The sequence below is a fragment of the Bacillus sp. Marseille-Q3570 genome, assembly GCF_946151055.1.
In the GTDB taxonomy this organism is placed as follows: domain Bacteria; phylum Bacillota; class Bacilli; order Bacillales; family Fictibacillaceae; genus Pseudalkalibacillus.
This window is the reverse complement of the sequence record NZ_CAMGYZ010000023.1, coordinates 1-57,671: the sequence shown is the minus strand read 5'-3', so window position 1 is coordinate 57,671 and position 57,671 is coordinate 1. Positions and strand designations below refer to the sequence as shown.

Genomic DNA, 57,671 nt, shown 5'->3' with positions numbered 1-57,671 from the left:
ATACAAAAGTTGTTCCAGATCTGTGATTCTTTGCTTATAAAATTGTTCTTCCTCTTCAGTCATACTCGGTGCATTTCCGAATGGGGTCTTCCTGCTTTCATAAACATCGATCAATTCCGTCGCTAACATCTTGATGCCTTCACTCGTGAGTCGGGTTACATCCTTACTCATAGTCATCCTCCTAAATAAAAAAGGTATTCATGTGCAGACACCAAGAGGTATGTAGTGGCTTGCCCAAAAGCGTCTCACACTCTCCGTTCTTAACAACCATTTTCAATGAATGGTGTTGTGTTGAAGAGTCTGACACTTTTTGGGTCCAGCCTTATCCTACTTTAGCTTGTTTTGCTTCTACTTCTTCTACGTAATCCATCAAGACTTGTTCCATGAGATCACGTGATTCGAGTTCCATGATTTTATTTCGGACTTTTGCGTTTTTAGGCAGTCCTTTTAAATACCATGCAGCATGTTTGCGCATTTCTTTGATCGCGACGTCTTCACCTTTCAAGGCAATCAGGCGATCCAAATGCAGCATGCATACTTTCATTTTTTCACGTGGCGTTGGATCACCGTGCAGCTCTCCAGTTTCAAGGTGTTGGACCGTACGATAAAGCATCCATGGGTTACCTAGCGCGCCCCGACCGATCATGACTGCATCACAGCCAGTGGTCTCGAGCATACGTTTAGCATCCTGAGGTGTTGTCACATCACCATTACCGATAACAGGAATAGAGACTGATTCTTTCACTTCACGGATGATATCCCAGTTAGCTTTACCTTCATACATTTGTACCCTTGTGCGCCCGTGCAGCGCGACTGCTTTACCGCCAGCTTCTTCAATCGCTTGAGCGTTTTCGACAGCGAGGATATGGTCTTCATCCCAGCCCATGCGCATTTTTACTGTTACAGGCTTTTTCACTTCAGGGACTACAGCCGCAACCATGTCGTGGATCTTTTGTGGATCCAGCAGCCATTTTGCTCCAGCATCACACTTTGTGATCTTAGGGACTGGGCATCCCATATTGATGTCAATGATATCGGCATTGGTGTAATCATCGACATACTTGGCTGCTTCAACAAGTGAATCTTTCTCACCGCCGAAAATTTGCAGACTGAGCGGTTTTTCACGTTCATCTACATACAGCATCCGCATCGTTTTATCATTTTTGTGCAGGATTCCTTTGTCACTTACCATCTCAGCACAAACAAGTCCTGCTCCGAATTCTTTCGCAATCAGACGAAAAGCAGGGTTACAAACACCTGCCATCGGGGCAAGCACGACGCGGTTATTCAGTTTGATGTCACCGATCTGAAACATCTTCTTCACCTCTTTACGTTAAATGTACTTTCTCAGGAGAAAGTTCTTCTTCTGATATATTGAGAGCTTGTGTGACTTTGTGGATGTGATCTTGATCCGGTATCCGGTTCCCGCGTTCTATTTCACCGAGAATCGAAACGGATATATTCATTTTTTCGGCGAGTCCTTCTTGTGTGTAGCCTTTCAGTTTTCGAAAAGCCCGAATTCGCCTTCCCCATTGTTCCGCTTCCATACGTTTACTCCTTTTTTGTCAATTCGCTCTTCGATGATCTTCGAAAAGTTTTCCTCCGTATGTGGAAAATGCAAGTCTGGTTGCAGCTCATAAAGCGGAATCATCACAAATCCTCTTTCGAGCATTCTTGGATGTGGAATTTTTAGTTCTTCTGTTTGTATATTCTCTTGATTATACAATAAAATGTCAAGGTCTATCGTACGCGGACCCCAGTGTATCTCGCGTGTACGCTTCAATTTGTTTTCGATGGTCTGGAGTTCCTCAAGAAGTTCTAGTGCTCCAAGATCGGTCCGCACAAGAGCTACCATATTCAAAAAAGGTTCCTGGTCGGTATAGCCGACGGGTTCCGTCTCATAGATGGACGATGTCCTTTCAATCCGGGTACCAGGAAGAAACTCGATCTCTTTAAGGGCACTTCTCAAAAAAACGGAACGGTCTCCAATATTGGACCCTAATGCAATAAAAGCATCATTCATTTTCTCGACCTCTTAAGCTCAATGGCGACTGAATCGTAGTGACCTGGGATTGGCGGGTCAGGCTTGATGACTTTGACCGTGCAATGTAAAACAATCTCGAATTTTTCAAGGATCGCTAGTGCAATCTCTTCAGCAAGCTTTTCAACCAGTTTTCTTGGTTCACCCTCCACGATTTCTTTTGTCTGTTCGTATGCCTGTCCATAATGGACTGTGCTTTCAATATCATCTGATTTCGCTGCGTCTGACAGATCACACTCGAGTACAAGGTCGACATTGAATCGTTGTCCGAGCTTCTGTTCTTCAGGATAGACACCATGATAACCGTAAAATTTCATGTTATTGATATAGATCTTATCCATTTTGAACCGCTCCCTTCTTCATCAACATTGCATCCATCATCATTGCCATCCGTTTATTCTCAAGGACATCATGTACGCGTACAAGCTGGCACCCTTTTTGGATTCCAAGACAAGTCGTTGCTCCAGTCCCTTCCATTCGTTCGTTCGTTTCCGTCTCTAATACACGTCCGATGAAAGATTTCCGGGAAGTCCCGAGGAGCACAGGATAACCGACCGCTGTCAATACCTCCAGATTCGACATGACATCCAGGTTGTCTTCATACGTTTTTGCAAACCCGATCCCTGGATCAAGGATGATGTTCTCATCTTTCACTCCTGCATCTTTCACAAGGGCGATACTTTCTCTTAAATCTCTTACGATGTCGGACATCAAGTGGTTGTAATTCTTGTCCTCCCTGTTATGCATGAGGATGATCGGAACTTGATAGTCTGCAGCGACTTGAGCCATCTGAGGATCAGCTTTCCCCCCCCAGATATCATTGATGATGTTCGCACCAGCTTCAATTGCCTGTTTTGCGACTTCAGCTTTGTAGGTATCGATGGAAATTGCCACGTCAACGGCCTCTCCCACCGCTTTTATGATTGGTACTACACGTTCCAATTCCTCTTCAACAGTCACTTTATCAGCCCCAGGACGTGTGGATTCGCCTCCGATATCTATGATGTCAGCACCTGCTTGAACCATTTCTTGAGCGTGTTCCACTGCCCGTTCAACAGAATCGAAATTTCCTCCGTCCGAAAAAGAATCCGGTGTTACATTAAGAATCCCCATGATCCATGTGCGTTCGTTCAGGTCTATGGTTGAATCATGAAACTGGACCATCCAAGGTTGATGCTTAATCTCTTCTGCCATTAGGAGACTATCGATTTCTGCACCTAATTGGGTAACATCCTTCATTTCACTCTCAAGCAACAGGGTCACTGCACTTTTGATTCCATAAGAGTTTCCAAGAATAATCGCATCTGTCTTTTCGGCGTCAAGCTGCTCAGCATCTTCATGGATAATACATTCCTGCCCTTCAAGCAACAAGGTCTGTTTCAACTGCCAAGCTGCTTTTAAAGGCACATCCTCGACTCGGATGACTGTTTTACTATCGATTAATCGTTTTCGCCGTAGGCTTTCGATTTTTGCCCCTACAGACATCAGTTCGTTCATCGCATCTGTTTCATTTTTCGGATATATGAAAATCGGGTTATACTTCATCGTTAAAATCCTTTCTCGTTTGTTCAAAGCTTGTTACGGTCTTTTTTATAGAAACTGAACAATTCATTCGTGACGTTTCCACTCTTTCCTGTAAACGTTGTGTCGTCGATTCTGCTGATGGCTATTATTTCTTGAATCGAGTTGGTTATGAAGCATTCTTCAGCTTGAAGCAATTCTTCTTTCTTAAACTTGCCTACTTGAACCGAGATACCCAGCTTGTCGCAAAGAGATAGAACATATTGCCGTGTAATGCCGTTTAAAATCCCAGTATCAATAACAGGCGTGTAGAGGGTATTTTCTTTCATCCAGAATATATTCGAGGTGATTCCCTCCGCCACAAACCCTTCATCCGTTAGGAAGATCCCTTCGATTGCCGGGTCCTGCAGTTCTTGTTTAGCAAGTAGATTGTTTAGAAAGTGATGGGATTTCAAGCGTATCTGGCCTTCGGGTGTATTTCTCGGAATCCTTAGTACCTTCGCTTCTTTCTCTTGCAGCGTTACCGGGGCATCAGCCAGCTCTCCTCCATATACCATAATGGTAGGATCTTTAAATTCAAGTGTCTTTAAAGCTGGGGCACCATTTCCAGCTGATATGTTAAGCCGTATGCTTGCGTTTGTCCATCCATTCAGCTGTAAAAGCTGGTCAATGATGCTTTCAATTTCAGCATTTCCGGTCACTTTCCTGATGTTCAAATCATGCAATGCATTATTCATTCTTTCCAAATGTTCGTTCAACAAAAAGGGGTGGCCCTCATAAATCCGAAAGGTTTCAAAAACACCTATCCCATATAAGTAGCCATAATCGAATGGCGAAATCGAAGCTTCTGTATCTTTGATAAATTCACCGTTCAAATAGATGTACATGCCATTTCACGCCTGTATGTGTTGGTAAAGTTCCGTAGCAGCTGCTTACCGTCTGCAGTCATTATCGATTCCGGGTGAAATTGTACCCCTTCGATTGGAAGTGACTTGTGACGGATGCCCATGATTTCGCCTTCCGCTGTTTCAGCAGTGATTTCAAAACAATCGGGCAGGGTTTCCCGCTCTACGATCAGGGAATGATACCGCGTCGCAACGATTTCCTCAGCCATCCCCTCATATAGAGTTTTACCATCATGCCGGATCGGTGAGGTCTTTCCGTGCATCAAACGTTCTGCACGGATGACTTTTCCCCCGAATACTTGAGCAATCGACTGATGGCCGAGACATACTCCGAGGATCGGGATTTTTCCAGCAAAATACTCGATCACCTTCAAGCTGATCCCTGCTTCATCCGGACTGCATGGCCCTGGAGAAATCATCACATAACTTGGTCTCAATTCTTCGATTTCTTCTATCGTAATATCATCATTTCGCCTGACAATCAGTTCTTCCCCAAGTTCTCCTAAGTATTGAACGAGATTATAGGTGAAGGAGTCGTAATTATCGATCATGACTATCATGGTTTACACCTTCTTCATCGTGTCTTGTTCGCTAAGTTCTTTTGCATGCCATAGCGCTTTTGCTTTTTTCAGGCTTTCTTTGAACTCAGCTTTTGGATGCGAATCAATGACAATCCCAGCTCCTGCCTGGACATGTGCGGTTTGATCCTTACATATCATCGTACGGATCGCAATGTTCAATTCTGTATCTCCATCAAACCCGATCCAGCCGATAGAGCCTGTATAAACGCCTCTTCTAACAGGTTCGAGTTCCTCAATGATTTCCATCGTTCGTACTTTCGGCGCGCCCGTAATCGTTCCTCCTGGAAACGTTGCCCGGATCAAATCAACTGTATTTCGATCAGGATGCAGTTCGCCCTGGACATTCGATACGATGTGCATGACATGTGAATATTTTTCAATCACCATGAATTCATTCACTTCGACCGTTCCATACTTACATACTCTGCCTAAGTCATTACGTTCCAGATCAACCAACATGACGTGTTCTGCTCGCTCTTTGTCGTTTTCGATCAACGTTTTAGCTAGTGCTTCATCTTCTGCTGGATTCTTGCCTCTTGATCTTGTACCAGCAATCGGACGGGTACTTACATGGTTGCCTTTCTTTTTGACAAGCAGCTCTGGTGATCCATTGACGAGCTGAAACTCAGGCGTTTGGAAATACCCCATATAAGGCGAGGGATTGAAATCTCTCAAATGCTCATAAATTCGGATAGGATGAGATTGGAGCGGTTTAGATTGACGAACTGATAAATTCACCTGAAAGACATCCCCGCTGCGGATATACTCCTGTACTTGACGAACAGCAGATTTGAATTGCTCTTCATCCATCGAAAATTGTAATTCATCAGCTTCCGAGTGGTTGAAAGGAGCTGATAGGGGCTCTGTGTGCTCGAACTTACCCAACCATAGGCGTTCCATTTCTTCAAGCTTTTTGAGGCCAGCAGTCCTTTCCTCTTCTGGGGTATGCGTTACTAACGTAAGCTTGTCCATTTGTTTATCCAATACGATAAAGTCTTCAAAAATCATAAAATAGATGTCCGGCATTCCCAAATCATCAATCGTTTTTTCTGGCAGATGTTCAATCTGGCGCGCAACATCATAACTTATATAGCCAATCGCTCCGCCTTTGAAATCGGGAAGTTCCGCTTCGTCTGTTCCGTTGATGATGGTGTATGTTTCTAAATGACTTTGAAGTTGATCTAGTAAATCTCCTTCTCTTGTTTCCACACCATATCTTGATTCGATCGTCAATGTATGATTCTTACCGGTCACGACAGCTGAGGGTGACTTTCCGATGATATGGTACCTCCCACCTCTTCCGCTTTCTAAAAGGACATGATGGGGTTCATTCGCGTTTATATTTTTATATCGGTCAAACCAGTTTTCTGGATTACCGTTAATCGTTTTCGTCAACCTTACTTTCTTCACTTGCATAGAAGTCCTCTCCTACGTTCAATTTCCTCTTTCATTGTACATGAACATAAAGGGGATGACACGCAAAAACAGCCTCCAGTTATTTACAAATATGCCGCTATCTCGTTTCTCTCTTTACTTGTCGAGACTGTTTTCCCGTGTACTTCGAATTAATAAGTATTCTCAACCATATAGTAGTGGACACGAGAGACCCTATTCGTTTAAGATCAACGAAAATCAGCAGAGTTTCCCTCAAGTAGCGGAAAAGTTGTCCTCTAATTTCTAATGGTCCTCAAAGGTCCGACCATAGCAGCACTTTTCTTTCTATATTGTGAAAAAGAGGCTGACATTGGCGTCAGCCTCCTTTCTCTTTTATTGCTTTTATTCTTCTTCAAATTGATAAAGTGGTGTGCTCAAGTAGCGTTCTCCGTTACTAGGTATGATCGCGAGTACTTTTTTACCTTTTCCAAGTTCTTTTGCGACTTTCAGTGCGGCAGCAATTGCTGCACCAGAAGAAATTCCTCCAAGCAGCCCTTCTTCTCTTGCCGCTTTCCTCGCATATTCAAACGACTCTTCTGTTGAAATCGTTAATACTTCATCATATAGAGATGTATCCAGGATAGAAGGTACGAACCCAGCACCGATGCCCTGGATTTTATGTGGACCTGGCTTACCGCCTGATAAAACAGGTGAGTCTTTCGGTTCGACAGCATATAGTTTGATTGATGGATATTTATCCTTCAGCACTTGGCCAGCACCGGTAATGGTACCGCCTGTGCCGATGCCAGAAACGAATGCATCCAGCTGATCACCCATTTGTTCAACGATTTCCTTACCAGTTGCATTTTTATGAACTTCTGGATTTGCTTCATTCATGAATTGCTGTGGCATGAAATAGCCTTTTTCATTAGAGAGCTCTTCTGCTTTCGCAATGGCACCTTTCATTCCTTCAGCTCCAGGTGTCAAGACAAGCTCAGCTCCATAAGCACGAAGCAGATTTCGACGCTCCATGCTCATTGTGTCCGGCATAACAAGAATGGTGCGATACCCTTTTGCAGCTCCGACCATTGCAAGACCAATCCCTGTGTTTCCACTGGTCGGTTCGATGATCGTATCACCGTCTTTTAATGCACCATCCTTCTCAGCAGCTTCAACCATCGCTTTTGCGATACGGTCTTTCACACTGCTTCCAGGGTTCATGAATTCCAGTTTCAAATACACATCTGCGTCGTTCTCCCCTGTAAGCCGGTTCAGCTTGACGACTGGAGTTTCTCCAATTAAATCAACAATCGAATTTCCTACTCTCATCCCTTTCACTCCTTCAATTCCTAGTATTTTCATAGGAATAATGTTGGAACTATCATATCATTATCAGAATGTTAATTCAATTATTCTGACCCATACTCCCATTTAACATCAAGTTCCTTCCAGAGTTGTTCTGGATTGAAGGTGGTATCCATTTGTTGAAGTGCTAATTGTCTTCTTATCTGCCCTTTCACTTCCTCGAATTCATACTTGTTTCCTGGTTTTTTATCGTGGAGCATCACAATACCATACCCATCATCGGTTTGAATGGGATCGCTCCACTCGTCTTTATCGAGTTCAGGAATGACATTGAAATATGCAGATTCGACATAATTACTTGAGGTATCTACCCATCCCATGGCACCACCGCTTGGAGCAGAGAACTCATCGATTGAACGTTCCCTTGCAAGCGTTGAAAAAGATGAACCACTCTCAAGCTCATCAAGCACTTGATTTGCTTCTTCTTCTGTCTTTACAACGATCTGCGAGATTTGAAATAAAGGCTTGAGGTCATAAAGTTGCTCATTCTCATTATAATATTTACGCAACTCTTCCTCTTTGATGACGACATCTTTCGTAATCAATTCTTCTAAAAGGATCGCATGCTCGATTTCTTCCTTCAACTGTTTACCGTCCATCACCTGAATGTCAGGATGTTCATGAGCATCCGCACCAGCCCCGACCATTCTTTGGTACAGTTCGATCTCCCGCTTCAGTTCTTCATCAGATACAGCTATATCATATTTTTTCGCGAGTTGTGCGACGACCTTTTTATCGATCATCTGCTTTAAAACATCTTTTCCATATCGTTTCTTCAACAATTCAACCCATTCAGATTCTGAAATCGATTCATTGCCGATCTGTGCGACACTGCCTGAAAGGTTCATAAGAAGATTTCCAGATTGTTCACCGGAAGCATTGCTGCTAGCCTTTGCAAAATAAATAATCGATCCGATGTTCGTTAATAGAAGCAAAACGATCACACCGATTAGAATTTTCCGATTCATCCATTCTTCTCCTTACGTGCTTCTTCAGCAAGTGATTCCAGATCCTCTTTTGTATAGTGATAAGATTCATTACAGAAGTGACAATTGGCATCTGCTTTTCCATCTTCTTTGATCATATCTAGAATTTCCGCTTCGCCCAGACTGATGATCGCATCTGCAAATCGTTCGCGTGAACAACTGCATGAGAACGAAACTGGTGACGTTGAGAGGATTTTGACATTTTCTTCACCTAAGACGTTATATAATAATTGTTCAGGGCTATCTCCTGACTCAATCATTTTCGAAACGGGATCGATATGCTCCAGCCGCTTTTCGATGAACGTGATCATTTCCTCTTGTGCCCCGGGCATAACCTGGATGACAAATCCTCCCGACGCAAGGATTGAGTTATCCGGATTCACAAGTACACCAACTGCAACCGCAGAAGGAATTTGCTCAGAGGATACGAAATAATACGTAAAATCTTCTCCAAGCTCACCGGAAACAATAGGAACCTGGCCAGTGAAGTTTTCCTTCATGCCAAGGTCTTTGACAACGGACAAGTGTCCGTTTGTCCCAACGGCTCTTGCTACGTCCAGTTTTCCATGCTTATTCAAATCGAAATGGACGTTCGGATTAGATACATACCCTCTCGTTTCGCCTTTCGAATTCGCATCTACGATGATGACACCGATCGGTCCTCCACCTTCGATTTTCACTGTCAATTTATTGCTGTCACCTTTCAACATAGAAGCCATCATCGTAGAAGCGGTCATGGCACGGCCTAGTGCGGCAGAAGCGGTAGGTAAGGTTTTTTGGCGGCGTTGTGCTTCTCCTACCATATCAGTTGTATTTACTGCATAAGCACGGATATTCCCATCAAAGGCTAGTGCTTTTACTAAGTAATCGGACATTGAGGATCTCCTTCCTTAATGAAGTTCTGTATTTTTATGATAGATCAACTGCAAGCCTTTCAATGTCAGGAACGGATCAACAACATCAATGATGGGAGACTCTTCTCCGATCAGGTGCGCTAAACCGCCTGTCGCAATCACCAATGGTTCCTCCTCGGCCTGTTCTTTCATCCGTTTGACGATGCCTTCCACTTGACCGACATATCCATAAAAAATACCGGCTTGCATCGCACTTACAGTATTCTTACCGACAACGTGGGAAGGTTTTGTGATTTCAATCCGAGGTAATTTAGCGGCATGCGTATAGAGGGCTTCAGTGGAAATGCTGATCCCTGGTGAAATCGCTCCGCCTAAATAGTTTTTGTTTTTATCAATATAGCAATACGTTGTTGCCGTACCAAAATCGACGATGATCAACGGTGAATCATATTCATGCAATGCTGCAACCGCATTGACGATACGGTCAGCACCGACCTCTCGCGGGTTTTCAGTTTTTATGTTCAAACCGGTCTTGATTCCAGGACCGATGATGAGTGGCTTTAGGTTAAAGTATTTCTCACACATTTTCTCGAGCGGAAACATAAGTGGAGGTACCACCGATGATAGGATGATCCCATCAATGTCGTTAAAGCCAAGACCAATATGTGTCAGCAAATTGGAAATGAACATTCCATATTCATCTTCGGACTTTTTCCGGCTTGTACCAACTCGCCAATGGTATTTAAGATCGTCTCCTTCATAAACACCGAGGACGATATTTGTATTTCCTACATCCATTACTAAAATCATGTCATTCCCCACTATCTATACGAATTCTATCTTTAGTTATAACATAAACATCCGTTGAAAACATCAAAGATCAAGCCCGGGAGCCTTACTTCCGCACCCTATCCTCGCTGAAACCAAGATGCACTTCCCCGTTAACGGACACAGGAGACCTTATTTGACCAAAATAATGGAATTTTACAAACTTAACGGACACCAGGGACCTTATTTCGCAAATATCATAGAAAATCAGCTGCTTTGTTCACAGATAACGGCTGTGGTGTCCGTTAAAATTCAGAAACATCGATTTTGCCTACAAATAACGCCTCTGATGTCCGTTAGCTAAAGATATGGCTTTGGGGTCTCGCAGAAATCAACATCTTAGACCATTAAAGTTCCAGAAGATCTTTACCTTGCCCACCATTGTAAGAGATTACTTGCCTTTATCATAATAAAGTGCGAGGTAGTCCTTAATTCAAAAAAGATGCCCATCGTCAGGGCATCTTTTTGAGATGAATATTATTCTCTATCCTCAGAATCTGAATCCTTATTTTCATCAGATTCCTCTGAAGTGTTTTCTTCTTTTTTCGTGATATTGACCTTCACATCATCATCGGAAGACTCAGGTTTCTTCTTCGGGTATTCATATCCTTCAGGCATTTCACCTGTTTCAAACAGGGATTTGATCTGTTCGCTATCGAGCGTTTCGACTTCTTTCAATGTTTCAGCAATCAGATTCAATTTATCCTGATGTTGGACAAGAATTTCCTTACAGTGATCATATGCTTCTTTTATGATCTTTTGGACTTCAAGATCGATTTCATGAGCGATTGCATCACTATAATTTTGTTCATTTTGAATGTCACGGCCTAAGAATACATTACCGCCTTGACCTTGCCCGAATTGCATCGGACCGAGTTTTTCACTCATTCCGAACTCAGTGACCATACGACGAGCGATGCCTGTAGCACGCTGGAAGTCGTTGCTTGCGCCGGTACTTGATTCATTGAACGAAATTTCTTCCGCCACACGTCCGCCGAGCAATCCAGTGATCTTGTCGACCAATTCTGGCCTAGTCATGAAGTAACGGTCTTCTTTAGGTAGGGTTACCGCATAACCACCAGCCTGACCACGAGGGACAATGGTGACTTTATGGACAATCTCCGCATTGTCTAGAACAAGACCGATAATCGTATGTCCTGCTTCATGATAAGCAACGATGTTCTTCTCTTTTTGGGAAATGACACGGCTTTTTTTGGCCGGACCGGCAATGACGCGATCTGTCGCTTCATCGATGTCTTCCATTTCAATTTGTTTCTTATTCTGTCGAGCAGCAACAAGAGCTGCCTCATTCAACAAGTTCTCAAGATCTGCACCAGAGAATCCTGGGGTACGCATTGCAATCGTTTTGATATCGACTGTATCTGCTAAAGGTTTGTTACGGGCATGTACTTTAAGTACCGCTTCGCGTCCTTTGACATCAGGACGACCGACTGGAATTTGACGGTCAAAACGTCCAGGACGCAATAATGCTGGGTCTAGAATATCCGGTCTGTTCGTAGCCGCCACGATGATGATTCCTTCGTTCGCACTGAAACCATCCATTTCAACAAGCAACTGGTTCAAGGTTTGTTCACGTTCATCGTGACCTCCACCAAGACCCGCGCCACGCTGACGACCTACTGCATCGATTTCATCGATGAAGATGATACATGGTGAGTTCTTCTTCGCGTTCTCAAATAAATCACGGACACGGGAAGCACCGACACCGACGAACATCTCGACGAAATCAGAACCACTGATAGAGAAGAAAGGAACGCCTGCTTCACCGGCTACAGCCTGAGCAAGTAATGTCTTACCAGTTCCTGGAGGTCCTACCAGCAGGACACCCTTTGGAATACGTGCACCAAGTGATGCGAATTTACGAGGATCCTTCAAGAATTCGACAACCTCGACCAATTCTTGCTTCTCTTCATCTGCACCCGCTACGTCTTTGAATGTTACTTTCTTCTTTTCTTCACTGTAAAGTTTAGCCTTACTTTTACCAAAGTTCATGACACGGCTGCCGCCACCCTGAGCTTGGTTAAGAAGGAAGAAGAATAAGATGAAAATGATGACAAATGGAATAATGGAGGTAAAGAAGGTTACCCAACCGCTTGTTCCTTCAGCTTCCTTTATTTCAACATCTGCACCCTCCACCTGTGCCAGGACATCTTTAGTCATGTCCGGTGGGATGTTTGTAGTGAAAGTCGTCTCATCGTCATAAGACTTCAGCTTACCTTGTAGAACGTAAACCTGATTCTTAGGCTGCATCGTAAGAGACTCGATTTCACCATTTTGTAGAGCTTCGGTGAAATCACCGTATTTTAATTGTTTAACGTCGTTGTTGTTGCCATTGAAGAAACTGACGATCCCAACAACAACAAGGAATATTAATAAGTAAAATATTGTATTTCTAAAGATGCGATTCATCCCTTACCTCCTCTCGCATACAAGCAAATCATAATTTATAGTATCATATCTGTTCATTATTTCACAACTCATTGGCCTTGGTAGATTTCAGGTTTTAATACACCGATGAATGGCAGGTTCCGATATCGTTCAGCAAAGTCTAAACCATAACCTACAACAAAAGCATCCGGGACAATGAACCCTGCAGTATCGGGTGTCAAATCGACCTTACGCCCTGTGGGCTTATCCAATAAAGTGACGATCTTAATCGATTTCGCTTTCCGGTGTTTGAACAACTCAACAAGATAATTCAGCGTCAGTCCGCTGTCGATGATATCTTCTACAATCAAGATGTCCCGACCTTCAATCGAAGTATTCAAATCCTTGATGATTTTGACTTCGCCAGATGATACTGTTGAGTTTCCGTAGCTTGAAACATCCATGAAATCAAGTTCCACATGGATATCCATACGTTTTACAAGATCCGCCATGAAAGGTAATGCACCTTTTAGTACACCGATCACAAGCGGGAAGCGATCTCTGTATTCATCTGATAATTGTGATGCGAGTTGATGCACCTTTTCTTGAATTTCTTCTTCAGAAATCAAGATTTCTTGCATATCATTTCTCATAAATATGTATTCCTCCTAGACCTCATGACTGATATTTTGAAAAGATAAAGACATCCATTGTTCGCTGCCGCCATATGATGGACCTACTTCAGCATGCTTTACACCTGGTATCCAGATGATTTTACCTGATGAATCAGTGACAATAGGCCAAATATCCCTGAGTTGCTTTGGTAGTTTCGCGTCAATGAACACATCTTTCACTTTCTTAGACCCCTTAATTCCAGCTGGCTGGATACGATCACCATCTTCTCTAGTTCGAACGAATAATGGTAATTGAAGTTGAGAGGGATGAAAGATGAAATGGTTTTTCCCCTTTTCGCCGGTACTTTCCTCATCAACGGTACGGTAAATCAGTTTCCCGACAGGCAATTCATACGATTGGCCGATTTCCAAGCGATATGTAAAGGAATGTGGTGTATCCGACTGTTGAAACGTGAAAATACATTTGTCGTATTCGCGTCTTACAATAAGACCAGTTGGCAAATGCATTGTTCCAGAGGGGTTGTCCGACTTCATCAATTGAATGCAATCCTTGATATGAATAGATGTAATATTGGTCACATCCAATTGGTAAAGATAGTTTAATATTAGATGAATCCCTCTTCTTTGTAAAGGAATTGCCATCTTGAGAAAGTGTGGCACAGACAATGTCAATTCTTTGTCACACTTTTGCAGAATAACGTTCACAAGTTCCTTTTCTGTCTGTTTCTGAAGATAATTCTCATCCTCAACTATCCATTCACTCAGTTGTTGAAATTTTTCATGTGTGTTCGGATTTTCATCTTTCAAGAACGGCAGGACGTTTTCCCTGAATCGGTTCCGTTTATATTTGTCACTCTTATTACTGGGGTCGATCCGATAAGGAATTTTTTCGTCTTTACAATAATGTACAAGTTCAGCCTTCGTTATTCCTAGAAATGGACGGATAATACGCCCATTCGAAAAAGACCGTGTCACTGGAATGCCGGAAAGCCCTGCATGCGCTGCTCCTCTCACCATGTTCATCAAGATCGTTTCAATTTGATCGTCTCCATGGTGAGCAAGAGCCAAACAATCTGCATCATATTGCTGCATTACGGAATCGAAAAAATCATAACGCAGTGTACGTGCAGCGAGCTGTGGAGATTCTCCTGTTTCTTCTATATATAACGGAAGATTCTTTTGTTCTCGTTCAAGAGGGACATTGTTAGCCAGGCAGAATTGTTCCACACACTCAGCATCCTTAATGGATTCCCTTCCTCTGAACATGTGATCCATGTGAGCAGCGATGATCTTCAAATTCAGTTCGCTTCGTTTTTTTAGCAAATAATCGAGTAATGCCATCGAATCCGGTCCCCCGGAAACGCCGACAACAATGGCAGAACCTTTATTCAACAGCTTATGTTTTTGAACGAATCGATCTACAGCTTCTAACATGAAACTATCCCCTTCAGTTGGCGGTTATGTGGGTGCCTCAGTTTTAAGAAATCATCGCTATCATAGAAGAAGGTGTGACTGATGTCAATATTTACACCCAGACGTATCACATTGTTTGTCCCATCAAGTAAACAACATAAAAGACAAACAAAAATAGGAATATGAGTGCTGCTTCCATTATGTGGCGACGTTTTCTGATCTTTTTCTGCCGATTGCGTCCAGAACGGCCAGACAATGATCGCTGCTGGGCTTGTGTGGATGAGGTCTTTCCTTTGTGAGCAGTTGCAGTCGGTTTAGATGCTGACTTCTTCGAATAAAGCTGTAGTAGATCCTGCCTCATATCAATTGCATTTGGATAATGCCCATGAAAAGCTTTATATAGAATCGGCTGATATTTTCTTAATATACGATTATGTTCGATTTGTTTTTTTAATTGCGTCCATCCGCCCTCTTTTTTATCAAAGCGCTTCGGATAGCCGTAGTTCATGATGATCATCCCGACTGCAAAGAGATCATAAGTTGGTTCGGCTCTTCTAGAACCCATCCCCCAAAATCCACGATCAAAAAACTCTGTATACTCCTTGATCGCCCTCCCCATCATCGTCGTTCCTCCGACATCGAGCCATCGGATTTTTGGTGGTGGACCAGATATGAGAAGATTATCAGGCTTGAGATCGCCGAATATCCAGCCTGCCTTATGCAAATCTGCTAAATCGCCGAGAAGCTGTAACAAGAGAATGCCAAACCACTCATCTTTACGCTGTCTCATAAATACGAATAACGACTCACCTTGCACATATTCCATGACATAGAAAGGTACGGTACATGATCCTGTCACCCAATCATCCATTTCGATAAAAGAAGGCCCAAGCGTTTTCCCCTGGACCTTCGATAGATGCTTGAGCACATTTACTTCAGATGTAATCGACAGTGTATCGCTGCTGACTTTAACAGCCACCTGGGCGCCGTCACTTCTGGCGAGATAGACAGTACCTGTCGCACCTGCTCCCAATTCGCGCAGAATTGTATAGTGCTTACCGTTCCATTTCCCGGAAATAACTGATCCAATCGAAAGATTAACTTCCGGATTCTTCGATGTATTCATCATAATCACCTAGAAGCTTTCGCTTAGATCGTTTATCCGAAAAGAGTTCCAGCGCTTCTTTCAACGCAGGACCTGTCGGTGTGATCCCGCCTGTCGAAATTTTCTTGAACGTTTTCGCTAGTGTATCAAGCTGCGGTGTCCAATCTTGGAGCTTTTCAACGGAATGTTTCTTCCCTGGAAAGGCATAGATCGAAAATTGATTGTTTCCTGTCCGTGAATTTAAGGAAATCGATAAATCAATCAACGATTCTTGGACAGTTGGAAGTTTATCGTCCATACTCGCTGAAATATCCACAAGAATCAAGACCTCCAGATTGACGGTTTCTCCAATCTCATCGACAACCTCCATGACTTGTCCACGTTTTTCGGGAGGTAAATCTTCCATTTGTTGTTCATCGCCCAGGATGTGTGTCAGTTCTTTATTGATCATCCCATGGATCGTTTGTGTCATCGCCTTTTGGGTTACCATTTTGACGGTTTGAGCGAGTTGTGTCGCATACACGATTTGGCTAACTCCTCCACCGCTCATCGCAATATCTTCCACTTCTTTCAATCCATGTTCACCATATGCTTCATTTTTTGATAGAATCCCGATGACATTGATCGCAATCCCTTGTTCCCTCGCCAGCGCCGCAATGGCGACTGGATCTTCACCATGATTCGAACATCCGTCGGTGATCAATAGGATTTGTCGTAATGTACCCTTACTCATGCCAAAAATCCCCTCTCGAATTTTGATATTACCATGATAGTCAAGGTGGAGGGGATTTATACTAGATTTCATAGACTACGCTTGCTTCCGTAGCTTTTTGTTTTGATGTGGAATGGTCGACCACTTCGGGATATTACGGTTGATCTTCGTTACGACAACTGTCATATCGTCCTCTATTTGCCCGTAATCTGCCCTGATCACCTCCTCTAGAAGAAGGTCTGCTATGAGTTGCGGGTCATCTGAGTTGATTTCTCTGATTTTTCTCTTCAGCCAGGCGTCTTTATTTTCAACATTCTTCGGTCCTTCATAAATACCATCGCTCATCATGATCAGATAATCCCCGGCTTTCAATTGATCACTTACAACATCGACATCAAAATCCTCGATGATTCCCATTGGTAGATTGCTTGCTTCGATCATATGCACTTGATCACCGCGCTTTACAAAGCTAGGACTTGATCCGATTTTCAAAAACCGTACCGTCGCATCTTGCAGATCGATCATCGCTAGATCGAGAGTTGAAAAGATTTCATCTGTCGTCCTTAGGGACAGGATGGAATTCACAGATTTGATTGCTGTCGTTTCGTCGATTCCCGATTGAAGGATCTTCTGAAGTAGCTTCAGCGTCTCGTTACTTTCCAAATGAGCACGTTCGCCGTTCCCCATCCCGTCACTGATTGCTACTGCATGCTTACCGGCTCCAAGTTCGATGGTAGAATGGCTGTCCCCGGAAAGCCACGCTCCCCCTTTTGCTGCACTGGCCATTCCTGTTTCAACCACAAAATTCTGGGAGGAACGGAATACGACGTGACAATACCCGTTCGGATAGGCTGCACATTCTTCCTCTTTCACCACGATGGTTTCATCTAAAATATCAGACAATAAAGGAGCGATGACCTTTTCAGATTCTCCGCGTCCATTGCAATAAGGAATGCTCATTTCGATATCGATACTACCCTTATCTAGAGAATAGATTTCAATATTTCCGACCTCAAGTCCGATGTCATCTAAAGCTTGCTTTACGTTATCTTCTTGGATCTGATGATTTTCTCTCTCCCGCTGGATTTCTTTGGCGAAATTATCCATTACTTGTGAAACACCATGAAGTTGTTCAGCCACAAGCCGTCTACTTTCCTTCACTTGCTGTTTCAGCTTGATGTTCGCGTGATATTGCCCGAGCTCGTATTGGATTGTATCAATCACTTTTTTTGAACGGACACAGTGCCGCTCCCAGTCCTTTTGCAGCTTCCGATCATTCAATTTACCTTGCGGGTTGGTTTCTGCCATGATTTCAGCCATATAATCATACGTTTTTTCAAAATTATTCACCCAGCAATGCCGTTTTTTAAAGCAATTCTGACAAGTTTTTTCTGTGACATTGCTTAGGAACATATCTAGTTCCCGCTTATCCTCATCTTCTATCAAACTAGTTGCACTGACTGTTGAAAAACTATTGGACAGCGCCTGGAACAGATTGGAGAACTGTTCCACACGGCTTGCGGTGACATCTCTGACTTTTCTGAGATATTGTTGCTGCTCTTGCGTATATTCCTTCGTACCAGGTATATAGCGCGAAATCTTTGAAATGGCGTTATTAGGTGTCAGAAGGAACAACCCTACTGCAACACACGATTCTAATAACGTGGTCGTAAGTATGCCGCTCTCTGGACCATAAAGCCCTAACAGCAATGTACCGATGAATAACCCGATACTCACCCCGATTTTTCTACCTTCTTTTAATAGGCCTCCTAATAAACCCGAGAATGCCAGAAGGCTCATTTGATAAAGACTAGCAATATTCGCAAGGCCAAGAATAAGACCTGTAACTACCCCTACTGTCGAGCCGATTGCCGCTCCACCTACAAAGGCGAATATTAAAACAAGGTACCGGGACAGAACATGTTCAACAGATAATTCATAGAATTGCCATCCGATCGTACCGGTCATAACTGAAGCTAAAAGGATGATGAAACATACAATTTCTTCATTTTTCAATGAATGCTGGATTTTCTTCAATGAAAGCAGCGGGATACTTTGGATGAAAATCAATGTCAAAATACTGCTCAACCCAGCTTCTATTACAACCATCAGAAGACTTCCTGTCGTAATAGGTTCTGATAAAAATGAAAGAATACTCATTCTAGTAATGAAACTTGCAACAAAAACGGTGATCGGTAGAATTTTATACGTCTGTTTCGTTATATTCGTCACAATAGAATGGATTACAAAAAATACGGCCAGTCCGATCGAAACAAATAAGCCTGTTTGATCAAACGTTGTCAGTGCACCCGCCAACAATGCAATAGCGGCAACACCAGCGCGTTCTCGCTTAAGGAACAATACTGCTCCGAAAAACGGAAGCGCAAAGGGGGATAACTCTGAAAGGATAAGCGCCCGTCCTAACAGAAAGCCTGTACAAAATAACAGTAAACTCCAGTGGAGGAGAAAGCGTTTAGCTCCTTGGGAAACCCCTTTCACTTGCATGGCTATACTTTTCTTCAACCTCTCAACCACCGCGATCTTACGTAGTAGATGGCTGCTTTCGGATCCTACCTTTTGCATCAACCCCACCCCACTCGTTAATAGTTTCGTGTTTGTCTATTAAAACACAGGGAAAATACTTTTTTTGTCAAACGAACACACACAGATGGAAAAACTTCTCGACGGGTTACGATTCCGAGCGCCAATAAGATTCAATTTTCAGATAATTCAGGGGCGATGAAAGGGCTGGAAAACCCTGTCAGGCAAATAGTTCACCAGCGTTATCCGTAATCCGCCAAGAGAAGTAAAAATATGGCGAAGCATCCATAACTACGGTGAAAGAGTTGAGGATTCTACATGTGTTCGTGAATAAAAGCCTGAACATGGCTGTTTTTGCGAGAGGAGTCGAATGGGTTTAATGATGACCTCAAATGGAGTTTGTCCGTCTTGAAGTTCATGGAGCACTTGCATCAGTTAATTTCATAAGGCTCTTTTCTAAAAGATTGTTGTTTTTGAGTCATTTTTAAAAAATCACCTTGTGCAAGTTGATTGGAGAGCAAGGTGCGAGATTCCTCAAAAATGAAAATCGCATTTTCTTCGTGCGATATAACGCTGCCGAAGCTTTCCTTGTCCTTGGCGAGACCAAGCCTTTTGTAGGTCGAGCCTTAGTTGCCCTTATACTGAAGAAAGTATTTTATACTTTCTTTAAGTGCAAGTGCAACAACGTATGCGAAAAACAACCTTTCATAAATATTTCTAAATAAAAAACTGTCCAACGCATTAGCGGGACAGTTGTCATTGTATATGGAATGGTGACCCCTACGGGATTCGAACCCGTGTTACCGCCGTGAAAGGGCGGTGTCTTAACCACTTGACCAAGGGGCCTGATTTATTTGATGAAAGTTAAAAATCAATGTTTTATAAACGAGAAAATTCGCCGTTTATCATTCGTCGTATTTTTAAACCTCTATTAAAAATGGTAGCGGCGGAGGGGATCGAACCCCCGACCTCACGGGTATGAACCGTACGCTCTAGCCAGCTGAGCTACACCGCCATTTTCAATACGTTTTAAAGACACAACAAGAATAATACAAGATATCTCGAATCCCGTCAATAACTTTTTTACATTTTTATATTAGGCTCTTTTCTAAAAGATTGTTACTTTTGAGTCATTTTTAAAAAACACCTTGGGTAAGTTGATTGGAGAGCAAGGTGCGAGACTCGAAAAAATTAAAAACACCCGTTAAGAAAACAGGTGTTTGTATATACGTATGCGTGCGTTTTCCGATTTGAAGAGTAATTTTTACTTGCAATCGGTAAGCAGCAGATATTATTTTACTATCCCCGGCGTGCTCCGCGTCCTCCACGTTTAGATTCAGTCTGCCTTTTAAGTGTGGATAGGCGATCTTCACTATCCTTTAGGAAACGGTTCAACTTATCTTCGAAAGAAACGAATTCATTGTGTTGTCTTCTAGGCTTACCTCCCCTTCCGCGTGGGCGGTCCTGCCTTGGACGGGATGGTTGGTCTTTCGCTTTCTTAATTGAAAGGCCGATTTTACCATCTGATTCAACATTGATGACTTTTACTTCAACTTCGTCTCCAACAGAAAGATGTTCGTTGATATCCTTTACATAATTATCGGCAACCTCACTGATGTGGACTAAACCGGTGATACCATCTGGCAGCTCGACAAATGCTCCAAAATGGGTTATACCTGATACTTTTCCCTTTAATTTGCTGCCTACTTCAATTGTCATTGTAAAAATTGCTCCTCCTTAAAATATGAAAATCAAATTTACTTTATTATACATGCCCAAAATTCCAAGGTCAACGTGCCTCTTCCTTGCTGTCAGGGAGTTTGAAGATCGTCTCGCCTGGTTTGGACATATTATAATCTCTTCGCGCGACCTCACCAATATAATCCGGGTCTTGTAGTTTATTCACTTCTTCACTTAATTGTGACTTTTCGGCTTTGATTTCTTCCAATCGTTCTTCAACAGCTTCCTTCTCTTCCTTTTTTTCCGCGATGACGGAAGCTTGAGAAGTCAGGGTAGCAACCATGACGGTGAACATGATGACGACCAATACACCAAAGACCGTTAGACGTCTCACTAAACCTTGCTTTCTCCGACGTGCCCGTTCTTGTTTCTTCTTTTCTTGGTCTACATATCTTTCATTCACTGCTGTCACTTTGTCATTCTGTTGCACCATCAGATCCTCCTTCAACTTCTTAGTTTTCCAATCCATTCTTTCACCTTATTCGTTGGCTTTTTAAGAATTCCTGCTTTTTCCTTTAGTTCAGCAATCAATTTATCCCTTATTTTTTCCACTAGGGCTGTGATTCCAAACATTTTAAGAGGAAAAAGGAGAATTCGAGAAACGAATAAAAGGATGGAGATAAGAAGTCTACCTATCATTTTACTCAAGGAAAGAAGGAGATTCAATATGACTTTCGCAGGATGAACAAAAAAAGTCCAAAATATTTTTTTTAGCATTTTCGCAATCCAAACGACGATGGATATGATGATTTCCAATAGTTTTTTGTAAGTTTTCTGAAGTAAGCTTTGATAGCATGCAAAACCACAAAGAAGGGCCAGGAAGATGATAACCCGAACTTCCCCTTGGTTGACCTGGAGCAATACGTAGAAAACGATCAATGCCTGCAGGAACCAGAAAATAATATCATTAATAAATTTTAACCAATTCCACCGTTTGTTCCTTGTTTGGAAGCGATGATATGTATCAAGTGCTACCCCGATCCAGATCCCGCTCCCGACCATGGCTAAAATCGTATAAAGCTGTACATCCAGACTCATTTGAACAGCTTGCTAAAAAATCCTTTAGCCTTATCTCCCTGTTGCTGATCTAAATACACAAGATCGAATACCTTTCCTTCGATCGAAACAAGGCCTTGTTCAAGATTCAAGTTTTTCATTTTCAGATTATAGCCCCTGACTGCAAGAAACCCCATTGACGTTTCAAGCAAAAACTCCTCATTATCAAAGCTTTCAACCTGCTTTACACCAGTGATATCAAGCGATTTCCTGCCCCTCATTTTTATATCATGGTCCGGTGCTGTCGTTGTTTTATTATTGTAGGATGATCCATTGTAATCATAGTACTGGTCCATATAGACTCCTCCCCACACATGGTTTGTACCAATGTATGAACAGCAGGTCATTTTTAGAACAAGCCTATGAGAGCATTTTGATCGGTCAATAAAGAATAATCAGAAAAGCCAAATTAAAAACCAGGCTATTTCTAAAAGATTGTTGCTTATGAGTCATTATAAAAAAACACCTTGTGCAAGTTGATTGGAGAGCAAGGTCGAGACTCCTCGAAAATGAAAATCGTATTTTCTTCGTGCGATGCAACGCTGCCGAAGCTTTCCTTGTCCTGCGGAATCAGCCTGCCTACTACCTGAATAATCTTCTCGCAAGGCATGCGACGAGGAAGCTCGCTTCGACAGGACTTTCTTGTAGATGCAGGAGCACAAATGCTTCCTTGAAAAGGAGACTCCTGAGGTAGCAAGGGGGACGAGTGGGCTCATCGCACGCCCCGCGGAAAGTGAGCATCCTGGAGCGGAAATCAACGACTTTTAAAGAAAACCTGGCGAGACCAAGCCTTTTGTAGGTCGAGCCTTAGTTGTCCTTATGCTGAAGAAAGTATTTTATACTTTCTTCAAGTGCAAGAGCACCAAAGGTTGCAAAACAACCTAAAAAAAGATCGACCACAAATGTTCAGCAGCAGATACTACCGCATTTCAAAAACATCAGAGATCCTATGCTTTGAAATGGTGTTCGGACTGCTTCACAATTTTTGTGATCGACCTTTCTTATATATAACCCCTCGTAATAAATTACGGTTTGAAGCTCTGCACCTCGTGATCACTCTTCTTCGTTCACACGGTTTTCACTTATCAATGTATACATTGATGCAGCATCTTCTTTTTTTGTTGTCTCTTTTAAGTCTTCTATTTTGACTGTAACGATTTTTTGTCCAAAACGAATCTGAAGTTCATCTCCAGGTTGGACGGTTGAGGAAGCCTTCCCGGCATTCCCGTTAATGAGGATTCTTCCTTGATCAGATATCTCTTTGGCGACAGTACGTCGTTTGATCAAGCGAGAAACCTTCAAAAACTTATCTAATCGCATTTATTTTACGGCTTCTTTCAACTTGTTCCCAGCACGGAATGCAGGGACTGTAGATGCTGGAATTTCAATCGTTTCACCAGTTTGAGGATTGCGTCCTGTACGGCTTGAGCGTTCTCTTGTCTCAAAAGTACCAAAACCGACAAACTGTACCTTGTCGCCTTCTTTAAGTGCATCTGTAATTTCTGTCAAAAGACTATTCACTACTGATTCAACGTCTTTCTTCGTAAGACCTTCTTTTTCAGCGATATTGTTGACTAGATCATTTTTATTCATTTTATGTACCTCCTAATTTTTTTCGTTTTCGTTTGTTTGATAGACAAATTCGCATGAGGAGCGCTTTCTTTGACCATTCCAAAGAATAAAGTTCTCTAAATCTAGTTAGAATCCTTCTTTTTAGACATTTTTTTTGCTTGTTCCCAGAAAAAGTCCATCTCCTCAAGCGTTGCATCCTCAAAAGAGATATTTTTCTTACTCAGCTCTTCTTCAATATGACGAAAGCGATTATAGAACTTGCGGTTCGTCCGAGTAAGAGCTAACTCAGGGTCAATCCCATAATAACGGGACAGGTTGACGAGTGCAAATAAACAATCTCCAAGCTCGCCTTCCATTTCACTATGATTACTGGATTTTGCGGCTTGTTGAAGCTCAGACAATTCTTCATTGATCTTATGGAGGATCGGTTCGATATTGTCCCAATCAAACCCTGCCTTCGCGGCTTTCTTTTGTAATTTCTCAGCTCTGATCAATGCAGGAAATTGATCAATTCCATCCAGGATCGATTCAGCATTAATTTGGGAATCATCTGCTTTTTCAGCTTTTTTGATTTCATCCCACGTCTGTTTCACTTCCTCTGCTGTATCGAGGGTCTTCTCGCCGAATACGTGCGGGTGACGCCGTATCATTTTTTCTGTCAGTGTTTTGATCACATCATCGATTGAAAAATACCCATGATCTTCCCCGATTTGTGCATGGAGCATTACCTGGAGCAATACATCCCCCAGCTCTTCAGTCAAATGCTCATCATCTTCGTTATCAATTGCTTCTATCACTTCATAGGCCTCTTCAAGCAGATAGCGGCGAAGGCTTTCATGAGTCTGTTTTTTATCCCACGGACAACCGTCCGGCCCTCTCAACGTACGGATGACATGCTTTAATTGTGTGAATTCCCTGCTCAATAGATGGGAATCCTGGATTGGCTCAACATATACAGCCGTCAAATTATTCACCTCTACATGGCGGTCCATTTCGAAAAGCGGCACAGAAACGATCGATTCATTACGAGATCCAGCTGCAGTGACAATATGTACAGGATGGTCATCTGGATAACGTTCCATCAACGACAACTTCACATGGGAAGCAATCATTACATCGTAGACCTGGCCAATGATGACATGCTGTTGGATGTTAGGCTGTTCTGCAGATAGTACAGTTCCATCAAGCAGTTGAAAACCATCAATCGGATCGATTTTCAATGCCTGGAACATCGAATCCAAAAAGCTCTGTCCGCCACGTATTTCAATGGCAGGACCCCCTTCTTCCTCTCTTTGTAAAAGTAGCTGGATTGTCTGTTCAGCTACTAAGGGATGCCCGGGCACCACATAGATGAGATTACGATTTTCCGCTTCCTTCAACAAGTGGCGGACGATCTTTTCATACACATTTTCAAATTCAGCTTCTTCTTCATACAGCTTATCAAAGCTCTCGAATACGAATCCTTCTTTTTGAAGTTCTTCAATCACCGGATGCTCCTTGGTACGAAGAAAAACTCTATCAGCCTCTTTCAGTAATTTATACACACCATATGGGATTTGATCAAGATCACCCGCACCTAATCCGACAACTGATATCGTATTAGTCATTTTCACCACTCCTTTCTTTATAAAACCATTTCACTAGACGTTTCCCTTTAGGAAGCATAACGATTTCTTCGTATTTCCATACGTTCAAATAGACAAGTGCAACCATATACACACCAGCGCCGACCAACGCACTTGAAACAGCAGCAAAGCCTGCCGCTGCACGATACGCTTCCGGAAGGAGAATGAACCATAGCTCTTTCCATAAAAACGTGGTAAGAGCCATCAGAAGTAAGGATACGATCACTTTTCCACTGTAAAACCTTTGTACAGTGAAGACATTGGTCAATCTCTGCACAACCAACAAATTAGATAATGCCACGAACGCCGTACTGAGGACAGTGGTTAACGCTGCGCCGGATATGCCGTACACCGGCAATAGAAAACCATTCAAGGTCGCTTTTAACACCATCGCTAAAATAATGAATAAGACCGGAAAACCGATTTTACCGAGTCCTTGCAATACTGCAGAGGAGGTGATTGCGAGCGACCCAAAGAAAACCGCTGCACCTAATATTCCGAGCGCGAAGGACCCATTGCTGTCCTCGTACAAGAAAATATTCGTCGGGACAATGATCACAGCCAGCCCTACAGCAGCCGCACCGCCGATAATAAAGCTGAATTTCAATGATAACCCTGCGAACGTATTGATTTGCCTATGATCCTTAACCTGTTTCGCCTTCGCTATAAAAGGAATCAAAGGCAGTGCCATTGCAGTCGCAATCACTGTACCTAATTGAAGCAACGGTTGGCCACGGTCAAATACACCTTTATAAACCTTCGCATCCAACAAGTCCATACCGCTAGCCTGTAACCCCGGCACTACCTGTAAGGCATCAATCAATTGAAACAGCGCAAGCATGACAGCAGTAATGCATATCGCGATGCCACCTCTCAAAACTGTCCCCATAATAGTCAGGGTGCCCCGAAACGAAACCTTTTCAGTAGTATCCATATTCAATTTTTGTTTACGGAGGAATAGCACCAATACGATTACGGATACAAGACTTCCCGCTAGTCCACCGAAAACAGCTGCCGTACCAACCAAATATCGATCAGCGCCATGTGAAACTAGCCAAATCGTCAAAAACAAAATCATTGCAACTCTAACGAACTGTTCAAAAACTTGAGATATTGCAGTCGGGGTCATGTCATCTTGGCCCTGGAAGTAGCCTCTTGCCACCGATAGAACGGGTACGAATAAAAAAGAGTAAGATGACATTCGCAGTGGTCTGACTAGTAATGGATCATTCATTGCTCCAGCGATCATTGGTGCCGTACTATACAATAGAAAAAAGACCAGTATAAAAAAACTGCTCAATCCGATGAAAGTTGTCGTCAATGTATTTTTAACTTGATTTTTATCATTTTCAGATAGGATTTTTGAAAGTATAAGCGGAAAACCATACAGGCTTAAAGCGAAAGCAATCGCATAGAAAGGATACACCTGCTGATACACGTAAAGACCCAAATCTCCCGCTATATTCTGATAAGGAATTCTGTAAAAAGCGCTCAGCACCTTCACAAATAATGCTGCCCCGGAAATGACGAGGGTTCCTTTCCAGAAAGACTTCTGAACATCTATATGATTCACTTCATTTACACATCCTTAAAGAAAACCTGGCAAAGCCAGGCCATGGCGTATGCTGAGCCTTAGCTACACGTACACTGAAGAAAATATTTTTTACTTTCTTTAACTGTAAAGAAAGCGCATGATAACCCATTTCAAATGAGCGAGATATCCATGTCATTATATCACGAAAAATTGCTGAATCGAGTTTCAGTATTGAGAATGGCCACTGCTTTATAAATGGTTTTTTGTGTACCTCGTCTTGCAATTTTCACAAAATGACTGCAGCATAGCCCTCTTTATGTACCCCGTTTTTACGTTCCCCACAAAATGCTGCAGCATTACCACTTCCAATGAACGTTTTCTGTACTTTCCATAAAGGGAGTGAATCCGCAAAATCTGCATTTTGGTATAACAAAGCCAAGCTTTAGGGATGACACAGCTTTTTTTGCATTATTATTGTAGAGGTTGAAGTCAAAATGACTCACCTACTCATACTAGTGGACACCAGAGACCTTATCAGCCTAAAACCCGAAAAAATCAGGCTCGACTTCAGCAAATCGCGGAACAGCTGTCCTCTCATTTTTGTAATTAACCCATTTTGTCACAGATAACGGAACAGTTGTCCTCTAATTTTCAACTGGTGTGGTCAATACGCAAAGAAAAAGAAGCAGATCAGCTGCTTCTTCCTCTCATTGTTCCATTTGTTTGGCTAAGAAACCGGCGGCGGTTTCAGCTAATTTCTGTTCGATGTCGCCAACCTGCTTGTCCGCTTTTGAAAGTAATACGACGGCACCGATTGGATCTCCATTCGCTACTATAGGTGCGATGATATGGGAGACTGTTTCACTATTGCCATCAACCACTTCAACAGATGTGGCCTGACTCGATACGACAGTTTTCCGATCGCTCATCGACGTTTCAATCACTTTTCCGATATTTTTATTCAAGTAGTCCTTTTTCCCTCCACCAGCTACAGCGATGAATGCATCACGATCTGATATCAATGCAATATGCTGTGTATGCTCATATAAGGATTCAGCATACTCCTGAGCAAAATCCCCAAGTTCACTGATAGGAGAATACTTTTTCAGGATGACTTCCCCTTCACGATCAACAAAAATCTCAAGAGGATCCCCTTCGCGAATCCGCAGGGTTCTTCTGATTTCCTTAGGAATGACGACCCGACCCAGATCGTCAATACGACGTACGATACCTGTGGCTTTCATTCTTGTTGCCCTCACTTTCCTAACGTTGCAAGATAATGGAGATACAATAGCATTCATGGTATTAATGAGTAAAAATACCATTCATTTGCCTTTAGTATCCGTACGTTGTCCTAATCTATTCACAGAATACGGAAAATTCTTCACAAGAAATTCAAAAAAGTGCTATAAAAGGTAACGATCACAGGAAACACATGATTATCATTATGCTTGAACCGCTTCCTTCCTCGCCTTAGGAAACTGCTGTAGAATCTCTTCTATGACCGATAGAAGCTGGTCATCTGTAAGCCGTTTATTATTGATGATGACTTTTATCTGGTCCTGTACCATCCCTAGATTCACATGACGGCCGATTTTATTGACGATATCGAACAATTTACTGCCATCAAGATGCTGTGTTGTTTCTTTTGAAATAAGGATTTGGACTTCATTCTTCGTATTTTGCTCGATTTTTTCTATTTTCTCTTGTTCTGCATATAGTTTGATACGAGCAACAGCAAGCAGATTAGCGACTTGCTCAGGATACTCCCCAAAACGATCCATCATTTCATCATTCAGATCGATTACATCATCAAAACTCGTCAATCCTTTGAATCGTTTGTATATATCGATCTTCTGCTTTTCATCATTGATATAAGAAGCAGGAATATAAGCATCGACGTTCAAGTCGAGTTCGAGATCGATTTCTTTCTTCTTCGGTTTTTCACCTTTCCGCTCTTCAATTGCATCCTTCAACATTTGCGAATACAAATCGAAACCGACAGAGTCGATGAATCCATGCTGTTGAGCTCCTAGCAGATTTCCCGCACCCCGTATGGACAGGTCACGCATAGCTATTTTAAAACCTGAACCCAACTCGGTGAATTCTTTAATTGCTTGTAGACGCTTTTCAGCTACCTCCGTCAATACCTTATCCCGCTGATACATGAAATAGGAATAGGCAACGCGATTGGAACGTCCGACCCGCCCTCTAAGCTGGTACAGCTGAGAAAGTCCCATTTTATCCGCATCGTGGACGATCAAGGTGTTCACATTAGGGATATCGACACCTGTCTCGATGATCGTCGTACTGACAAGGACATCATAATTCCCATCTAAAAAGTCGATCATGACAGATTCAAGTTCATTCTCGCGCATTTGACCGTGTGCATACGCAACACGTGCATCCGGCACAAGCTGGGAAATCTGCTCTGTCATTTGTTGGATCGTTTCCACTTTATTATATAAGAAATACACTTGCCCGCCTCTTGATAACTCCCGTTCGATCGCCTCCCGAATCATACTGCCGCTGTACTCGACGACATATGTTTGGACAGGAAAACGATTCTCAGGAGGGGTTTCAATGACAGAGAGATCCCGTACCCCAAGCATCGACATGTGTAATGTTCTCGGGATCGGAGTCGCTGTCAATGTCAGTACGTCTACCGTGGTTTTCATCTGTTTGATCTTTTCCTTGTGTGTTACTCCGAACCGCTGCTCTTCATCAATGATAAGCAGCCCCAATTCTCTGAACTGGATGTCCTTTGAAAGTAGACGATGGGTCCCTATGACGATATCGACTGTTCCTTGTTTTAACCCTTTAAGTGTTTCAGTCTGCTCTTTCCGGGTTCGGAATCTGCTCAATGATTTGATGGTCACAGGAAATTCCGCAAAACGCTCCATCAGCGTTTCGTAATGCTGCTGTGCTAAGATCGTCGTCGGCACAAGGAAAGCGACCTGTTTGCCATCGTTGATTGCTTTGAAGGCAGCACGAATTGCGACCTCGGTTTTACCATAGCCGACATCCCCGCAAAGCAATCGATCCATCGGTCTTTCTTTTTCCATGTCTTCTTTTATTTCTTGAATTGCACGAAGCTGATCCTCGGTCTCTTGATACGTGAATACACTTTCGAATTCTTGCTGGAGGCCACCATCCTTCGAAAATGCATAACCCTTCGTCGCTTCACGCTCGGCATACAATTTGATCAAATCGTCAGCAATATCCTGTACGGACGACTGGACCTTGCTTTTCACCTTTTTCCATTCACTGCCGCCAAGCTTGTAAACTTTAGGGTCTTTTGCTTCTGACCCTACATACTTTTGTACTTGATCGATTTGTTCTACTGGGACGTACAACTTATCATCGCCAGCATATCTAAGATGGAGGTAATCCTTGTGTACCCCATTGATTTCAAGTGTTTCAATCCCTAGATATTTTCCGATTCCATGGTTGATGTGTACGACATAATCGCCGACTTTCAACTCGGAATAGCTTTTGATACGTTCAGCATTGGACATTTTCTGAGTTCTGCGCGGTTTACGAGAAGTTTTCTTGGTGAATACTTCTTCTTCCGTCAATACAACAAGCTTCCGCATCGGGAGTTCGAATCCACCGTTCAAATCACCGATCATGATATGGTTCTTTCCTGGTGTCAGGGGTGTGTCTCCTTCAACGAGTAAAGCATCGATATTATAATCCTCTGTGACCCGTTCGAGACGTTTTGCCCGTTCTTTATTGGCAGCAAGAAAGACGACGGCATCCTTGCTTTTGTGCCACCTTTGGAGTTCAGTCTGCAGTACATTCATCTGTCCGTGGAAATTCTGCATCGCTTTGCAGCTCATATTGATGATGTTCTGCGGGTTCGTATGCGGCACATGTCTTAAGAAGAGAGATAAGTATAGGAACATGAAACCAGGTTTATTGACAATCTCATCATATTGATGGGATAGCGTCATCCCGGTCAAAATTTCTCCCTGGTTCAATAATGTCGTCTGCCACTCTGCTTCTTCCTTCTCGAATTGTGCAGATGTTTCCTGGATCCGGCTTATTTCATCCATGATCACCAGGGCATTATCCGGTAAATAATCTAGCAAACTAGCAGGCTTATCGTAATAGTAGGAAATGTATTTGTACATCCCCTGGAAGGCTTGATTTTGTTTAAGCTGTTCAACCTCATAACCGATATGTTCCGTGAGCTTTTCTTTCACACCACTATCTTTGATCTTTTGTAAGGATCTCGCTAGTCCGAGCTCAACCTTCGATACAGCTTTTTCGAAGTGTTGAGGATACAAAATGATTTCTTCGGCAGGGCCAACTTTGATTTTCTTCAATTGTTTCTCCGACCGCTGTGTTTCAACATCAAAATAACGGATCGAATCCACTTCTGTATCAAAAAGTTCAATTCGGATCGGATTAGATTCTGTGAGCGGGAAAATATCCATGATTCCACCACGGATACTGAATTCACCTGGTGAAGTGATCATATCCGAACGTTCATATCCCATTGCGATCAATAGATTCTTCACTTCATCAAGGTCGATATCCGCTCCTCTTGTGAAGGTGATATGGCTCTTACGCCACACCTCAGATGGTGGAATTATTCTGCGTAGTCCTGCAATCGGTGTGATGACGATACCTTTAGCTCCATTACTTAAATGATTGAGGACATCGATACGCTGGGATTTCAACTCCGGGCTGGCAATCGCGATTTCTGCCGAAGTCAATTCATTGACCGGGTATAAATGAACGATATCCTCCCCGAGTAAAGCGGCAAGATCCTCATAGAGCTTCTGCGCTTGAAAAAGATTATGTGTGACGACAAGCTGCGTCCGTTCATCCGATTGATAAAGACAAGCCATCAATAACGTTCTCGCAGAACCTGACAGCCCCGATACAAGTTGTTCACGAAGGCCTTCTGAAAGTCCTGTAGTGAGTGAATTGAAATCGTCATTATCACAAAAATACGTAAGTAAACCTTGCATGCAAGTTATCTCCTTCCCGTCAGGATGGGAGTCAATTCCCAAAACTTATATATCTATAAAACCTATGTTTGTTCATTAATTAGTTTGGTTCTTTTAGTAATAGTCATTAGTTCTTAAGTTATTTTCAACAACAGAAAATGCCTTGGTGTTAAAACCAAAGCTGTTTACTGTATAAATGTATCCAATGCGTGCAAATCCGGGTTTTTCCTTAGCATCTCATAACAATCCTCACAAATTGATTTTACATATACATGCCCCTGATCATCATAGGATATATATTCCTCTCGTTCTTGATCAGATAAATAATCAAAACCTAGATTCGTCGAAGCCGCTGATGTCACATCGAGTTTACCGATGTGTACGCCGCAATGTTTGCATGAATAATAGACAGCCATCCTATGCCTCCTTGGTGACTCATTTACTACCATTATGGTCGTGGAGACATGTTTCTATTCATCCGTTGTATCGGTTCATCACTTGAGAAAATGGCGTATCGATCCAACATTCACATGCGACAGCAGATCGTTGTAAAGCTTCTTTGATAGGGTCTTGTTGATCGGGGCGGAATGATTTAAGTACATAATCAGGAACAGCCTCTCCAGGCTCGGGTCTGCCAATTCCAATCCGAATACGCTTGAAATCCTGACTGCCCAGGTGTTGGATGATCGACTTCATTCCATTATGTCCGCCTGCGCTTCCTTTTTCACGTAAACGAAGCTTTCCAGGTACAAGATCCAAATCATCATAGATGACAAGTAGGTCGTCAATATCTACTTTATAATATTTCATTAGCGGAATGACAGAGTCACCCGAGCGGTTCATATACGTCAAAGGTTTTAATAAACATATTTTATGCCCGTTCACTTCGCCTATGCCAAATAGTCCGTTGAATTTTTGTTTATTTAATGGGATCGATAGACTTTCTGAAAGATGATCGATCACTTTGAATCCGACATTATGCCTTGTATGCTCGTACTGATTTCCGGGATTCCCCAGACCAGTAATGACCTTCATTTCTTCAAACCCTTCCTTTTTCCACATCCGCAGAATCCTGTTTATCATCATCCTGAACTCCTCATATGAATATACTTATTTTATTCCATATAAAATCGTTCCATCCTTCTGACAGGGTGGATCACCTTCGTACATACACGTAGAAAAAGGCGCAACCAAAGCGGCTACGCCTCTCATGAATGTATAATCTGATTACTCTTTCGATTCCTCTTCTTCAGATGCATCTTCATTCTCATTATCTTCTGATGCTTCTTCTTTTTCACCAACAAGTTCTGGTTCTTGATCTTCATCATCAATGATTTCTTCCTCAGGTTCTTCTGTCGGCGGTGCGATAGAAACGATGACTTCTTCAGGATCGTTCATAATCTGATAAGAGGAATTTTCTTGGATGTCAGCGACAGTGAATGCATCACTGATATTCAATTCCTCGATATTCACTTCGATATCACCAGGAATATCCGCTGGTAACGCTCTAACAGTAATTTCGTGCAAGGAATGCTGGACAACTCCACCTTCCTTCACCCCTGCGGCTTCACCGACGAGGTGTACAGGGACATCAGCATCTGTTTCTTCATTCAAATTGATTTCTCTGAAATCAATGTGGATGATGAGATCCTTCAAATGGTCGATTTGTAGATCCTGAACCATCGCAGAATGCTTGTCCTTGCCGATTTTCAAATTGATGACAGCATTGATGCCACCTTCACGTATGGATTTGATGAAATTGACACGATCAAGATAGATCGGCTTACTGTCACCATTTCCGTAGAAAACGGCTGGAACATGCCCTTCTTCACGCAATCTTCTAGTAGTTGAACGAGTAAAATCATCTCTTACTGTTGCATCTAAATCAATAGCCATAACGAAATCACCTTCCTGTGTCAGTTGCTATTTTAAAACTATACCCGAAAACAGATAGGTTCAAACATCATGCTGCTTTTTTCTTGGTGAAAAATCAGTCGAAAAGCTTACTTACGGACTGTTGTTCATGGACACGGATAATCGCTTCACCGAGAAGTGGAGCTACAGAAAGCTGAGTCAGCTTATCGATGAACTTCTCTTCTGGTAAAGCAATCGAATTCGTCACCACAAGTTCTTTAATTTTCGAATTCTGGATCCTTTCAATTGCTGGTCCAGATAAGACAGGGTGTGTACAGCAAGCGAATACATCATTAGCACCGTTTTCTATCAATGCGTTTGCGGCTAATGTGATTGTTCCTGCTGTATCAATTATATCATCAATCAAAATTGCTGTCTTGCCTTCGATGTTACCGACGATATTCATGACTTCAGAAACGTTAGGGCGTGGACGACGCTTATCGATGATTGCGATTGGGGCTTTCAATCGATCTGCTAATTTACGTGCACGGGTTACGCCTCCATGATCCGGGGAAACGACAACAATGTCATCAAGATTCTTGCTTTCGAAATAATTACCTAGAATCGGAACACCTAACAATTGATCTACAGGGATGTCGAAGAAACCTTGGATTTGCGGTGCATGCAGATCCATCGTGATCACACGTGTAGCACCTGCTGTCTCCAATAAATTCGCTACAAGTTTGGCTGTGATCGGTTCTCTTGAACGAGCTTTACGATCCTGCCTTGCATATCCATAATATGGAATTACGACATTGATCGTTTTGGCAGATGCACGCTTCAATGCATCGATCATGATCAGAAGTTCCATCAAGTTTTCATTGACAGGTGATGATGTAGATTGAATCACATAGACTTCACCGCCGCGGATACTTTCTTCAATGTTGATCTGAATTTCTCCATCACTGAAACGCTGTACAGAACATTTACCCATGTGCACCCCAATGTGTTCTGTAATTTCTTCTGCTAAGTCTTCATTCGAATTCAATGTAAAAACTTTCAGTTTCGAATTCTCGTATTTAGACATTGATTCCTTACCCCCTGTGATTGTTTTGCTTATCTTGTATTTTGGAAACGTAACCTTCTTTATTCGTTTGACGAGCTCGAGCTATGGAAAGGGCTTCCCCAGGAACATTGTCCGTTATAGTCGAACCAGCAGCGACGTATGCATTCTCACCAACTGTGACGGGTGCAATCAAATTGGAGTTGCAGCCGATAAAGGCACCATCTTCAACTTTTGTAAGATGTTTGTTTTTCCCATCATAATTGACTGTGATCGAGCCACATCCAAAATTGACATCTTTTCCGATTTCAGCGTCACCGATATAGCTTAAATGAGAGGCTTTGCTGCCATTATCCATTTTGGACTTTTTGATTTCGACGAAATTACCGACTTTGATGTCATTTCCCAATTTCGATTGTGGTCGGATGTGTGCAAACGGACCGATCGCTACATTGTCACCGACATCACTATCATGGACGACAGATTGGCGAATGACTGTAGCGTTCCCGATTTGGCTATCTTTAATTTCACTGTTCGGACCAATTTCACAATCTTCCCCGATTGAGGTTTCACCAGACAGCACTGTACCAGGCATAATGATGGAATCCTTCCCAATCGTCACATCTGCACTGATGTAAGTTTGCTGTGGATCAATGATCGTCACACCATTTCTCATGTGTTGCGTGTTGATCCTTACTTTCATCAGTCTTTCTGCCTCCGATAAAGCGACGCGATCATTGACACCGATCGTTTCATCAAAGGATGGAGTTTGATAAGCTGCGACTGTTTCCGATTGGTTTTTCACGATCTCAATGACATCAGGCAAGTAATACTCGCCCTGTACATTATCGTTATTCACCTGTTTTAGAGCTTCAAACAATGTTTGATTGTCAAAACAGTATGTGCCTGTATTGATTTCTTGGACTGCCAATTCTTCCATCGAGGCGTCTTTATGTTCAACGACTTTCGCTACTGTTCCATCCTCATTCCGGATAACTCTTCCGTAACCTGCAGGGTCCTCTGCACGAGCGGTCAACAAGGTCACTTTCGCGTTTTCCTTTTCGTGATGTGTAAGGAGAGCCTCCATCGTTTCTGAAGAAATCAATGGTGTGTCTCCACATACCACAAGGGTCGTTCCATTCAATTCTCCAAGCTGCCCCTCGGATTGCATGACCGCGTGGCCTGTTCCTAGCTGCTCTTCTTGAAGGGCGTATTCTATATCTGCCCCAAGCTGGGATTTCACCTTTTCAGCTCCATGTCCGATGACCGTTACGATCTTTTCGACGTTAACATTTCTGATCTGATCGACGACATGCTGAACCATCGGCTTTCCAGCCACAGGGTGCAGTACTTTATATAAACGAGATTTCATTCGGGTACCTTGTCCAGCTGCCAGCACAACTGCATAACGTTTCGTCATAAATATCCTCCAATGCTCGTAATCCTATAATTCCATTATGAATATATCTCATAATGCTGTCATATTCAAGGAAACGGGGCTTTTGTCGTTAGATTGAAACATTCTGTGTAATTTGTACCATCCTTCAATGACAAGCAGGAGGATATTCATCATTTCATTTTTTAAAATAGTTCTGAAATTCTTGGTGGATATCTACGGTTTCAGTTAGTTTGATTTTCACTTAACTTTTTAAATAATGGCTAACGGAAACAGGAGCAAAATTTTTATATATAAATAAAAGAACCCAATCACGTTGATCAGGTTCTTAGATGCGTAGATTAGGATGCACCTGCTTCTTCTAAAGCGGACTCCAATTCCCCTACACGATGGTATTCTGTTAACACAGCAGTCTGGATCTTTTCACGAGTGTTTGATGTGATCGGATGAGCGATGTCACGAAATTCTCCATCTGGAGTTCGTTTACTAGGCATCGCAACAAACATCCCGTTATTTCCATCAATCACACGGATATCATGAACAACGAATTCATGATCGATGGTGATTGAAGCAATGGCTTTCATGCGTCCATCTGTGTTCACTCGTCGAAGTCTTACATCAGTTACTTCCATTTTGTAAAAACACACCACCTTTTTTATAAATACCAGCGTATTATGTACATTCAACATACTAGTAACATTTTCCTTCTCGGAATATAAAAAATAATTGAAAAATTAAATAATTTTAACCTTTTTTTCTTTAAGCTCCTTAGAAGAAATATTTTCGGAGCCTTCATAACGCATTATATGGACACTTCCACCTATTTTATCCGCCGACTTGTCCGTTAAACCAGCCTTCGTTGGGTAATTACTGTAGGGGTTAAAGTCAAATGGTTCACCAACCAAATGGACACCAGAGACCTTATATGCCCCATATCCCACGTTTTTAGAAAATTAGAGGACACCAGGAACCTTATTAGCCTCAAACCTGACAAAATCATGTTCGTTTTCGGCAAATAGCGGAACAGTTGTCCTCTAATTCCAGCTTTACCAAATGCGAACTGGAGTTCAAGTGTCGTCAGCCCATGGATTTGTTTTCAAGCTTCTTAAATGTAAAAAGACATGCTGCATAATAACTGCAACATGTCTTTAGAGTATTATTTCACGAGCGCGATCACTTCTATTTCGATTTTAACGTCTTTTGGAAGCTTCGACACCTCAACACAAGATCGGGCAGGTTTGTGTGTTTCAAAGTAACCGCCATATATCTCATTGACCTCAGGAAAATCGCTCATGTCTTTAAGAAATACCGTCGTTTTGATGACTGTTTCCAATGAAGCACCTGCTTCTTCTAATACAGCTTTCAGATTGGCAAATACCTGGTGGGTTTGAGTCGAAACATCCTCTCCAGCAAGGTTCCCCTCTGGAGTCAATGCAATCTGCCCCGAACTGTAGAACATATTGTTCACGATGACGCCCTGGGAATAGGGTCCTATCGCTTCTGGTGCATTAGATGTATGAATCAGTTTCAAGATTGATCATCCTCCATTCGATCTAAATAATTTCCTGCTTCAACTTGTATCTTCTTCTCTCTGGTATCCACATGTGAAAGCCTGGCGACAGAAATGTAATCATCAACAAGCCTTTCTTGTACTTCTTCGGACTCGACCAGGACTCCGATTCCGACCATATTTGCTTCAAATTCCTGGAGCAGATCCATCATTCCTTTTATCGTGCCCCCTGCTTTCATGAAGTCATCTACTATCAACACGTTCGAACCGGATTGCAGACTTCTCTTCGCTAATGCCATCGTTTGGATCCGTTTGGTCGAGCCGGAGACATAATTGATGCTCATGGTAGATCCTTCTGTCACACGGCTGTTGCTCCTGACAATTACGACCGGGACATTGAGATATGATGCGATGGCATACGCTAATGGGATGCCTTTAGTCGCTACCGTCATCACGACATCGATATTTCGTCCTGAAAAAACTGATGCGAACATCCTCCCGACTTTATCGATAATCGAAGGATTGCCGATGATATCTGTCATATAAAGGTACCCGCCAGGTAACACCCGTTCAGAAGAACTTAGTAATTCCTTTAGCTCCTCGATGACTTCTCTTGCTTCTTGTTCTGATACGCGAGGGATATACCGCACACCCCCTGCCGCCCCAGGGACGGTGACAAGCCAACCAGCACCTTGCCCTTCGAAGTTTTCTTTTATGATCAACAAGTCTTCACTTATGGAAGATTTCGCTGCCCCATATCGTTCACTGAAAAATGATAGCGATATGAGTTGGTGAGGATGCTGGAGGAGATATCTCGTTAAATCCACAAGCCTTCCGCTCCGCTTTAATTTCATGCTAGATTCCTCCAAAACCGAATATTTTAAGGTTAATATACCACTTTTGTACGTGTTTTTTCAACCTGCTATTCTGCGTCACCGAGCATCCTTACCATATAGACTTCATTGCAAAAACCTCTAAGGCCGTTATAAATCCTCTGCGCTCTGGATTCATAGATCGTCAATCCGAAAACTGTCGGGCCGCTTCCGCTCATCAATACCCCTTCGGCACCAAGACGTTGCATTTGTTCTTTAATGTGACGCACTTCCTGATGCTGTTCTAGGGTCACGGATTCCAATACATTTCCTAATGAAGCACAAATTTCATCATAGTTTTTTTCCTCGATCGCCTTTAGCATCGCTTGGGTATCAGGGTGCTCGACATCATTTATCTTCAACATACGATACACATCTGCAGTTGAGACACCAATGGATGGTTTCGCCAAAACGACCCAACATGGGGGAGGCGAAGGGATCTGACGGATGATTTCTCCTCGTCCGGAGGCAAGGGCAGTACCACCGTACACGCAAAAAGATACATCTGAACCAATTTCTGCTCCAAGCGTTGCCAGCTCGTCTGTAGAAAGTCCCAACTCCCATAACTGGTTTAAACCCTTCAGAGTAGCTGCTGCGTCACTGCTTCCTCCTGCTAAACCAGCTGATACAGGAATCTGCTTATCGATGGATATCCGCAACCCTTCACGACGATTGAATTTTTTCTTTATCAAATCAGCAGCCTGATAGGCCAGGTTACGCTCATCAAAAGGAACATACCCACCGGAAGAATCGATTGTGATTTCATTCTGATCTACAGACGTCAATTCAATACGATCAGCAAGGTCGATCGTCGTCATGACCATTTCAACCTCGTGATAACCATCTTTCCTTTTATGTAGGACATCCAACGACAAATTGATTTTAGCTGGAGCCTTAACTGATATTTTCATAAAATCACCTACTTATTTTCTAAAACCGACTATATCATAACTTCAATTATGTATTTTCCACTCGCTTCTTGCAAATCATAAATCGGAAATATTTTCACCCTATGAAGAAAACTTGGTAAAACCAAGCCTTAGTGGACAGCCAAATGTAAAAAAAGGGCGGCTCTTTTACAGAGGCCGCCCCAAAACGTAGTAGTTATTTCGTCATTTGTTCTTGCGCTTTTTCAATTGCGCGTCTTACCATGTTTCCAGCGTCTTTTGATCGGATTGCTCCCCAGCCTTCTTTTTGCACGGTATCATAGAAGCCTAATTCTTTTGCAATTTCTTCTTTTAATTGCTCTGACATCATGCCGCGTCTTCTGCCCATAATGCTAGCAGCCCCTTTCAAATACTTAATCACTACTACGTGTATGATTAGTATTAGGCCACCGGAAAGGATTTATTATTTCCTTATGTATCCTTAATTTCAATAATTTCTGCGCCTAAAGGAAATTCACCTCAAAAAGCAAAAGACACTATCAGCATCCAAATCAAACTCCATATCAAGTAAAAAAGCAGTCAGACATGAATGTCTACTGCCCACTTACCATCATTCCACTCGCTGTATCCTCATCAAATGTAAGTTCAACGGTTTCAGTCAATACATCAGCATAGCTGTATGATACTCTTTCAAATGCGTTTGTATCCTGATCGAGTTTTACGATGAAGACCGCCGGATACGTTTCTTCTAAGGTGCCGCTTCGCTCGATGGTTTTACGTCGCCCACCGTTTGCTTTAAGTGTAAGACGTTTACCTACTTGCCCTTCTAACACGCGCTTTATATCAGGAATTGTTTTACCCATTTACTACACCTCACTTAGACAAATTATAACATCATTTGATGCATTTTGTCAAAATAAATCTAAAATTATAGCAATCCTCCTTAAGCCTTGTCAACGGTAATACGTATATTTTTTCAATCTTTTTCTAGTTTGCCTTAAATTTTGCATATTATGTGGACTTGTACAAAATTATGGAGCGGGAAAAAGGAAGCTGCAGATGGTGAAGTTTTGTCGAATAATCTTTGGATGCCAGCTTGGTCCACTATACCTCCGCAGTAGTGGACTGGCTGTTGCTGTTATCATGGCTCTTGATCGGCATCCCTGTTCTTAAAAAACCTGTTGTCTCAACACCGCCGAGACCGTCATCTCCAGTAATCGTATTCCGTAAAACCTCCCATACATTGATCCGATCTACGAAGGAAGTGAAGCTTACTTTCGACACAATATAAACTGGATCTAAGGCATGGATATTCACACGTGAAGGTGAACTGGCAAAATTCGCTCCTGCTCGGATCAACGACTCGAAATGGGACTGGCATGCTCCTGCAAAAATCATCAATTGATCGAGATTGGGATTTTTCTTTCTAGCATCTTTTACTGTCCGTACAAAATATTTAGAATGTCTGTAAGCCTGAAGGTCATTCTTTTCACCTTTCGAGCTTGAATAAGCGTCATGGCCAGTGATAACCAAAATATCTGGTGCAACCTCTTCAAGGAGAGCTGGGACTTTTTCGGGCATTTCAGATTCCTTCATATGAATGCCGTATACAGGAACATTCAATTTTTTATATAGCTCTAGACATTTATTCAGATAGTATGGGTCACCATCGACATGAAGAACCTTTCCCGGGAGCTTGAAATACGAGTTGTTCTTATCATAACCACCAGTGGCGGAATACTCCATCTTATGCCGCAGCAATTGATAATCCTGTCTAAATAACCGGAAAGAGGACTTTTCTTTCTCAATAATTTTCTTTTTAATTTGTTGTTGCTCATCCCGGTTCATTACAACGATATCATCCAAAGGGGCATCAGCAATCAACCTCATATCTTCCCCCGCAAGCTCTACAATGCTTTCATCTTCAGATATTTTTACAACACGGAATAAAAGATCGCACTGATATGATCTTCTCCCAACGATATCCCCTATTTGTATCGCCATACAATTTCCCCCTCGGGCGAAAGTGGTTATTTGAGTGTCAAATTACAAAGCAACCAGCATAAGCCATTTTAGGCTGAGGAATGGTTGCATTGAAGAAAGTAAACTCTTTAGATAAAGGCTCTGTTAAAGAAGTTTGTTGATATAAAGCGAAATTTGCGACACTTCTGCGGGAAAAACAAGTCAGGCGAGACCTAATCGCTTCCACTTTTCGTTTGCCCACGGAAAGGGAGGGAATCTCGAAGAAATCAACAAACTAAACAGACAAAGATAAAAAATAAAATTACGTTACCCTTCTACCTTATGTACACACACGTGGAAAAATGATAAATAAAAAGAAACCGATGATGGAGCATTGATGTAACAGATAACAAAAAAGGGCTGACATTTGTAGTCACCCCTTGTCATTAAGGCTTTATGAACTTAAAAATTACGATGTCATGGCAATTATACCTTGTTCAATGGCAGCAAAGCATTGGATAAGTGAGCGAACTCTTCAATCGATAGCGTTTCTCCCCTGCGCTTCCCATCGATACCGGTTTCTTGTAATACCTCCTCTATCATCGACTTTTGCTCTTTAGAAAATAAATTGTTTTGCAGGTTATTCAACAATGTTTTTCGTCTTTGTGCGAAGCTTGATCGCACAACCTCAAAAAAGAAATTTTCATCCTCGACATGAACAGGCGCTTGTTCTCTTAATGTCAATGATATAACTGATGAATCAACGTTCGGCTGAGGGACGAATACCGTTTTAGGTACCCTTACTTCAGATTTTGCCACTGCATAGTATTGGACAGCAATTGATAAAGACCCATACTCCTTCGTGCCTGGCTTTGCCGCCATACGATCTGCAACTTCCTTCTGGATCATCACCACGATCCCCCTGATCGGCAATCGTTCTGTCAATAATTTCAGGATGATCGGTGTCGTTACGTAATAAGGGAGATTAGCAACTACCATCAAATCATCGATCCCGGAGAATTCTTCTTGGATGACTCCCTTAAGATCAGCTTCCAGCACGTCCTGGTGGATCACCTTGACATGGGGATAACCAGACAGAGTGTCCTTTAAAATAGGAATCAGTCTCTGGTCAATCTCAAACGCAGTCACTCTTCTTGCCTTCTTTGCAAGCTGTTCTGTCAATGAACCAATTCCAGGTCCTATCTCAATTACACCTGTTTCAGAACTGACATCGGCTGTTGCAACAATTTTATCCAGAACATTCCGATCGATCAGGAAGTTTTGTCCAAGACTCTTTTTGAATGTAAATTTGTGCTTATCTAGTATCGACTTTGTATATTGAGGTGTTGCTATATCCTTTCTCATGACTGTTCCTCCTCAAGAACCCTTTGCATGGCTTCCCTGAATTCATCCTGACTGATATGAAACATTTTCAACCTTTTGTGAAGCTGCTTTCCATTACTATAACCAAGCTTTAAAAAAGTGCCCAACTTTTCACGTCTGGATCTGGCAAGATTACCACCGATAAGACCTGCATCAATCAAATCCTGCCATGAAATCAGCTCAATTTCTTCATTAATATGATCTTCACGGGCATCTTTCAGCGCTTCTCTGATTGAAGCATCCGTTGCATGTTCAATACCAACACCGCTTTTATTTGAGGCGATGGCTTCTTTTTTCGGAAGAAATGCATGCTTGCATCCAGGAACTTGTTCACGGATGATCCTTCTGATCCGCTCACCTGGAAAATCAGGATCAGTAAACACAATTACACCTCTACGTTCCTGGGCAAGCCTTATTTTATCAATTGTAAAAGCACTTATTTCAGAGCCGTTCGTTTCGATGGTATCTGCTTCAAGAGCTCTTTTTATTGCAATCGTGTCACTTTTTCCTTCGACTACGATAATTTCTTTAATTTTCATGAAAAACCTCCGAAAAATTTGAAACCTTTTTGTAACAAAACCGTCTAAATAGTAAAAGCAATTATTTACTCAGTATACCCTATCTTAATCCGATAGATAAAGGTTATAAATCCTATAAAGCGGGTAGAGTTTATGTAAGACGTTAAAAATAGAAGGCTTAGTTGCCCTTATACTGAAGAAAGTATTTTATACTTTCTTTAAGTGCAAGAGCAACAAAGTTTACGGAAACAGCCAAATAGAAAAGGAGCCGACTCATTGCATTAGAGTCAACTCCATACATTTATCAATCAATTATTTTGATACGCACTGTCTTTCTGCCCCAGCTAGTAGCTGCCGACTTACTGCTGAAGAAGACATCGATTTTTTTACCATTGATTGCTCCGCCTGTATCTAGAGCCGTTGCGTAACCGTAACCCTCAACCCATACCTTACTGCCGAGAGGTATGACGCTTGGGTCCACCGCAATGACTTTAGCATTCGGGTTTTCCTTCAGGTTGTACCCTGTTGCCGTAATTCCAGAGCACCCTGCACAATTCGCTGTATATGCAGTACTTGAAACATAGAATTCACGACCTGAAGGCTCTGATGATTTACTACGGGAGACTGTTTGCTTCTGTACTTTTGTTCCTACCGCTACAATTTTATCCTTACTGTCAGAGACTTTTTCTGTTTTCACAAGCTCTCTGGAAACTTCTTTTCCGTTTTCCATGATTACTTCGTAATGTTTCTCGACTTTACCTTTTTTACCAGCAGATACGACTTTCTCTTTCCCTTTTGCAAGATCGCTATCCTTTCGCTTAACGACAGCGTAGTCAACTGACTCTTCCACTACATCGGTGACCTTTTCTACTCGAGTGACTTTAACCTGTGCTCCCTTTTTAACAAGGGCATCTTTTCCAGGTTCTACACGATCCATTTCATCCAGTTGGATCTTATTTTGTTTTAAAAGGTCAGCGACGGTAATCGAAGTGGTCCAAACATCTTTTTCTTTTCCGCCATCATTCAGTTTGACTTTGAAGGCCTTTTCAAGATTGACAGCCATGCCATCTGAGATGTTTGCATTCATGTCAGGTGTGAGCTTATCATGTTCCCCGACTTCTATCTTTTCTGATTCAAGCAATTCTTTTACAGTATCTGCTGTCGTCCAAACTTTTTTCTCTTCCCCATCAAGATTCAATTTAACTTGATGAGATTGGATCCATGTGATCTTCATCTGATCTTTGATTTTCGAATCCAGCCCTGGTTCCACTTCGTCATGTGCACCGACGGCTATATCATTTTCTTTCAATAACCCCTTAACGGTATCGGCATGAGTTTGCACCGTCTGATCCTTCCCGTCGATGGAGATCGTCACCGTCTTTTTTGTCATTTCATAAGCTCCGACACTGACGGCCGTCCCTAAAACAAGAAGTCCTGCAATTGATACCAGAAGCCACTTTCCCGTAATCATTCTGGTCAAAACAGTTTTCAGGTGAGTCATGTTCCGACCCCTCCTTCACGTATTCTAGTTTTCAACACCTGTTGCCCCGCTGTCAAACATCCCCTCCTTTCGCACTTGGTCCCCATTATGCAAGGGAAATCTCCAAAAAGAAAGAAAAACTGCTCGACATCTTTTGTTCAGTTCGCACTGAACTTTGTAGAATTTCGCGTAATCTCTTTTATTTTCTCAAACTTCGACATTACTCTTCAGCGACTGATGCCGAATAAGCGAAACGCGTTGTCGGAAGTTTTTTGCGCGACTTCTTCTACAGACATACCTTTTAATTCAGCGATTTGTTCTGCTATATATTTGACATAAGAGGATTCGTTACGTTTTCCTCTTAATGGATGCGGACTTAAAAACGGACAATCCGTTTCAATCAAAATGCGATCCATCGGAATTTCAACCGCTACTTCTTTCGGTTTCCTGGCATTTTTGAAAGTGACTGGTCCACCGAATGATATGTAAAAATTCATATCCATACATCTTTTCGCGATTTCAAGACTGCCACTGTAACAATGCATGATGCCTCCGACTTCTTCGGCATTTTCTTCTTCTAATATACTTACAACATCCTCTGTCGCTTCTCTGTTATGGATGACAATTGGTAGATTTACTTTTTTAGCAAGTTGAATTTGCTTTCGGAATACATCCATCTGAACATCCTTGGGTGACTTATCCCAATGATAATCGAGACCCATTTCACCAAGGGCGACTACTTTCGGATGAGAAGCCAATTCCTCAATCCACTTCAGATCTTCTTCTGTCATATCGATTGCATCCACGGGATGCCAACCGACCGCTGCATAGATGAAATCATAGCCTTCTGCTAAATCCAGGGCTCCTTTGATCGTATCTCGGTCAAAGCCGACGACAACGATATGGGAAACACCTTCGTCAAGCGCACGTTGAATGACTTCATCTCGATCCTCATCGAACTGTACAGCATTCAGATGAGCGTGGGTATCAAATAACATAGTTCCAAACACCTACTAAAATTGTAGTTTCTAATTCAGAACTCCTAGGCTCTGAAACACTTTCCTAGTTTATCACATTTATTAAAGGAATTGCTAAGTCAATTGCTTGTCATTCCGATTACAGTTTTATTACAAAAGAAAATCGTTATAAATAAGAAATCGAACATAAATAAAGAAGAATGACCGTAAAGCCCCAAGACCATTAAACTTTCCAGGATTTACCCCCATTGAAAATGAGAGGTAAAAACAGAATTGAACATAATGTCCAATGGCCTTGATTTTGGTCATTCTTCTAAATATTAGCCCCTGGCTTGCTTTATCCGCAGGAGTGTCGCAAATTTCGCTTCAAAACTTAGTCAGAAATCAACTGTATACATTTAAAATTAATGGCTTGTGTTTTCACTTACTGACTTTAAACATTTTTTACTTTATAATCGTTCCGTTTGGAAGGGTTTGGTCAATAGTCGCTAGTTTAAGTCTGCCATCTTTGCTCCCTGCAAGGATCATTCCATCAGACATTTCACCCCGGAGCTTCACTGGCTTTAAGTTCGTGACACAAATCACTTTCATCCCGACCAGTTCTTCAGGCTGGTAATATTGAGCAATGCCAGAAACGACTTGCCGTTTTTCATCACCTAAATCCAGTTGAAGCTTCAATAACTTATCTGCTTTTTTGACTTTGTCTGCTTCTACAACTTCAGCAACCTTCAATTCAACCTTCATGAAATCATCAAATGTGATTTCATCCTTACGATCTTCATTCTCTTTTTCGGCATTCTCTTCAGGTTTTTCTTCGGTCGTCCCCGTCCCTGTCATTGAATCTTTGATGTAGGTCACTTCTTCTTCATTCTCAAGTCGAGGGAAGAGAGGCTGCCCTTTTTGGACTTTCGTTCCTCCTGGGATTTGCCCGAACTCTTTCAAACTTTCCCAACCTGTCAAGAAATCCCCTTCGATTCCTAACTGTCCCCATATCTTAGCAGGTGCCTTTGTCATGAATGGCTGGATCAAAATTGAAACATACCGCAGGGATTCAGCTAAATGGGACATGACTGATGCAAGCTGATCTCTTTGATCTTCATTCTTTGATAGAATCCACGGCTGTGTTTCATCGATATACTTGTTGGTACGGCTGACTAGCTGCCAGATTGAAGACAGGGCCACTGAAAATTCCATATGGTCCATCGCGTTTTCTACTTTTTCAACCGTTGCATCGACGAGTTCTTCTATCGAATCATCAAAGGAAGTAATTGTACCCTGATGAGCTGGAATTTCCCCGTCAAAGTATTTGCTGATCATCGCGACTGTACGATTCAATAGATTCCCTAAATCATTCGCAAGGTCATGGTTTACACGATCAACGAAACTTTCAGGAGTGAAAACCCCATCAGATCCGAACGGCACTTCCCTAAGAAGGTAATAACGCAGGGCATCAAGTCCGTAGCGGTCAATCAGTGTTACAGGATCAACAACATTCCCTTTGGATTTCGACATCTTACCGTCTCTCATCAGCAGCCAACCGTGGGCAAATACTTGTTTTGGCAATGGTAGATCCAACGCCATAAGGATAATCGGCCAGTAGATCGTATGGAAACGCGTAATCTCTTTTCCTACCAAATGAACATCAGCAGGCCAATATTTTTGATAACGTTCATCATTTTCTGAACCGTAGCCAAGTGCAGTGATATAGTTCGATAACGCATCGATCCATACGTATATGACATGCTTCGGATTTCCTGGAACTTTGACTCCCCAATCGAAGGAAGTTCGTGAAACTGCCAAATCCTCTAACCCCGGCTTGATGAAGTTATTGACCATCTCATTTTTGCGTGTTTCAGGTAAAATGAAATGTGGGTTTTCTTCATAAAATTTAAGGAGACGATCGGCGTATTTACTCATCTTGAAGAAATAGGATTCTTCTTTCACTTTTTGAACAGGACGGCCGCAATCCGGACAATTCCCTTCTTCTAACTGTAGATCCGTAAAAAAAGATTCACAAGGTGTACAATACCATCCCTCATATTCATCCAGGTAAATATCCCCCTGATCCATCAGCTGCTGAAAAATCTTTTCGACAACATTCGTATGACGATCCTGGGTAGTTCTTATGAAATCATCATAGGAAATATCAAGCTTATCCCAGAGATCTTGAATCCCCTCTACGATTTCATCTACATAGTTGATTGGAGCAACACCTTGTTCTTCTGCTTTATCCTGAATCTTTTGCCCATGTTCATCGGTTCCAGTCAGATACATGACATCGTAACCGCGCAAACGCTTATAACGTGCCATCGCATCACCGGCGACAGTCGTGTACGCATGACCGATATGGAGCTTTCCACTCGGATAATAGATTGGTGTAGAGATATAAAAAGATTTGTTTTCCCCTGACATCTTGCAACCTCCTTGCACTTCCAAAAATTGTTTCAAATTTACAAAATAGGGGTATTAAAGGGTGAATACGCTATTACATGTACATTTCCCGATTTAATTCTATCATTAATCTAAGAGTTTTTCTTATCTTAGACATAAAATGACACAGAGATACGAAAACAATATATGTAAATACTACAGTATTCCTGTATTTCTTAAAAAATATACCTGAAGTACATGGTTCATTCAAGTAGTTAAATGTGAGATTTCGACATAAAATGTCGAACAATGACGAATAACTGTCGAAGTATAATACTTTTAGGTTATTAGTAATTAAAAATTTTTTAGTATAATTTTCCTGGTAAAGACAACCGGATTTGGAAATCCCAAACAATCGGCACCTCAAGATAAGCGTCAACTCGATATTTGTATCTAGTTTACAGAAATTGCAAATATTTTCATCAAAGAAAATGATTGACGAGTTTGGGAATCGCTGGTATTATTAGGGCATAATAGTTTTTGTCGAATAATGGCGATAAACATAGAATCAGGTCAAAAAACAGGAAAAACAAGAGAGGAGATTTATTATTATGAAATCTACAGGTATTGTTCGTAAGGTTGATGAATTAGGTCGCGTGGTGATTCCGATTGAACTTCGTCGTACACTTGGAATCGCAGAAAAAGATGCTCTTGAAATCTATGTTGACGATGACCGTATTGTTCTTAAAAAATACAAGCCGAACATGACTTGCCAGGTTACTGGAGAGGTATCTGATGACAACCTTTCTATTGCGGACGGAAGAATCATTCTAAGCCGTGAAGGTGCAGAGCAAATCATGAAAGAGCTAGACGATTACGTTTCAAAAGCAAAATAATCGTATGACGAAAGGGTTGGCCCTCAGTGGAGCCAACCCTTTTTTCATCTGTTGGTTTAAGTTTCCAATTGGAAATATGCGACAGCTAGCTAAGTGAGACCCGGAGGAGGTCGAACGGCCTCGGAAAGAAGGTATATTCCCTCTTATAAACACTACAACCTATATGATAACAATTGTTCATTGAACGTGATACATTTGGTATACTTCACGTTTCGGTAAGCCGCGATCCGCAGCTACTTGTTTAATAGCAGCTTTACTCGACATCTTCTCTTCATTTATATAATGTTCAATGTGCTCGACGATCGAAAGCTTCAACCACCACTGATCGGTTTCTTGAGCGATTTCCCCTGTTCCTTCTATTATTATGCAAAATTCTCCTCTGATTTGTTCCTGCTCACTCCATTTCTGTAATTCCTCTAAATTACCGCGGATGATTTCTTCATATTTCTTAGTCAATTCCCTATTTATCGAAACTTTCCGATCCGCTCCAAACACCTCTGCTAATTTTTTCAGTGTTTCTTTTATCCTGTGAGGCGATTCATATAAAATGACTGAATCCCGAACCGAGGCTAGATAATCGAGTTCTTCTTTTCTAGTCTTCTTGTCCCTTGGAAGGAATCCGTAAAAGTAAAAGTGATCAGTTGGTAGACCAGAAGAAACCAGTGAAGGAAGGGCAGCATTAGCTCCTGGTAAAGGAATGACCGGAATCTGATTTTCTACACATTGCTTCACCAACTCATAACCAGGATCAGAAATACCAGGCATTCCGGCATCACTGACCAATGCAATGGTATCACCGTTTTGAAGCTGACCAAGAAGTTTATCTCCACTTTTCATCTTGTTATGTTCATGATAGCTGACAAGAGGTGTAGGAATATCGAAATGGTTGCACAACTTTTTTGTTTGCCGAGTATCTTCACATGCGATCAAATCTGCCTCTTTCAGTTGTTGAATAGCCCGGAATGTCATATCTTCCAGATTACCAATGGGCGTAGGGACGATTACAAGGGAACCTGTCCTTCCCTCTGCATTATAGCTATGTTGATTCCACATGATTCAATTGCTCCTTCGTGTAAATCAAGCGCTTTTTCTCTTTTTTGTTCAGCTGCTTGATCTGATATTCTGCTTTAAGCGCTTCAGATTTCGTCAAGTGGTGTTCCAGATACACAAGTTCTACAGGGGTCCGACCTCTTGTGTATTTTGCCCCTTTTCCTTGTTGGTGTGCAATCAGCCGTTTATCGATATTATTCGTATATCCAGTATACAGGGTGCCATCGCAGCATTCTAAAATATATACGCAATACCGAGGGTCCCTACTCATATGCTTTTCTGACCTTCTCAGTATATTCATTCTCTTGATTATAAACGGTCAATGGAGGAAGCAGTTTCAAATCAGGCTTTCCACCCTTTGTGCCTTCAACAAGCACCATATTGGCATCCTTCCCTTGCTTTGGATAGACGAACTGCAAGCGTTTCGGTTCTACCTTGTACTGACGCATCAAGAAAAGCAGATCCATCAATCGTTCCGGTCTATGGACAAACGCTGCTTTTCCACCATTCCGAAGATTCTTAGCCGCTACCCTTACGATATCTTCGAGCGAACAAAAAATTTCATGCCGTGCAATCGCTACATGTTCATTTTCATTATGACCGACTGGATTCTTTGTATCAAAATAAGGCGGGTTACAGGTTACAATATCAAACCCTTGATCAGACTTCTGTTCATAATCCAGGATATCTTCATGTTCGATTTGAATACGTCCTTCAAGATTGTTGAGTCTTACGCTTCGTTCCGCCATACTTACAAGCTTTTCCTGGATTTCTACACCGGTGATCGATCCTTTAGTACGTCTTGATAGAACCAGTGGCACAGCACCTGTTCCTGTACATAAGTCCAATAGTCTCCCTTTTTGAATTGGGACGTAGACGAAATTTGCCAACAAGACAGCATCTAATGAAAAAGTGAACACCGAGGGACTTTGTATTATTTTCAGCTTATCTTGAACGATATAATCTACCCGCTCATCATCAAATAGCTCTATCGACATCATACTAGATCCTTTCAGAACTTTTTAATTTGTTTTATGCTCAATTATGTAGGTTTTAAATATTTGTTTGCGAAATCCAAGTGTGGGGGGTCTCGTTGAAATGTCGCGAATTCCGCTTTCAAAAACTCCAATAGAGTTCTTTATAGTAACAAAAGAGGCTGAACTACGAAAATCACAGCTCAGCCTCTATCAAATCAATCAGAGGAATCATCATTTATTTCTTATTGAGAAAAGACAGACAGAACAGACAGTCCCCTTCCGTCCGTATACTTCCGTAGTGAAGGTTGCATATATGGAATCCTTCTTGATACAAACGTGCCAGTGTATCAAATCCTTCACCAATATCAGGAACATGCTTTTGTGAATCGTTTTTCTTCGAAGAGGCTTGTCCTCCGACGGGCTGCTTATCCCTTTCCAAACGGCTTCTCAAGTTACGATTCTCAATTTCCAAATGATGATTTTCTTCTAATAGAGCAGCCAATTGGTTTTTCAGATCTCCCAATTGCTTGTATAAACTTCCGATTTGCTCTTCCATTTCACTTACTCTTGAGAAGATTTCTTTTTTATCCACGGCTTCACCCCGTTACTCTGTAGCTTGTGAAACGGAGCCTTCCTTTATAAGCTCATCGAGGGTGTATTCAATCACACGTTCACGTTCGTAAAGGTCCACTTGCACTAAACGCTCTAAAATGTTCAGACCGACTACTTTTCCGTTACCATGCGCTGTGTGAATTTCTTCTCCAATGTCGGGAAGCTCCTTTTTTGCGGTTTCATAATCATCGTTTTCATATTTTAAACAACACATCAGTCTACCGCATAATCCAGATATTTTTGCTGGATTCAATGATAGGTTTTGATCTTTGGCCATCTTGATCGATACGGGTTCAAAGTCTCCTAAAAAGGTTGAACAGCAAAGCAGTCGTCCACATGGCCCTATTCCGCCAAGCATTTTTGCTTCATCTCTGACACCGATCTGCCGCAGCTCGATCCGCGTCCGGAAAATAGATGCCAGGTCTTTCACCAATTCACGGAAATCGACCCGGCCGTCTGCTGTGAAGTAAAAGATGACTTTGTTCCGATCGAATGTATATTCAACATCGACAAGCTTCATATCAAGATCATGCTCATCGATTTTCTTCACACATACATCAAACGCTTCTTTCGCAGCGTCTTTGTTCTCTTGAACTGAAATTTGATCCTTCGTATTCGCGATTCGTACGACTTTCTTCAACGGAAGAACGACATCGTTTTCATCCACTTGCTTTTTCGCAAGGACTGTCTTCCCGTATTCAATACCTCTGGCGGTTTCGACAATGACGAATGTATTGACATCTATCTCAAGGTCACCTGGATCAAAATAATATATTTTACCCGCTTTCTTAAAACGGACACCAATTACCTCATACACTAGGTTTATCCCTCCTGCAATCTAAGCACTAATTGCTCCATCAACAACTGAAGATTCATATTTGCGTTCAAACGTCGCTTAGCCTCAAGAATATGCAGCATTTGATTGCGCACACGGCTTTGAGAGCTTTGTAGCGCTTGGACGGATAATATATTTTGATGATCGCTGTAAACGATCGAATGTTCTTCTTCTAATTGCGTAAGAAAAACATCTTTATACCAAATCAACAACAAATCCAAGCCAATTTCGACCTGTTGTTTTTCTTTGAAATGGGGATTCCAATATTCGTTAAGAGCGAGAAGTGCACGTTGGGGTCTCTCAAAAAGCTCTTCTCCTAATTTTAACACGTTCTTTCTAGCTATTACAAACCACTCATCATTCAGATATTCCTCCGCTTCTGCCTGGTCGTTCGTCAATGCTGCTGCAGTACGTGCAAGCTGGTTGGAATAATCTTTCTCAGTGAGTGCCTCGATCAATTCATTTTGTGACTGCGGGGCAAAGGTTAAAATCTGGCATCGGGAACGAATGGTGTCAAGAAGCTGTTGTGGGTTCTCTGTCAGTAATATGGCAATCGTTTCTTGACCAGGTTCTTCTAAAAATTTCAACAAGCTGTTTGCTGCTTGATTCGTCATTCGTTCCGCATGTTCAAGAATGTAAGCTTTTGATTTGGACTCAAGTCCTAAATAAGAAAATTCTTTCTGGAGATGCCGGATTTGTTCGATTTTGATCGATTGCCCATCTGGCTCGACCAAGTGTACATCAGGATGATTTCCTGAATCGATCCGTTTACAATCCGGACATTCACCACAGGGTTCACTATCCTTTCTTACTCGACAGAAATAGGCTTTCGTCAAATGGAGTGATATCTTCTTTTTCCCCGTTCCTTTATTGCCTTTGAACAGATAAGCATGTGCCAGCCGTTCTTTCTTTATGCTGTTGGTCAGTAGTTTTACGACGTAAGGTTGTCTTTGTGCGAGTGTATTCCATTCCATTACAATCGACTCTTTTCTACGTATACAAATTCACGAGCAAACCTTTGATTTCTCCAATCCGGCTTAGGATATCAATCGATTTGCCTTCACGGGAAACGAGCTCATCTGTAAGCGTCATCAACTCTTCATCGATTTGTTCTATTAAATGCATCGTTTCTAAATTACCGTGTCCATTCCAGCTTCTCGATTTTTTCAGATTCATGCCGAATTCAACTGTTTCTTTCACAAATTTTTTCACAAGCTGTTTATACTCTCTAAGATCACTTAATGTTTGTAATTTCAACAATCGTTGACCTTGTCGATCTATTTTACTTAGTAATTGTGTCAATTGTTCACTTTGGAGTTTCTGTTGTTGGGCTTGTACCACTGATTCGAACTTCCCAGACTTGACCTGGGGCTTGACACCATCCTGGATGCGTTGTTCCACAGTCGTACGAAGCTCTTGTCCTACTTTCATAATGATGCCTCCTAATATTGCATGAACTGTTCAATAGGGAGGACGAATACTGTAGCCCCACCGACTTCTACTTCAACAGGATAAGGTACATAGGAATCCGCATTACCACCCATAGGAGAGACAGGTGCTACAAGCTGATCCCTGCTCTGACAATTTTCCTTGATGATATCAAGCACACGCTGGACATGCTGATCCTCGACACCAATCATAAAAGTCGTGTTTCCAGACTTGAGAAACCCACCTGTACTTGCTAATTTTGTAGCCCGAAAATTACTCTTTACAAGTGCGTCAGATAGTCGATTGCTATCTTTATCCTGAACCACCGCCACCACAAGCTTCATAAGCGAGAGCTCCTTTCAACAATTTACCTTTATGTTAATACTATTCTCTCTATATTATATTTTCCTCTTTTTAAATCCGTGTTGAATGTACCTGAAAATGTTGATAAAAAATTATATACTAGAATGTTCTTTATACTATTATAACAGTTACACCCTAATTTATCTCACCAAGTTTCATCTCGATCAACGCAAGCACATCCTGATAGACTTTTTCAATCGGCTGCTCGGCATTTACCACGACCATACGATCTGGAAACATACCCAGGACACGCTTGTAACCTTCCTGCACCTTCTTATGAAATTCCATTTTCTCTAGATCGAGCCGATTCTTTTCTCGTTGTTCATTGTCATCAATCCGACTTAATCCAACTTCAGGTGATAGATCAAAATACACTGTCAAATCCGGCATCCGGTCCTCTGTCGCGAAACGGTTTATTGAATAGACCTCTTCAATACCAAGACCTCGGGCATACCCTTGATACGCAAGGCTGCTGTCAATGAATCGATCGCAAAGAACCAGCTTACCTTCCTCTATAGCCGGGATGACTTTTTCGACAAGATGTTGTCTTCTCGCAGCTGCATAAAGCAACGCTTCTGTCCGACCATCCATCTTTGTGTTTTCCGGATTCAAGATCACCGATCGGATTTGTTCAGCAATGTCGATCCCTCCCGGCTCACGAGTACAAAGCACCTGGATCTGTTTGGATACTTCTTTCTCGATTTGTTTAATGATGGTTGTTTTTCCGGCACCCTCTGGACCTTCAAATGTAATAAATAATCCGTTTTGCATGCTGTTACCTCCGAGTTTCCTGTTGTGTTTCGACTACATGTATATCTTTAAGGTCCGTCCCCTGAAATCTGGCTCCTTTTTGAAGAAGGAAATGACAATACTTAACGTGGGATTCCGTTATCTTTTCACCTTTCATGATGATCGGAATACCTGGGGGATAAGGTACGATCGTTTCAGCGCTTATCTCATCGACTGCCTCTTCTAGTGGGCATTTTTTCGTTTTTGAAGCTTTTAGTTCCTTATCCGTCAACGCCAATTCCGTAATGGAAGGAAATCGATCGAAAGTCACGATTTCACGCTCAACCGTTTCATAACTACTTAGTGTATGTGCAATTAAAGAGGCAAGCTCCTCGATACGCTCAAGCGGTGCAAGCGGGAAAATGAAAAGGACATTGTAAGGATCAGCAAGCTCCGAATAAATACCCTCCTCTTCAAAAATGGCTTGCATTTCAAATCCAGATAAAGATGTTTTAGACTGGATAATCAATTTAAGCGGGTCAAACCAATCTGATTCGTTTGTATGCTGGATGACTTTGATTTGCGGGATTCTGTTTAGTCGTTGCTTTACTATTTCGATACGCTCTAAAATGTGCTTGATATCTTGTTCTTCCAAACTTTCGATATATGAGCGTGCATAATCCAAAGACGCCATCAAGACGTAAGACGGGCTGCTTGACTGTAAAATTTGCAAATTCTCTTCCAAAAGCTCAACGTCAATACGTTCTGTTTTGACATGAAGGAACGAAGCCATCGTCATTGCTGGCAGAGTCTTGTGCGCAGATTGGACGACGATATCAGCACCCATCGACAGTGAGGAAGGCGGGAAAGGAGTTCCTATTGAAAAATGTGCCCCATGTGCTTCATCTATAAGAACAGGAACGTTCCTTTTATGTATGAATGAAATAATATCACGCAAATCCTTTGTCATCCCGTAATAATTAGGGTTCGTGAGAATGACTGCATCAATATGTTGATCGTGCAGGAAAGCCTCTTTTACCTGGTCCAATGTAATTCCAGTTGCAATACCCGTCTCTCGGTCCATTTCAGGGGATAACATCACTGGTCTTGCACCAGCTAACTGGATCCCATTCATGATCGACTTATGACAGTTCCGCTGCACAAGCACCTTTGCATCAGGTTTACATGTAGTCAGAATCATCGCCAGGTTGCCGACGGTCGTCCCATTGATGAGAAAATAACTTTTATCTGCTCCATAAAAGGAGGCAGTCAATGCCTGTGCCTCTTTGATTACATCAGTCGCATCATGAAGATCATCCAATCCTGTGAGTTCAGTTGCATCAAGCGTAAGAAGATTATGAGCCCAATCCTTGCTCGGCATCAACTTCCCGAATTTATGACCTGGCACATGAAAGGAAAATTCCGCTTTATCATAATGCTCACGCAATTTATCAATTAATGGTGTGTGTAAGTGTCTCAAACTTCATCCATCCGATTCTATGAAAAGTAATCCTCCCTCATTTTAGCAGATATTTCAGGTCATTTGCGAGGTCAATCCTAAAAGACAGGCAGAACATAGTCACCCAGGGTTCTATAAACACAAAATAAAAAACAGGCGTCCATCCACCTGCTTTAACACGATACCTGATTAATTTTTCTCAGCTTTTCTATAAAATATTGATATTCTTCATCATCAGTGTCTGTAACAACCATTCTCTGTTCGCAATCTGAGCATAAAAAGTGTTGGAAAATATAGATTCCCTCGTTATTTTTCTCTTCACATACCATACATATATCCATGGGTCTCTGTTCTTTTGCGGTTTCCATTTCTCCCACCTCCATCACCCATTGTTGCCACAAACAATTAAAAATATACTAAACCGATTCAATTTTTTGAAAAATCAGTTGCTATCGTAAATGTATGATGATCCATTAGAAATTGTGTATGTCTCCCTAAAACTAAAGCTGTTTATTTCGAAATTTGATTGTACTAAAAATAATGAAAGGTTTTTGCTCAACAAAAACCTTCCTTTGAAATTTTTTGTTTTGGGTTTAGGGTGTACGGCTGATTTTAGTAAAATTAATCAAATAAGATTTCATGGACCTTTTTCGTAAAACCAGGGCGTAATTGTGTACTTTACGTCTTTTACTGTTTTGATCACTTCATAATACTCTCATGAGTACATCAAAATCCGGTTTTTCAATTTTGATCACTTCATAACGCTTTCATGAGTACATCAAAATCCGGTTTTTCGATTTTGATCACTTCATAACGCTCTCATGAGTACATCAAAATCCGGTTTTTCGATTTTGATCACTTCATAACGCTTTCATGAGTACATCAAAATCCGGTTTTTCGATTTTGATCACTTCATAACGCTCTCATGAGTACATCAAAATCCGGTTTTTCGATTTTGATCACTTCATAACGCTTTCCTGAGTACATCAAAATCCGGTTTTTCGATTTTGATCACTTCATAACGCTTTCCTGAGTACATCAAAATCCGGTTTTTCTTTTTCTCCGAACGGCTCTCTGAGTACAACGTACTGGCTTTTGACTTTCATGTACTTAGAGAAAACTCCCTAAGTTCTGCATTTCTTCCTGAAACACAAAAAAGAACAGCTTTGCAGCTGCTCTCTTTTAATTGCCCGGCGACGTCCTACTCTCACAGGGGGAAGCCCCCAATTACCATTGGCGCTCGAGCTTCACTTCCGTGTTCCGCCTTCGGCCTGAGATGAACGGCGGATCTCTTCGTCATCGGCACTCGCTCC

The 57,671-nt window shown here is 42.0% G+C and carries 58 protein-coding genes and 2 tRNA genes (1 of these 60 running past the window's edge); 1 reads left to right on the top strand and 59 read right to left on the bottom strand.

The features are described 5' to 3' along the window. From N8M93_RS21840 to metG, 48 genes are all read right to left on the bottom strand, one after another. Positions 1 to 171, bottom strand: the beginning of a protein-coding gene (locus N8M93_RS21840) for a GreA/GreB family elongation factor (protein WP_261134751.1). The gene continues 255 nt to the left of window position 1, outside the view; only the first 171 of its 426 coding nucleotides appear in the window; its start codon is at positions 169 to 171; its stop codon lies off the left edge, out of view. A 151-nt stretch (positions 172 to 322) separates the two neighbouring features. Next, positions 323 to 1,315, bottom strand: coding sequence for a tRNA dihydrouridine synthase DusB (dusB, locus tag N8M93_RS21835; RefSeq protein ID WP_261134750.1), 993 nt, complete (start codon positions 1,313 to 1,315; stop codon positions 323 to 325). Between the two features lie 13 nt (positions 1,316 to 1,328). After that, a complete protein-coding gene (locus N8M93_RS21830) occupies positions 1,329 to 1,547 on the bottom strand; it encodes a helix-turn-helix domain-containing protein (RefSeq protein WP_261134749.1) in 219 nt (72 codons plus the stop codon). Next, positions 1,499 to 2,023 (bottom strand): 2-amino-4-hydroxy-6-hydroxymethyldihydropteridine diphosphokinase, encoded by a 525-nt coding sequence (folK, locus tag N8M93_RS21825; RefSeq protein ID WP_261134748.1) that lies wholly within the window; start codon positions 2,021 to 2,023, stop codon positions 1,499 to 1,501. The genes N8M93_RS21830 and folK overlap by 49 nt, the downstream gene beginning before the upstream one ends. Next, entirely contained in the window at positions 2,020 to 2,382 is a 363-nt protein-coding gene (gene folB / locus N8M93_RS21820; protein WP_261134747.1) for a dihydroneopterin aldolase, read from the bottom strand. Before folB ends, folK begins: the two co-directional genes overlap by 4 nt. Next, entirely contained in the window at positions 2,375 to 3,205 is an 831-nt protein-coding gene (folP, locus tag N8M93_RS21815) for a dihydropteroate synthase (RefSeq protein ID WP_261134755.1), read from the bottom strand. The genes folB and folP overlap by 8 nt, the downstream gene beginning before the upstream one ends. 404 nt (positions 3,206 to 3,609) lie before the next feature. Continuing rightward, positions 3,610 to 4,449, bottom strand: a complete 840-nt coding sequence (gene pabC, locus N8M93_RS21810) for an aminodeoxychorismate lyase (protein WP_261134746.1) — start codon at positions 4,447 to 4,449, stop codon at positions 3,610 to 3,612. Then, on the bottom strand, positions 4,434 to 5,027 hold the full coding sequence (pabA, locus tag N8M93_RS21805) for an aminodeoxychorismate/anthranilate synthase component II (protein ID WP_261134745.1): 594 nt from the start codon (positions 5,025 to 5,027) through the stop codon (positions 4,434 to 4,436). Before pabA ends, pabC begins: the two co-directional genes overlap by 16 nt. Positions 5,028 to 5,030: 3 nt before the next feature. Further along, on the bottom strand, positions 5,031 to 6,464 hold the full coding sequence (gene pabB, locus N8M93_RS21800) for an aminodeoxychorismate synthase, component I (protein ID WP_261134744.1): 1,434 nt from the start codon (positions 6,462 to 6,464) through the stop codon (positions 5,031 to 5,033). 360 nt (positions 6,465 to 6,824) lie between these two features. Continuing rightward, positions 6,825 to 7,751: a cysteine synthase A gene (gene cysK / locus N8M93_RS21795; RefSeq protein WP_261134743.1), complete on the bottom strand. Its 927-nt coding sequence runs from the start codon at positions 7,749 to 7,751 to the stop codon at positions 6,825 to 6,827. A gap of 80 nt (positions 7,752 to 7,831) precedes the next feature. Next, positions 7,832 to 8,755: a peptidyl-prolyl cis-trans isomerase gene (locus tag N8M93_RS21790; RefSeq protein ID WP_261134742.1), complete on the bottom strand. Its 924-nt coding sequence runs from the start codon at positions 8,753 to 8,755 to the stop codon at positions 7,832 to 7,834. Then, complete coding sequence (hslO, locus tag N8M93_RS21785; protein ID WP_261134741.1) at positions 8,752 to 9,648, bottom strand: Hsp33 family molecular chaperone HslO; 897 nt, start codon at positions 9,646 to 9,648, stop codon at positions 8,752 to 8,754. The genes N8M93_RS21790 and hslO overlap by 4 nt, the downstream gene beginning before the upstream one ends. Before the next feature lie 15 nt (positions 9,649 to 9,663). Next, on the bottom strand, positions 9,664 to 10,437 hold the full coding sequence (locus N8M93_RS21780; protein WP_261134740.1) for a type III pantothenate kinase: 774 nt from the start codon (positions 10,435 to 10,437) through the stop codon (positions 9,664 to 9,666). A 495-nt stretch (positions 10,438 to 10,932) separates the two neighbouring features. Continuing rightward, positions 10,933 to 12,885 (bottom strand): ATP-dependent zinc metalloprotease FtsH, encoded by a 1,953-nt coding sequence (gene ftsH, locus N8M93_RS21775; protein ID WP_261134739.1) that lies wholly within the window; start codon positions 12,883 to 12,885, stop codon positions 10,933 to 10,935. A 68-nt stretch (positions 12,886 to 12,953) separates the two neighbouring features. After that, complete coding sequence (hpt, locus tag N8M93_RS21770; RefSeq protein WP_261134738.1) at positions 12,954 to 13,496, bottom strand: hypoxanthine phosphoribosyltransferase; 543 nt, start codon at positions 13,494 to 13,496, stop codon at positions 12,954 to 12,956. 15 nt (positions 13,497 to 13,511) lie between these two features. Further along, positions 13,512 to 14,912: a tRNA lysidine(34) synthetase TilS gene (tilS, locus tag N8M93_RS21765; protein ID WP_261134737.1), complete on the bottom strand. Its 1,401-nt coding sequence runs from the start codon at positions 14,910 to 14,912 to the stop codon at positions 13,512 to 13,514. Between the two features lie 106 nt (positions 14,913 to 15,018). After that, on the bottom strand, positions 15,019 to 16,017 hold the full coding sequence (locus N8M93_RS21760) for a serine/threonine-protein kinase (RefSeq protein ID WP_261134736.1): 999 nt from the start codon (positions 16,015 to 16,017) through the stop codon (positions 15,019 to 15,021). Beyond that, on the bottom strand, positions 15,989 to 16,729 hold the full coding sequence (locus N8M93_RS21755) for a VWA domain-containing protein (protein ID WP_261134735.1): 741 nt from the start codon (positions 16,727 to 16,729) through the stop codon (positions 15,989 to 15,991). The genes N8M93_RS21760 and N8M93_RS21755 overlap by 29 nt, the downstream gene beginning before the upstream one ends. A gap of 75 nt (positions 16,730 to 16,804) precedes the next feature. Continuing rightward, on the bottom strand, positions 16,805 to 19,291 hold the full coding sequence (gene spoIIE, locus N8M93_RS21750; RefSeq protein ID WP_261134734.1) for a stage II sporulation protein E: 2,487 nt from the start codon (positions 19,289 to 19,291) through the stop codon (positions 16,805 to 16,807). Between the two features lie 729 nt (positions 19,292 to 20,020). Continuing rightward, positions 20,021 to 20,095: transfer RNA gene (locus N8M93_RS21745), tRNA-Glu, on the bottom strand. A gap of 92 nt (positions 20,096 to 20,187) precedes the next feature. Continuing rightward, positions 20,188 to 20,264 (bottom strand) — tRNA-Met (locus tag N8M93_RS21740). Positions 20,265 to 20,548: 284 nt separating this feature from the next. After that, positions 20,549 to 20,968: a S1 domain-containing RNA-binding protein gene (locus tag N8M93_RS21735; protein ID WP_221569263.1), complete on the bottom strand. Its 420-nt coding sequence runs from the start codon at positions 20,966 to 20,968 to the stop codon at positions 20,549 to 20,551. A 70-nt stretch (positions 20,969 to 21,038) separates the two neighbouring features. Continuing rightward, entirely contained in the window at positions 21,039 to 21,422 is a 384-nt protein-coding gene (locus N8M93_RS21730; protein ID WP_261134733.1) for a septum formation initiator family protein, read from the bottom strand. An 11-nt stretch (positions 21,423 to 21,433) separates the two neighbouring features. Beyond that, the gene (gene yabQ / locus N8M93_RS21725) at positions 21,434 to 22,027 is read right to left on the bottom strand and encodes a spore cortex biosynthesis protein YabQ (RefSeq protein WP_261134732.1); all 594 of its coding nucleotides are present in this window, start codon (positions 22,025 to 22,027) and stop codon (positions 21,434 to 21,436) included. After that, on the bottom strand, positions 22,024 to 22,341 hold the full coding sequence (gene yabP / locus N8M93_RS21720) for a sporulation protein YabP (RefSeq protein ID WP_221569260.1): 318 nt from the start codon (positions 22,339 to 22,341) through the stop codon (positions 22,024 to 22,026). The genes yabQ and yabP overlap by 4 nt, the downstream gene beginning before the upstream one ends. Positions 22,342 to 23,098: 757 nt before the next feature. Continuing rightward, positions 23,099 to 23,365, bottom strand: coding sequence for an RNA-binding S4 domain-containing protein (locus N8M93_RS21715; RefSeq protein WP_261134731.1), 267 nt, complete (start codon positions 23,363 to 23,365; stop codon positions 23,099 to 23,101). Then, positions 23,366 to 23,638 (bottom strand): HU family DNA-binding protein, encoded by a 273-nt coding sequence (locus N8M93_RS21710; RefSeq protein ID WP_221569258.1) that lies wholly within the window; start codon positions 23,636 to 23,638, stop codon positions 23,366 to 23,368. A 101-nt stretch (positions 23,639 to 23,739) separates the two neighbouring features. Continuing rightward, positions 23,740 to 25,224 carry a nucleoside triphosphate pyrophosphohydrolase gene (gene mazG, locus N8M93_RS21705; protein WP_261134730.1) on the bottom strand — a complete coding sequence of 495 codons (1,485 nt, stop codon included), beginning with the start codon at positions 25,222 to 25,224 and terminating at the stop codon, positions 23,740 to 23,742. After that, positions 25,217 to 26,815, bottom strand: a complete 1,599-nt coding sequence (locus N8M93_RS21700) for a polysaccharide biosynthesis protein (RefSeq protein WP_261134729.1) — start codon at positions 26,813 to 26,815, stop codon at positions 25,217 to 25,219. Before N8M93_RS21700 ends, mazG begins: the two co-directional genes overlap by 8 nt. 668 nt (positions 26,816 to 27,483) lie before the next feature. After that, positions 27,484 to 28,020 carry a stage V sporulation protein T gene (gene spoVT, locus N8M93_RS21695; RefSeq protein WP_261134728.1) on the bottom strand — a complete coding sequence of 179 codons (537 nt, stop codon included), beginning with the start codon at positions 28,018 to 28,020 and terminating at the stop codon, positions 27,484 to 27,486. Positions 28,021 to 28,221: 201 nt separating this feature from the next. Next, positions 28,222 to 31,758: a transcription-repair coupling factor gene (gene mfd / locus N8M93_RS21690; protein ID WP_261134726.1), complete on the bottom strand. Its 3,537-nt coding sequence runs from the start codon at positions 31,756 to 31,758 to the stop codon at positions 28,222 to 28,224. A 164-nt stretch (positions 31,759 to 31,922) separates the two neighbouring features. Then, on the bottom strand, positions 31,923 to 32,153 hold the full coding sequence (locus N8M93_RS21685) for an anti-sigma-F factor Fin family protein (protein WP_261134725.1): 231 nt from the start codon (positions 32,151 to 32,153) through the stop codon (positions 31,923 to 31,925). Between the two features lie 58 nt (positions 32,154 to 32,211). Next, positions 32,212 to 32,772: an aminoacyl-tRNA hydrolase gene (gene pth, locus N8M93_RS21680; protein WP_261134754.1), complete on the bottom strand. Its 561-nt coding sequence runs from the start codon at positions 32,770 to 32,772 to the stop codon at positions 32,212 to 32,214. A 192-nt stretch (positions 32,773 to 32,964) separates the two neighbouring features. Next, positions 32,965 to 33,633 carry a 50S ribosomal protein L25/general stress protein Ctc gene (locus N8M93_RS21675; protein WP_261134724.1) on the bottom strand — a complete coding sequence of 223 codons (669 nt, stop codon included), beginning with the start codon at positions 33,631 to 33,633 and terminating at the stop codon, positions 32,965 to 32,967. Between the two features lie 94 nt (positions 33,634 to 33,727). Continuing rightward, positions 33,728 to 34,678, bottom strand: a complete 951-nt coding sequence (locus tag N8M93_RS21670; RefSeq protein WP_261134723.1) for a ribose-phosphate diphosphokinase — start codon at positions 34,676 to 34,678, stop codon at positions 33,728 to 33,730. Between the two features lie 7 nt (positions 34,679 to 34,685). Further along, positions 34,686 to 36,074, bottom strand: coding sequence for a bifunctional UDP-N-acetylglucosamine diphosphorylase/glucosamine-1-phosphate N-acetyltransferase GlmU (gene glmU / locus N8M93_RS21665; RefSeq protein WP_261134722.1), 1,389 nt, complete (start codon positions 36,072 to 36,074; stop codon positions 34,686 to 34,688). 317 nt (positions 36,075 to 36,391) lie between these two features. After that, positions 36,392 to 36,682 (bottom strand): septation regulator SpoVG, encoded by a 291-nt coding sequence (gene spoVG / locus N8M93_RS21660; RefSeq protein ID WP_221569249.1) that lies wholly within the window; start codon positions 36,680 to 36,682, stop codon positions 36,392 to 36,394. Positions 36,683 to 37,206: 524 nt separating this feature from the next. Beyond that, on the bottom strand, positions 37,207 to 37,581 hold the full coding sequence (locus N8M93_RS21655) for a RidA family protein (protein ID WP_261134721.1): 375 nt from the start codon (positions 37,579 to 37,581) through the stop codon (positions 37,207 to 37,209). Beyond that, on the bottom strand, positions 37,578 to 38,414 hold the full coding sequence (gene purR / locus N8M93_RS21650; RefSeq protein WP_261134720.1) for a pur operon repressor: 837 nt from the start codon (positions 38,412 to 38,414) through the stop codon (positions 37,578 to 37,580). Before purR ends, N8M93_RS21655 begins: the two co-directional genes overlap by 4 nt. 68 nt (positions 38,415 to 38,482) lie before the next feature. Then, on the bottom strand, positions 38,483 to 39,343 hold the full coding sequence (gene ispE, locus N8M93_RS21645; RefSeq protein ID WP_261134719.1) for a 4-(cytidine 5'-diphospho)-2-C-methyl-D-erythritol kinase: 861 nt from the start codon (positions 39,341 to 39,343) through the stop codon (positions 38,483 to 38,485). A gap of 193 nt (positions 39,344 to 39,536) precedes the next feature. Next, positions 39,537 to 39,707, bottom strand: a complete 171-nt coding sequence (locus N8M93_RS21640) for a small, acid-soluble spore protein, alpha/beta type (RefSeq protein ID WP_221569245.1) — start codon at positions 39,705 to 39,707, stop codon at positions 39,537 to 39,539. A gap of 205 nt (positions 39,708 to 39,912) precedes the next feature. After that, positions 39,913 to 40,182: a biofilm formation stimulator Veg gene (gene veg / locus N8M93_RS21635; protein WP_221569244.1), complete on the bottom strand. Its 270-nt coding sequence runs from the start codon at positions 40,180 to 40,182 to the stop codon at positions 39,913 to 39,915. Positions 40,183 to 40,423: 241 nt separating this feature from the next. After that, the gene (yabG, locus tag N8M93_RS21630; RefSeq protein ID WP_261134718.1) at positions 40,424 to 41,323 is read right to left on the bottom strand and encodes a sporulation peptidase YabG; all 900 of its coding nucleotides are present in this window, start codon (positions 41,321 to 41,323) and stop codon (positions 40,424 to 40,426) included. A gap of 444 nt (positions 41,324 to 41,767) precedes the next feature. Beyond that, on the bottom strand, positions 41,768 to 42,646 hold the full coding sequence (gene rsmA, locus N8M93_RS21625; protein WP_261134717.1) for a 16S rRNA (adenine(1518)-N(6)/adenine(1519)-N(6))-dimethyltransferase RsmA: 879 nt from the start codon (positions 42,644 to 42,646) through the stop codon (positions 41,768 to 41,770). Beyond that, complete coding sequence (rnmV, locus tag N8M93_RS21620; RefSeq protein WP_261134716.1) at positions 42,643 to 43,203, bottom strand: ribonuclease M5; 561 nt, start codon at positions 43,201 to 43,203, stop codon at positions 42,643 to 42,645. Before rnmV ends, rsmA begins: the two co-directional genes overlap by 4 nt. 283 nt (positions 43,204 to 43,486) lie before the next feature. Then, entirely contained in the window at positions 43,487 to 44,683 is a 1,197-nt protein-coding gene (locus tag N8M93_RS21615) for a G5 and 3D domain-containing protein (protein WP_261134715.1), read from the bottom strand. A gap of 206 nt (positions 44,684 to 44,889) precedes the next feature. Further along, entirely contained in the window at positions 44,890 to 45,660 is a 771-nt protein-coding gene (locus N8M93_RS21610) for a TatD family hydrolase (protein ID WP_261134714.1), read from the bottom strand. A gap of 423 nt (positions 45,661 to 46,083) precedes the next feature. Further along, the gene (gene metG, locus N8M93_RS21605) at positions 46,084 to 48,051 is read right to left on the bottom strand and encodes a methionine--tRNA ligase (protein ID WP_261134713.1); all 1,968 of its coding nucleotides are present in this window, start codon (positions 48,049 to 48,051) and stop codon (positions 46,084 to 46,086) included. Positions 48,052 to 48,614: 563 nt separating this feature from the next. On the opposite strand from metG, the gene N8M93_RS21600 reads away from it, so the two are divergent. Continuing rightward, positions 48,615 to 48,905 (top strand): AbrB/MazE/SpoVT family DNA-binding domain-containing protein, encoded by a 291-nt coding sequence (locus tag N8M93_RS21600; protein WP_261134753.1) that lies wholly within the window; start codon positions 48,615 to 48,617, stop codon positions 48,903 to 48,905. Positions 48,906 to 49,082: 177 nt separating this feature from the next. Here the strand turns inward: N8M93_RS21600 and rsmI are convergent, their stop codons facing one another. The 11 genes from rsmI to N8M93_RS21545 form a co-directional block, all read right to left on the bottom strand. Beyond that, entirely contained in the window at positions 49,083 to 49,958 is an 876-nt protein-coding gene (gene rsmI, locus N8M93_RS21595) for a 16S rRNA (cytidine(1402)-2'-O)-methyltransferase (protein WP_261134712.1), read from the bottom strand. Beyond that, positions 49,942 to 50,226 (bottom strand): GIY-YIG nuclease family protein, encoded by a 285-nt coding sequence (locus N8M93_RS21590; protein ID WP_261134711.1) that lies wholly within the window; start codon positions 50,224 to 50,226, stop codon positions 49,942 to 49,944. Before N8M93_RS21590 ends, rsmI begins: the two co-directional genes overlap by 17 nt. After that, positions 50,219 to 50,953, bottom strand: coding sequence for a tRNA1(Val) (adenine(37)-N6)-methyltransferase (locus tag N8M93_RS21585; protein ID WP_261134710.1), 735 nt, complete (start codon positions 50,951 to 50,953; stop codon positions 50,219 to 50,221). Before N8M93_RS21585 ends, N8M93_RS21590 begins: the two co-directional genes overlap by 8 nt. 214 nt (positions 50,954 to 51,167) lie before the next feature. After that, the gene (yabA, locus tag N8M93_RS21580; protein WP_261134708.1) at positions 51,168 to 51,524 is read right to left on the bottom strand and encodes a DNA replication initiation control protein YabA; all 357 of its coding nucleotides are present in this window, start codon (positions 51,522 to 51,524) and stop codon (positions 51,168 to 51,170) included. 12 nt (positions 51,525 to 51,536) lie between these two features. Then, positions 51,537 to 52,361, bottom strand: a complete 825-nt coding sequence (locus tag N8M93_RS21575) for a stage 0 sporulation family protein (RefSeq protein ID WP_261134707.1) — start codon at positions 52,359 to 52,361, stop codon at positions 51,537 to 51,539. Positions 52,362 to 52,366: 5 nt separating this feature from the next. After that, positions 52,367 to 53,353, bottom strand: a complete 987-nt coding sequence (holB, locus tag N8M93_RS21570) for a DNA polymerase III subunit delta' (RefSeq protein ID WP_261134706.1) — start codon at positions 53,351 to 53,353, stop codon at positions 52,367 to 52,369. Positions 53,354 to 53,369: 16 nt separating this feature from the next. Continuing rightward, a complete protein-coding gene (locus N8M93_RS21565; RefSeq protein WP_261134705.1) occupies positions 53,370 to 53,810 on the bottom strand; it encodes a YaaR family protein in 441 nt (146 codons plus the stop codon). Positions 53,811 to 53,821: 11 nt separating this feature from the next. Further along, a complete protein-coding gene (locus N8M93_RS21560; protein WP_261134704.1) occupies positions 53,822 to 54,151 on the bottom strand; it encodes a cyclic-di-AMP receptor in 330 nt (109 codons plus the stop codon). Positions 54,152 to 54,305: 154 nt separating this feature from the next. Beyond that, entirely contained in the window at positions 54,306 to 54,941 is a 636-nt protein-coding gene (tmk, locus tag N8M93_RS21555; protein WP_261134703.1) for a dTMP kinase, read from the bottom strand. 4 nt (positions 54,942 to 54,945) lie between these two features. After that, entirely contained in the window at positions 54,946 to 56,379 is a 1,434-nt protein-coding gene (locus tag N8M93_RS21550; RefSeq protein ID WP_261134702.1) for an aminotransferase class I/II-fold pyridoxal phosphate-dependent enzyme, read from the bottom strand. Between the two features lie 152 nt (positions 56,380 to 56,531). After that, on the bottom strand, positions 56,532 to 56,726 hold the full coding sequence (locus N8M93_RS21545; protein ID WP_261134700.1) for a sigma factor G inhibitor Gin: 195 nt from the start codon (positions 56,724 to 56,726) through the stop codon (positions 56,532 to 56,534). Positions 56,727 to 57,671: the final 945 nt, after the last annotated feature.

Coding starts and splice junctions, on each gene's coding strand:
- dusB (WP_261134750.1), bottom strand. CDS start 1,315: ATGTTTCAGATCGGTGACATCAAACTGAATAACCGCGTCGTGCTTGCC.
- N8M93_RS21830 (WP_261134749.1), bottom strand. CDS start 1,547: ATGGAAGCGGAACAATGGGGAAGGCGAATTCGGGCTTTTCGAAAACTG.
- folK (WP_261134748.1), bottom strand. CDS start 2,023: ATGAATGATGCTTTTATTGCATTAGGGTCCAATATTGGAGACCGTTCC.
- folB (WP_261134747.1), bottom strand. CDS start 2,382: ATGGATAAGATCTATATCAATAACATGAAATTTTACGGTTATCATGGT.
- folP (WP_261134755.1), bottom strand. CDS start 3,205: ATGGTCCAGTTTCATGATTCAACCATAGACCTGAACGAACGCACATGG.
- pabC (WP_261134746.1), bottom strand. CDS start 4,449: ATGTACATCTATTTGAACGGTGAATTTATCAAAGATACAGAAGCTTCG.
- pabA (WP_261134745.1), bottom strand. CDS start 5,027: ATGATAGTCATGATCGATAATTACGACTCCTTCACCTATAATCTCGTT.
- pabB (WP_261134744.1), bottom strand. CDS start 6,464: ATGCAAGTGAAGAAAGTAAGGTTGACGAAAACGATTAACGGTAATCCA.
- cysK (WP_261134743.1), bottom strand. CDS start 7,751: ATGAGAGTAGGAAATTCGATTGTTGATTTAATTGGAGAAACTCCAGTC.
- N8M93_RS21790 (WP_261134742.1), bottom strand. CDS start 8,755: ATGAATCGGAAAATTCTAATCGGTGTGATCGTTTTGCTTCTATTAACG.
- hslO (WP_261134741.1), bottom strand. CDS start 9,648: ATGTCCGATTACTTAGTAAAAGCACTAGCCTTTGATGGGAATATCCGT.
- N8M93_RS21780 (WP_261134740.1), bottom strand. CDS start 10,437: ATGATTTTAGTAATGGATGTAGGAAATACAAATATCGTCCTCGGTGTT.
- ftsH (WP_261134739.1), bottom strand. CDS start 12,885: ATGAATCGCATCTTTAGAAATACAATATTTTACTTATTAATATTCCTT.
- hpt (WP_261134738.1), bottom strand. CDS start 13,496: ATGAGAAATGATATGCAAGAAATCTTGATTTCTGAAGAAGAAATTCAA.
- tilS (WP_261134737.1), bottom strand. CDS start 14,912: ATGTTAGAAGCTGTAGATCGATTCGTTCAAAAACATAAGCTGTTGAAT.
- N8M93_RS21760 (WP_261134736.1), bottom strand. CDS start 16,017: ATGAATACATCGAAGAATCCGGAAGTTAATCTTTCGATTGGATCAGTT.
- N8M93_RS21755 (WP_261134735.1), bottom strand. CDS start 16,729: ATGAGTAAGGGTACATTACGACAAATCCTATTGATCACCGACGGATGT.
- spoIIE (WP_261134734.1), bottom strand. CDS start 19,291: ATGCAAAAGGTAGGATCCGAAAGCAGCCATCTACTACGTAAGATCGCG.
- N8M93_RS21735 (WP_221569263.1), bottom strand. CDS start 20,968: ATGACAATTGAAGTAGGCAGCAAATTAAAGGGAAAAGTATCAGGTATA.
- N8M93_RS21730 (WP_261134733.1), bottom strand. CDS start 21,422: ATGGTGCAACAGAATGACAAAGTGACAGCAGTGAATGAAAGATATGTA.
- yabQ (WP_261134732.1), bottom strand. CDS start 22,027: ATGAGTCTGGATGTACAGCTTTATACGATTTTAGCCATGGTCGGGAGC.
- yabP (WP_221569260.1), bottom strand. CDS start 22,341: ATGGACCAGTACTATGATTACAATGGATCATCCTACAATAATAAAACA.
- N8M93_RS21715 (WP_261134731.1), bottom strand. CDS start 23,365: ATGCGATTAGATAAGTTTTTGAAGGTTTCTCGCTTGATCAAACGACGT.
- N8M93_RS21710 (WP_221569258.1), bottom strand. CDS start 23,638: ATGAATAAAAATGATCTAGTCAACAATATCGCTGAAAAAGAAGGTCTT.
- mazG (WP_261134730.1), bottom strand. CDS start 25,224: ATGACTAATACGATATCAGTTGTCGGATTAGGTGCGGGTGATCTTGAT.
- spoVT (WP_261134728.1), bottom strand. CDS start 28,020: ATGAAAGCCACAGGTATCGTACGTCGTATTGACGATCTGGGTCGGGTC.
- mfd (WP_261134726.1), bottom strand. CDS start 31,758: ATGCAAGGTTTACTTACGTATTTTTGTGATAATGACGATTTCAATTCA.
- N8M93_RS21685 (WP_261134725.1), bottom strand. CDS start 32,153: ATGGCTGTCTATTATTCATGCAAACATTGCGGCGTACACATCGGTAAA.
- pth (WP_261134754.1), bottom strand. CDS start 32,772: ATGAAGGTCATTACTGGTCTGGGGAATCCCGGAAATCAGTACGAGCAT.
- N8M93_RS21675 (WP_261134724.1), bottom strand. CDS start 33,633: ATGGCTATTGATTTAGATGCAACAGTAAGAGATGATTTTACTCGTTCA.
- N8M93_RS21670 (WP_261134723.1), bottom strand. CDS start 34,678: ATGTCTAAATACGAGAATTCGAAACTGAAAGTTTTTACATTGAATTCG.
- glmU (WP_261134722.1), bottom strand. CDS start 36,074: ATGACGAAACGTTATGCAGTTGTGCTGGCAGCTGGACAAGGTACCCGA.
- spoVG (WP_221569249.1), bottom strand. CDS start 36,682: ATGGAAGTAACTGATGTAAGACTTCGACGAGTGAACACAGATGGACGC.
- purR (WP_261134720.1), bottom strand. CDS start 38,414: ATGAAATTAAAGCGGAGCGGAAGGCTTGTGGATTTAACGAGATATCTC.
- ispE (WP_261134719.1), bottom strand. CDS start 39,343: ATGAAAATATCAGTTAAGGCTCCAGCTAAAATCAATTTGTCGTTGGAT.
- N8M93_RS21640 (WP_221569245.1), bottom strand. CDS start 39,707: ATGGGCAGAAGACGCGGCATGATGTCAGAGCAATTAAAAGAAGAAATT.
- veg (WP_221569244.1), bottom strand. CDS start 40,182: ATGGGTAAAACAATTCCTGATATAAAGCGCGTGTTAGAAGGGCAAGTA.
- yabG (WP_261134718.1), bottom strand. CDS start 41,323: ATGGCGATACAAATAGGGGATATCGTTGGGAGAAGATCATATCAGTGC.
- rsmA (WP_261134717.1), bottom strand. CDS start 42,646: ATGAGAAAGGATATAGCAACACCTCAATATACAAAGTCGATACTAGAT.
- rnmV (WP_261134716.1), bottom strand. CDS start 43,203: ATGAAAATTAAAGAAATTATCGTAGTCGAAGGAAAAAGTGACACGATT.
- N8M93_RS21615 (WP_261134715.1), bottom strand. CDS start 44,683: ATGACTCACCTGAAAACTGTTTTGACCAGAATGATTACGGGAAAGTGG.
- N8M93_RS21610 (WP_261134714.1), bottom strand. CDS start 45,660: ATGTTATTTGATACCCACGCTCATCTGAATGCTGTACAGTTCGATGAG.
- metG (WP_261134713.1), bottom strand. CDS start 48,051: ATGTCAGGGGAAAACAAATCTTTTTATATCTCTACACCAATCTATTAT.
- rsmI (WP_261134712.1), bottom strand. CDS start 49,958: ATGTGGAATCAACATAGCTATAATGCAGAGGGAAGGACAGGTTCCCTT.
- N8M93_RS21590 (WP_261134711.1), bottom strand. CDS start 50,226: ATGAGTAGGGACCCTCGGTATTGCGTATATATTTTAGAATGCTGCGAT.
- N8M93_RS21585 (WP_261134710.1), bottom strand. CDS start 50,953: ATGTCGATAGAGCTATTTGATGATGAGCGGGTAGATTATATCGTTCAA.
- holB (WP_261134706.1), bottom strand. CDS start 53,353: ATGGAATGGAATACACTCGCACAAAGACAACCTTACGTCGTAAAACTA.
- N8M93_RS21565 (WP_261134705.1), bottom strand. CDS start 53,810: ATGAAAGTAGGACAAGAGCTTCGTACGACTGTGGAACAACGCATCCAG.
- N8M93_RS21560 (WP_261134704.1), bottom strand. CDS start 54,151: ATGAAGCTTGTGGTGGCGGTGGTTCAGGATAAAGATAGCAATCGACTA.
- tmk (WP_261134703.1), bottom strand. CDS start 54,941: ATGCAAAACGGATTATTTATTACATTTGAAGGTCCAGAGGGTGCCGGA.
- N8M93_RS21545 (WP_261134700.1), bottom strand. CDS start 56,726: ATGGAAACCGCAAAAGAACAGAGACCCATGGATATATGTATGGTATGT.